The organism is Leclercia sp. G3L (assembly GCF_021117075.1).
Classification (GTDB): Bacteria; Pseudomonadota; Gammaproteobacteria; order Enterobacterales; family Enterobacteriaceae; genus Enterobacter; species Enterobacter adecarboxylatus_C.
On record NZ_CP088265.1, the window covers coordinates 172622 to 228389 of the forward strand.

Here is a 55768-nt window from a genome sequence, read left to right on the forward strand (position 1 = left end):
AATCGTACCGCGGCGATGTGCAGCCGCTGCCGGTGACGCTGGTGTGGAGCGTGGTGGCCCTGCTGGCGGTGTGGATCGCCTTTAACGCCCTGCTCTACGGCAGCATCTTCTACGGCAGCTTTACCGTCAACTGGGGGGTGGATTACACCCTGACGCTGGATAACTTTATCAAGCTGTTCGGCCAGGGGATGAGCGACGGGGCATGGCCTTCACTGCTCGATACCCTGTTGTACGCCGGGATCGCCGCGCCGATCACCGCCGCCTTCGGGTTGCTGATCGCCTGGATCGTGGTGCGCCAGCAGTTTAAAGGCAAAAAGACCATCGAGTTCACCACCATGCTGTGCTTCGCCGTACCGGGCACCGTGGCGGGCGTCTCCTACATCCTCGCCTTTAACAGCGCCCCGGTGTACCTGACGGGCACAGCCGCCATCGTCATTATCTCAATGGTGATGCGTAACGTGCCGGTGGGCATTCGCGCCGGGATTGCGGGCTTAGGCCAGATCGACAAGTCGCTGGATGAGGCCTCGCTGAGCCTGCGTGCCGGGTCGCTGCGCACCATTACGCACATCCTGCTGCCGCTGCTGCGCCCGGCCATTCTGTCGGCGCTGATCTACAGCTTTGTGCGGGCCATTACCACCGTCAGCGCCATTGTGTTCCTCGTCACGCCGGATACCCGCGTGGCTACGGCCTACATTCTGAACCGCGTGGAAGACGGCGAATACGGCGTGGCGATTGCCTACGGCTCGATCCTGATTGTGGTCATGCTGGCGATCATTTTCCTCTTTGACTGGCTGATCGGTGAGGCACGTATCTCCCGCTCCAAAGCCAAAAACCAGGCGTAACACTATGACTCAGAAACATTTCGTTGAACTGCGTAACGTGACCAAGCGCTTTGGCGCGAATACGGTGATTGAAAACATCAACCTGGCGATCCCGCAGGGGCAGATGGTGACCCTGCTCGGCCCGTCGGGCTGCGGTAAAACCACGGTGCTGCGTCTGGTGGCCGGGCTGGAAAAGCCCACCAGCGGGCAGATCTTTATCGACGGCGAGGACGTGACCCACAGCTCCATTCAGCAGCGTGATATCTGCATGGTATTCCAGTCCTACGCCCTCTTCCCGCACATGTCGCTTGGCGAGAACGTCGGCTACGGCCTGAAGATGCTCGGCGTATCGCGCGCCGAGATCAAAACCCGCGTGAAAGAGGCGCTGGCGATGGTGGATCTGGAGGGTTTTGACGATCGCTATGTGGATCAGATCTCCGGCGGCCAGCAGCAACGCGTGGCCCTGGCCCGGGCGCTTATCCTCAAACCGAAAGTGCTGCTGTTTGATGAGCCGCTGAGTAACCTCGACGCTAACCTGCGCCGCAGCATGCGCGACAAGATCCGCGAGCTGCAAAAGCAGTTCAACATCACCTCGCTGTACGTGACCCACGATCAGAGCGAGGCCTTTGCGGTTTCGGATACCGTGCTGGTGATGAACAAGGGCAATATCATGCAGATTGGCTCCCCACAGGATCTCTATCGCCAGCCGGCGTCGCGCTTTATGGCGAGCTTTATGGGCGATGCCAACCTGTTCCCGGCCAGCTTCAGCCACGAGTCCGTGGCGATCCACGGCTACCGCCTGCCGCGCCCGCTGCACTTTGCCGCGCAAGGTACGGGCACCGTCGGCGTGCGCCCGGAGGCGATCACCCTGAGCCAGCACGGCGAAGAGAGCCAGCGCTGCGTGATCCGCCACGTCGCCTATATGGGGCCGCAGTACGAGGTGATTGTGGAGTGGCACGGGCAGGAGATTTTGTTGCAGGTCAACGCCACACGATTGCAGCCTGACGTCGGGGAGACGTATTACCTGGAGATCCACCCGTACGGGATGTTTGTGTTAGCAGAGGTGGCCTGATAGATGCCCGGCGGCGCTGCGCTTGCACGGGCCTACAAAACCCCAAAATGTAGGCCGGGTAAGGCGCAGCCGCCACCCGGCATAACCACCCCACCTTAATTTCTTGTTTTGCGAGGCCGCTTCCGGGAATGCCCCTTGTTGCAACAGGGATATCACAGTATCGTTTTCCCACGCCTGCAAAATCAGGCGTCGGGATTGACCTCCTGGACTTCATACTGGCGACATGTGTTTAATATGTCGTGCGTACGGTTACACCTCAATGGTGGGCCGGACGGGGGCATCGTAAGATGCGCCGGTTTCCAGTATGGCCGGTAAGGCTAACTCCGTTCGGCGCCACCACCCGCGAGATTAGCCTCTCCGGTGGTGGTTCAAACGTTCCCGCAGAAAAATTCGCCCTTTACGGACGACTTGCGGCCTGTCTGTCGCTGCTGCAACCCACGCTGCTCGAGCCGGTTCCGGAGGCGTTAAAAGAAAGCCTGACGGTAGACGATTTCCCGACCCGTCTTCCTCTGTTTGAGCCCGAAGCCGATCAACTGGGGCGCTATTGCCAGGTACTGACCCAGCAGCTGATCGGTGGCTCACTCACTCCGGACGCGGAAAGAGTCATCCAGGATCTGCTGGGAGAACTGGTCAGCTTCTACGCCGATACGCTTAAGATGCCGCGCTGGATCAGAACAGATGAAGGGGTGATTGAACTGCTGGCGTAAGCAGAGGTGCGGTGATTGATGCCCAGCGGCGCTGCGCTTGCCGGGCCTACGGTTCGAGCCTTTCGTAGGCCGGGTAAGGCGCAGCCGCCACCCGGCAAAAACTCAGCGCTGTGCGTTCAGCTCTGCAATATCCTTCGGCGTCGTGCGGCAGCACCCGCCGATCAGCTTCGCGCCTGCCGCTAACCACTGCGGCAGATACCCCGCCAGCGTTTCGCAGGCTTCGCCGTGGTGATGCCAGGTTTTGCTCACCGCATCGTAATGCTCGCCCGAGTTCGGGTAGACCACCAGCGGCAGCGCGGTCAGGCTCTGCAGATGTTGCAGCGCGGCAGTGGTTTTCTCCAGCGCGATACAGTTAATGCCAAGGGCAACAATCTGTGGATAGTTCGCCAGCACCGACACCACCTCGCGCAGCGGGGTGCCGTCGCTCAGGTGCTCGCTGTCGCGCAGGGTGAACGAGAACCACGCCCGGGCGCGCGGGTATGCCGTCAGCAGCTCCGCCAGCGCCTTCATCTCAGCAAACGACGGCAGGGTTTCGCAGGCCAGCAGGTCGGCTCCGGCATCCAGCAGCGCTTCCACCCGCGGGCGGTGAAACGCCTGAAACACTTCAGCACTACGCACGTAGTCGCCGCGGTATTCCGACCCGTCGGCCAGATAAGCCCCATAAGGCCCGACCGAGCCCGCGACCAGCAGCGCGCCGGCCTGCGGATTTTCTGCCAGATACGCCTCCCGCGCCTTGCGGGCCAGCTCGACGCTTTTACCGATCAGCGCCCGGGACTGCGCCTCGTCCAGCCCGCGGGCGGCAAAGCCGTCCGGGGTGGCCTGATAGCTGGCGGTGATCGCCACCTGCGCTCCGGCGCGGAAGTAGTCGAGATGCACGTCGCGGATCAGCTCCGGGTTTTCCATTAACACTTTGGCCGACCACAGGCTGTCGGCCAGGTTACAGCCGCGCGCTTCCAGTTCCGTTGCCATCGCCCCGTCCAGCACCACAAACGGCTGGGTCTCAAGGAGGGCGGTAAGCGGATTATTCTGCGACATGTTCAGGCTCCTGGGATTTCAGATTTTGAGTAAGGTAGTACGCGCCATAGCACAGCGCCACAAACGGCAGCCCACAGTAAAGGGCAATGCGCTGGCTCGGGTCAAAGGCCAGACCGACGCAGGCCACCAGGCACAGAATAAAGCCCAGCACCGGCACCAGCGGATACCAGGGGGCGCGGTAGTGTAAGTCGCCGAGCGGTTTACCGGCCTGCAAATGACGGCGGCGGAAGACAAAGTGCGAGGCGCAGATGCTGATCCACACCGCCACCACCGCAAAGCCCGAGATGGCCGACAGGGCGACAAACACCGTGTCCGGGGCCACTACGCTGGAAAAGAGCGCCAGCACGCCGCCGAGCATCGACACCGACAGCGCCGTCAGCGGCACGCCGTTTTTGTTCACCCGGGCAAAGCAGCGCGGCAGGGTTTTCTCGTTCGACAATGACCACAGCATGCGCCCTGAGGCGTACAGCCCGGAGTTGGCCGCCGAGAGGATCGCCGTCAGGATCACGAAGTTAACGATATCCGCGGCATACGGAATGCCGACCTTCTCAAACACCAGCACGAACGGACTTTTCTCCACCCCGGCCTGCTGCATCGGGATCAGCGCCGCCAGCACGAAGACGGTGCCGATAAAGAAGATGATCAGACGGGCAATGGTGGTGCGGATGGCGACAGGGATCACCTTGTGCGGATTTTCGGTTTCACCCGCCGCAATGCCGATCAGCTCGGTGCCGGAGAAGGCAAAGTTAACCGCCACCATGGTCATCAGGATCGGCAGCCCGCCGTGCGGGAACCAGCCTTCAGCGGTGATGTTGCTCAGCCCCGGCGCGGGAGAACCATCCTGCATCGGGATAAAGCCAAAGATCGCCGCCCCGCCGAGGATAATAAAGGCGATGATGGTGATGACTTTCACCAGCGAGAACCAGAACTCGCCTTCGGCAAAGAAGCGGGTCGAGATAACGTTGAGGGCGAAAATCACCGCGCAGAAGACCACACACCAGACCCAGACCGGCACCTGTGGGAACCAGTACTGCATGCAGAATCCGGCGGCGGTAAAGCTCGATCCCAGCGCCACCGTCCAGGTGAGCCAGTAGAGCCACGCCACGGTGTAGCCGGTCGCCGGGCCGAGATAGCGCGCGGCATAGACGTGGAAGGCGCCGGTCACCGGCATCGCCACGGAGAGTTCGCCAAGGCACTGCATCACCAGCCAGACCACCAGCGCGCCAATCAGATAGGCCAGCAGCGTCCCCGCCGCCCCGGTGGTGGAAATAATGTATCCCGTATTGAAAAACAGCCCGGTACCAATCACGCCGCCGAGGGAGAGCATGATCAGATGGCGGGTCTTCATGGTGCGCTGTAGCTGCCCGTTTTGTTGTGTTTGCATATCACCTTCTATACGTATGGACATCTAAACATCCAAAGAAGGTGTTTTTATACCGCGATTGTTAACAAATTGCTAGCCATGCACCAGACGAAGACGCGCGCGGCGGGCGCTCAGCCGGGGCCGCACCGTGTAAATCACGTAAAGATAGGGTCGCCATGCCATAGGACACCTCCTGCAAGCCGGTACTTACAGCATGCACCGCGCCGGTCATCCCGTCGGTCAGGCGAAAGTGGTATCTGTTTTTTACACGCTAAACTGACGGGCGTTGCGGCCTGTCGCCCGGCGGCGCTGCGCTTGCGCGGGCCTACTAATCCACGTAGGCCAGGTAAGGCGCAGCCGCCACCCGGCGTCATATCGCAATATGTTAAATTACGCAAAACACTCTATAGTCGTAGTGTTTCATTAATAAAGGATGAGCTAATGCGATTTAACGGACTGACCAAAGGGTTTTTCATTCTCATACTCCTGCTTGTTACCTGGGCGTTTTTTGATGTCCTGTCGCCCTACTTCTCGGCGATCCTGTGGGCCGCGATCCTGGCAGTGATTTTCTACCCGGTTAAAAACACGCTGCGTATCCGGATGGGGGATCGCAACGGGCTGGCGTCGCTGGTAAGCGTGCTGCTTATCTGCCTGATTGTCTTTATTCCCTTGATGGTGATCTTTTCCTCGTTAGCCTTTGAACTCAATATCGTTTACACGCGCCTGCAGCAGAACGACACCCAGTTTTCCGGGGTGTTCGCGAGCCTGTTCTCTCACCTGCCCGGCTGGCTGCGCGCGCTGATGATCGAGCATGACCTGGATACCGCCTCGCAGATCCAGCAGAAGCTCTCTGACGCGGCATTAAGAGGCGGGCAATACCTCGCCGGAAGTGCGTTCCTGATCGGTAAAGGCACCTTTGGCTTCGCCATCAGCTTTGGTGTGATGGTCTATCTGCTGTTTTTCCTGCTGAAAGATGGCCCCTGGCTGGTGCGCCAGATCCTCGACAGCCTGCCGCTGTCGAATTTCGCCAAACACCATCTGTTTGCCAAGTTCGCCGGGGTCGCCCGAGCGACGGTGAAGGGCACAGCCGTGGTGGCCATTGTCCAGGGGGGGCTGGGCGGGCTCGCCTTCTGGTTCGTCGGTATTAACGGCAGCATCTTGTGGGGCGCGCTGATAGCGTTCCTGTCGCTGATCCCGGCGGTCGGCTCGGCCATCGTCTGGGTACCGGCGGCCATATTCCTCTTCGCCACCCATCAGCTGTGGCAGGGCCTGTTTATCGTCGGGTTCTTTGTGCTGGTGGTGGGCCTGGTGGATAACCTCCTGCGTCCGCTGCTGGTGGGGAAAGACACCAAAATGCCCGACTACCTCATCCTCATCACCACCCTCGGTGGGATGGAGATTTACGGTATCAACGGCTTTGTGATTGGTCCGCTCATCGCCGCGCTGTTTATCGCCTGCTGGAACCTGCTCTCGGGTCGCGATCATGCCGGTAATGCCGAAGAGATTGACGACGCGATTATCGAAGAAGGGAAAAATTCCCCTGATTTATGAAAAAGGAATAAGCCGTGCGTATCGCCACCATCACTAACTGGGCATACGGCGCCACGGTCTGCCTGACCCTCGCTTCCGGGGTGGCCATGTTGATGGCCTCCAGCGCCGAAAACGTTGAGCGGCAGGCCGTTGAACAGCGCTATATATTCGATCGGCTCACCGAAGAGGTGGAGACCGACGCCTGGGCGCTCTCTGACCTGGCGCGGCTGTACGTCATCAAACAGGATCCTGCGACGGCCGACGAGTACCGCCAGAAAGCGGCATCCATGGCCGGGATTGAGCATCGTCTGCAGAAGCTGAAAGACGTGGGCGCCAGTGAGGATGAGCTGGCGCTGCTGCATGAAGGTTTGCAGGTGGCCGATGCACTGCAGGATGAGCAGCAGAGCGCTATCGCCAGCGTGGGGCGCGGGGAGCAACCCCAAGCCATCGCGCTGATGTATGGCGAGCGTTATGAGAACGAGCTGGAGCAGGTACAGAATCAGCTCGACCATTTTCGTCAGATGCTGGACAGGCGTACCGACGCGGCGATTGACGATGCCACGGTAAAATCCCGCGGGCTGCGGACGCTCTCGGAGGTGATGGTCGGCCTGACCGCGCTGATGTTTTTGTTTGTGCTCGGTTTTATCCTTAAACGCCGGGTGCTGCGCCCGGTGGTACGCCTGAGCGATGTGGTCAACCGGCTGGCGTCGCAGGATTATGCGGTGGAAGCCCCGGACTACCGCCAGATCGATGAGATTGGCGATATGGCACAGGCGATCCGTATCTTTCGCGAAAACGGCCTTGTGCGACAGCGGCTGGAACAGGAGCGTGATGCCGACTGGGCGATCCGCGAGCTGCTGGCGCGCATGACCCAGCGCCTGCAGGGCTGCGAGTCCGTCGAAGATGTCCTGAACGTGGCGCGGCTGTTTGCGCCCGGCATTGCCCCGGGCATTCCCGGACGGCTCTGGCTTCTCGAACGGGATCCGTGGCAGATGCACTGCGCCGCCGAATGGCTCGACCCGCAGGGTGAGTCCGAACCCTTCCACCCGGACCAGTGCTGGGCGGTGCGCCGCGGACAGAGCCATCCTCCGGTGACCGGCGAGCCGGATATTACCTGCTATCACCTGCCCGACGCCTGCGCCAGTCATTCACTCTGCGTACCGCTGATTGCCCAGGGCGAGACCATCGGCCTGCTCTCGTTCCAGAACGTCACCCCGGCAATGGCTCCGTCCCGCGCCTATCTGGAACTGATGGCTGAGGCCCTCGGCCTGGCGCTGGCCAACCAGCGCCTGCGCGATGCCCTGCTGGAGAAAGCGTTATTCGATCCGCTGACCAATCTGCGTAATCGTCATCATCTGGACGATGCCCTGCGCACCCAGATGAGCCAGGCGCAGCATACCGGGCAGCCGGTAAGCTGTATGATGATCGATATCGACCACTTCAAAGCCATTAACGACAAGTTTGGTCACGATGCCGGCGATCTGGTGATTAAAAGCGTAGCGACGGTGGTGCAGCGGGCGGTGAGCAACAAGGGGATGGCGTTTCGCTATGGCGGGGAGGAGTTTCTGGTCCTGCTTCCAGGGGCGGACGAGGCGGCGGCCTTTGCCTGCGCTTCCGAAATTCATACCAACGTGCACGGCCTGGCGCTGCGCTATGAGCTGGCGGAGATTGGCACGGTGGATGTGTCGATTGGTATCGCCAGCTATCCGCAGCACGCCCAGAGCGATGCCCTGCTGCGCGCCGCCGACGTGGCGCTGTACCGGGCGAAGGAGCTGGGGCGTTCAAGGATTGTCAGCTTCGGAGGGCTGGAGGCGGGGTGATCGGTATGACGCGATTCCTCTCCCCGTAGAATCGCGTATCATTGCCCTCCCTGTTTTCGCTCATGCCGTAGCTGTCCTATGAATCTTAATTACCTCTGTTACTTTCTTCTGGCCCTCGCCGCTGCGGGCAGTGCATCGCTGCCACACCCTTTGCCAATTTGGTTTGTACTTGCCAGCGTGCTGACGTTCGTTATCTATGGCGCGGATAAAATGGCGGCCCGTAAGGCCTGGCGCCGGGTGCCTGAAGCCACGTTGCTGATATTTGGCGTGGTAGGTGGCTGGCCGGGGGCGATACTCGGCCAGCAGCTGTTTCGCCATAAAACCCAGAAACAGCCGTTTAAGACCCGGTTTATGCTCAGCGTGATACTTAACGTCGCGGTGCTGCTGGCAGCGTGGCGGTTCTGGCCTTAATTGACAGCCACTTGTGAAACATGGTTGTATAGTACAACTATATTTTACAGGTTAAGGTTAATGATGGCTGAATCATCGATTGTTGAAGACATCCGTATCTCGTCGCGCCTGATGGTGCGGGAGCTCGGCTTTATGAACCAGACGCTGGCGGCAACGGACTACTCCCCTTCAGTGGTGCATACCCTGCTGGAAATGGAGGCCCGGGGCTCAATGACGGCAGCCCAGATAGTGCAGGTTCTGGGGCTTGAGAAATCCAGCGTCAGCCGGATGCTCGCCAAACTGATTAAGGCCGGCGAGCTGGAAGAAACTCCCTCCACGGAAGATGCACGGTTCAAGCAGCTGAGCCTTAGCCCACAGGGCAAACAAACGGTACGGAAGATTAATGCCTACGGCAATGAACGCGTCATTTCAGCCCTGCAAAAAATGGACGCCAGCCAGCAGCGCATCGTTTCCGAGGGTCTTGGCGTCTATGCCAGCGCCCTGAAAGCCTGCCGCGATGATGCCGACCTGAACACCAGAAGCGCCATCGAAATTGTCTCTGGCTATCACCCGGGCATGATTGGCCGCATAACGGAAATGCACGGCAGCTTTTATGCTCGCGAACACAATTTCGGCAGCTTCTTTGAGAGTAAAGTCGCCGCGGGCCTGGCGGAATTTTCAGGGCGTCTGGATAACACGGACAATCAGATCTGGCTGGCAATGCTCAACGGGCGCATCGTCGGATCTGTCGCTATTGATGGCGAAGATCTGGGAAACAATGAGGCGCATCTGCGCTGGTTCATCCTTGACGATGGCTGTCGCGGCGGCGGCGTGGGCCGAAAGCTGATTGCCGAAGCGATGAAATTTTGCGATGAGAAGCAGTTCTCTGCGGTTCAGCTGTGGACCTTTAATAAGCTGGCGGCGGCACGGCGCTTGTATGAGTCATTCGGCTTTGAATTAGCGAAAGAGTGGCAAGGCGATCAGTGGGGTAGCTCTATTACCGAGCAGCAGTTTACGCGCAGATGAGTGAATGACGGCGGGAGGCATCCGCCGTCAGAACAGATCAATGCATAATAGCTTTGAAACGCTGTAACCTGAGCAACGTCATCAGCGATCGCTGATGGAACGGTTTTACCCCAGAGGTATGACAGGTGAACAGATAGCTATCCAGCGCATCCCGGGCGGCGACTTTCAGTTCTTTTACATCGCTCGCCATAAAACGGGCTTCACTTTTGGTATGCAGAAAGACACCACGAAACATATCAATCACGGGATCGTAGGTCACGTGAGCTTTGTGTCCGTCGATAAAAAGAGTATTTGAACGGCTCATCCTTGAGAATCATCCTAATCAACTTAATTGTTGTGGATATTACGCCTCAGAAATCAAATTAAAAAGCTGTTTTGAAGTTAAAAAAATTTTTGAAGGTGGCCGGCTATCTTTACGCATTGTCAGCGCATATGGCCATGCAGGCCAAAGGATGGACGATTATACCTGACGCACATCCGGTGCAAGATGCTGTTTGCGATACTGTAGGGGCGTCTGCCCGATCCGCTTCTTAAAGCAGGTAATAAAATAGGTCATCTCGGTGAACCCAACCTCTTCGGCGATCGCATTGATGCTCATTGACGACATGCGAAGCAAATCACAGCTTTTTTTGATACGGCGGGTGAGTAAGTATTCGTGGATGCTGCCGCCGGTTTGCTGACGGAAGATGCGTGATGTGTAACTGCGTGACAGGCCGATGGCGCTGGCAAGGTCATCCAGAGAAAACTTCTCCTGATAATGGTTCTCCACCCATTGCATGATCTGCGCCGCCACGGTGTGCTGCTGCGGCAGTGGTGCCTGCGGCTGTTCGGGAAGAAAGGCCATTATCTGCATCACCAGAAACGCTACCTCACTGGCCTGTGACTGGCTGCTGCTGTCGCGTTCGCAAAACCGATCGAGGATACAGGCCATCATCTCTGCGCGCTCGCTGAGATCGTACGCCTGCGCGGGAACATTGCTGGCCGCCAGGGCCGTAAATTGCGCCTGATGGCGAGGAAAATCCCGCAGCGCGGCAATCACCGAAGACTGCTCTATATGCATGGTCGTGCGGTAGTAGCGATTGCTTTCGCTGGCCTCAACATGCACCTTGTGCAGCCGGAAAGGGGGAAAGATAAACAGTCGCCCGGGCCGCGCGGTGTAATGGCGATTATCGACCACCACAATGCCATATCCTTCTGACACATACAGAAATTCAACACACTGGTGCCAGTGATAATACAGAGCGCTGGAGCCGCGCGGGCGGTAGAGGGCCATGGCGTCATCATTCAGCGCGATGCGCTCCATTAATTGTTGTTCGTGCATTTTCACCCAGCGCAACAGATTTAAGTTTTTATGCCATGATTTATAAAATATTGCTGTGAACGGGATTAAATCCAACATTATTTAAATAACGGATTATTTTTGTGAGGCTGCTCACTCGGAGAAATGACGAAGATCCACCAGGATTCGCTCATCGTGTGCCTGCCACACGCAATAAAATCTGTATGAGTAATCAGGAGAAATAATGATGGCTCTGTCCTCATCCGTTCGTACCGCACAAATTAAAATGAGTGGTTTTATTTTTCTCTATTTTTTTACCTGGTCCTCCAGCTTTGGTTTATATGCCTTATGGCTGAGCCAGAAAGTGGGATTAGACAGCATAACTATAGGCAGCGTATTTGCGATTAACGGTGCCTTTGCGGTGATCCTTAAACCGGTATATGGCTACATCATGGACAAAATAGGCATGAGCAAATGGTTGCTCTATTTTGTCTGCGCCATCTCGGCCCTGATGGCACCGTTTTTTGTGACGGTTTACCAGCCTCTGCTGTTAACCCACACCACAATCGGCATCGTGGTAGGCGCTTTCTGGCTGAGCCTTGGCTGGTATGCCGGCGTCGCGGCCGCGGAATCCTATGCCGATCGCTTTAGTCGTCTGTATGGCCTGGAGTTTGGCCGGATCCGTATGTGGGGCTCGCTGGGCTGGGCGCTGGCAGCATCGGTATCCGGCGTGCTGTTTAATATCACCCCGCTGGCTAACTTTCTTGTCAGCAGCGGTACCTCGGTCCTGATGCTGCTTGTGCTCATGAGCCTTAAAATAGGCGATGAGCAGCTGCGCAATAACAACGTGATTGCCGACAACCGCATCGTGTTTACCGATGTCATTGCCCTGCTGAAAAATCAGAAGTTCTGGATGTTCAGTCTGTACGTGGCCGGCGTGGCCTGGATGATGTTTGTCGCCGAACAGCAGTTCCCGCGCTATTTCGTCTCCTTTTTCGATACCAAACAGCAAGGCAATGCCTGGTACGGCTATCTGGGCACCCTGCAGGCAGGTATCGAATTTGTCATGATGATGTTTATCCCGGCGGTGGTGAATCATTTTGGTGCTAAAAAAGGGCTGTTGCTGTGCGGCCTGGTGGTGGGGATACGCCTCATAGCCTCCGGCCTTACCTCGGATCCCCTGATGATCTCCATTATCAAGCCGCTGTATGGCGTGGAAATCGCCCTGCTGCTGATTTCAGTTTTCAAATACATCGCCGAGCATTTCCATAAGAAAGTCAATGCCACCATGTATCTGCTTGGTTATCAGGCCATGGTCTACGTGGGCTCGGTGGTGGTAGCGCCGCCTGCGGGCTATCTGTATGAGAAAATTGGCTTCGAGCAAACTTACCTGATGATGGGCGGCTGCGCCCTGCTGTTTACCCTTATCTCCGCCTTTACCCTCTCGCCGTGCAAGTCTGCACGCGGCGTGACCGACACCTTTTCCCCTGAACTGAAACCTTCTCCGGTGGGGCCGGTAAAACACTAATCTGAGGACAAACTATGACCCGTTCTGCAGTCACTGCAAAAGTTGTGACCGAGTCACTGCGCCCAATTGAACTGCATCAGGTTGATCGCCTGCTGCTGCGCCGCAAGGTGGATGATGCGATAGCGCGCATCACGCGCAGACTGGACAAAACGATCGTGACGATGGGGGATAAATTCCCCAATGAAGCCTGTGAAGGGGGAAAATGGACCCCTTCTGCCAATACCCAATGGACCACCAGCTTCTGGACCGGTCAGCTGTGGCTGGCCTGGGAGTTGACCGGCGAGGAGAAATACCGCCAGGCGGCGGAGCGCTATTTGCCCTCCTTTGCCGAACGACTTGAGCAGCGCATTGAAACGGCAACCCACGATCTGGGGTTTCTCTATTCGCTCTCCTGTGTTAACGCCTGGCGCTTAACGGGGAATGAGACGGCCCGTCAGACTGCCCTGCTGGCAGCGGACATTCTGATGGAGCGCTATCACCCGGTGGCTAAAATCATCCAGGCATGGGGCGATCTGAACGACCCGGCACAGCAGGGGCGGATGATCATCGACTGCAATATGAACCTGCCGCTTCTGTACTGGGCCAGCGAACAGACCGGCGATGCGCGTTATGCCGAGGCCGCGGCGGCACATGCCCGGCAGGCAGCAAAATACATCGTGCGCCCGGATGCCTCCACCTTCCACACCTTCTATATGGATGTAGTAACCGGTGAACCGCGTTCTGGTGATACGCATCAGGGATACAGCGATACCTCGTGCTGGTCCCGAGGCCAGGCATGGGCCATCTATGGCTTTATGCTCAGCTACCTCTACACGGGCGATAAGCAACTGGTCCCCCTCACCCGCAGCCTGGCGCACTATTTTATCAACCGCCTGCCGGAGGATGATGTCTGCCACTGGGATCTGGCGCTGCTGGGCACCGATGCGCCACGCGACAGCTCTGCGGCGGCCATCGCCGCCTGCGGTCTGCTTGAGCTGGTTAACGTCTTACCGGTGCTGGACGAACACCGGGCTCATTATGAAGAGATGGCGCTGCGAATTATTCAGTCGCTGACGGATAACTATCTGGCTGATGAAGAGGATCCGTGCGAGGGGCTGCTTAAGCATTCGGTTTACCACATGCCGGCGGGGATCGGCGTGGATGAGTGCTGTAGCTGGGGAGATTATTACTATCTTGAGCTATTGACTCGAGTGCGACAGGTTTGGGGGAGATACTGGTAACAACGCACCAGCCATGCGCCCTATAAACAATAGTCTGGTGCATGGCATTCACGATTTAAGAATAATCCCGCCCGCATCGCCGTCTATGCTTAACGTTTAAAAAACAGACGACACAGTCGCGCCCTCTTTCTTTTTATCCCCCTTTAAATACCGGAGGCCTGGCATGAGCAACCAAGGCGAATATCCTGAAGACGGACAGAAACACGATTTCAGCCTCTCCCGACGGGATCTGATAAAAGTCAGTGCTGCAGCGGCGGCAACCGCGGCAGTTTACCCTTGTGGCGCACTGGCCGAGGGCGAGCCCGCGGTCACGCCACCGCCCGAGATCTTGCCCCTGACGCTGCGCGTGAACGGCAAAAGTCAGCAACTTGAGGTCGATACGCGCACCACCCTGTTGGATGCGCTGCGCGAGAATTTGCAGCTGACCGGCACCAAAAAAGGCTGCGACCACGGACAGTGCGGGGCCTGTACCGTCCTGGTGGATGGCCGCCGGATTAACGCCTGTCTGACGCTGGCTGTCATGCATCAGGATGCCGACATCACCACCATCGAAGGGCTGGGCACGCCTGACAATCTGCATCCCATGCAGGCGGCATTTATCAAACATGATGGTTTCCAGTGCGGGTACTGCACATCAGGGCAGATCTGCTCTTCTGTCGCGGTACTGAAAGAGATCGAGGCGGGTATTCCCAGCCACGTCACGCTCGATCTGGTCTCCCCTCCACAAATGAATGCGGATGAAATTCGCGAACGCATGAGCGGCAACATCTGTCGCTGCGGCGCGTACGCCAACATTCTGGACGCCATCGAAGACGCCGCGGGGGAGCTCAAATCATGAAGGCCTTTACATACGAGAAGGTAAAAACCCCGGCCGAGGCCGCTGCCAGCGCCCAGGCTAAAAGCGGCGCAAAATTTATCGCCGGGGGCACCAATCTGCTCGATCTGATGAAGCTGGAGATCGAAACCCCTACCCATCTGATCGACGTGAACGGCCTTGGCCTCGACGACATTGTCGCGACTGACGAAGGGGGTCTGCGCATTGGTGCCCTGGTGCGTAACACCGATCTGGCCGCCGATGAACGCGTGCGCCGTGACTATGCCGTCCTTTCCCGGGCGCTACTTGCGGGCGCTTCCGGGCAGTTACGCAACCAGGCCACCACGGCAGGTAATCTCCTGCAACGTACGCGCTGCCCCTATTTTTACGACACCAACCAGCCCTGCAACAAACGCCTTCCCGGCAGCGGCTGCGCGGCGCTTGAGGGCTTTAGCCGCCAGCACGCGGTGGTGGGCGGCAGCGAAGCCTGCATTGCCACGCATCCGGGCGACATGCCTGTCGCAATGCGCCTGCTGGATGCGGTAGTGGAAACCATTTCCGCCGACGGCAAGGCGCGCAACATCCCGCTGGCCGACTTTTATCGCGCCCCCGGGAAAACGCCCCATATTGAAACCGTTCTGACGCCGGGAGAGCTGATCACCGCCGTCACCCTGCCGCCGCCCGTAGGCGGGCAGCACATCTACCGTAAAGTCCGCGATCGCGCCTCCTACGCCTTTGCGTTGGTCTCGGTCGCCGCGATTGTCCAGCCGGACGGCAGTGGACGCGTCGCCCTGGGCGGCGTGGCCCATAAACCCTGGCGGGTTGAGCAGGCCGATGCGCTGATCCCCCAGGGCGCACAGGCCGTCTATGACGCGCTGTTTGCCGACGCTCACCCGACGCCTGAAAACGCGTTCAAATTAACCCTGGCGAAGCGAACGCTTGCCTCCGTGCTGACAGAAGCGAGGGCTGTGGTATGAAATTCGATAAACCAGCAGGTGAAAACCCGATCGATCAGCTGAGGGTGGTCGGTCAGCCCCGGGATCGTATTGATGGTTCATTAAAAACCACCGGCACGGCGCACTACGCCTACGAGTGGCATGATAAGGCGCCCAACGCGGCCTATGGCTATGTCGTCGGCTCCGCGATCGCCAAAGGCGAGATAACGACTATCGACACTCATGCTGCGAAAAATGCGCCAGGCGTGTTAACGGTAATCACCGCCAGTAACGCGGGCGAGCTCGGTAAAGGCGAAAGAAACGCGGCCACGCTGTTGGGTGGCCCGAAGATAGAGCACTACCATCAAGCCGTTGCGCTGGTGGTGGCAGAGACCTTTGAGCAGGCCCGGGCGGCGGCGTCGCTGGTGCAGGTTAGCTACCGGCGTGAAAAGGGATCTTACTCGCTGGCGGAGGAAAAACCCGCCGTCAAACAGCCTCCCGAGGATACGCCCGATAAAAATACCGGGGATTTTGAATCCGCCTTTTCCGCCGCCGCGGTGAAGCTGGATGCCACTTACACCACCCCCGATCAGAGCCATATGGCGATGGAGCCGCACGCCTCGATGGCCGCCTGGGAGGGCGACAAGGTGACCCTCTGGACCTCCAACCAGATGGTGGCCTGGTGCCGCACCGACCTGGCGGAGACCCTGAAGATCCCGCAGGAGAATGTGCGTGTTATCTCCCCCTATATCGGCGGCGGCTTTGGCGGCAAGCTGTTCCTGCGAAGCGATGCCCTGCTGGCCGCGCTGGCTGCCCGGGCCATCAAGCGCCCGGTTAAAGTGATGCTGTCGCGACCGACGATCCCCAATAACACCACCCACCGTCCGGCCACCATTCAACATATCCGTATCGGGACTGACAGCGCCGGGAAAATTACCGCCATCGCGCATGACAGCTGGTCCGGTAATCTTCCCGGCGGCACGCCGGAGACGGCGGTTCAGCAGACGGAGCTGCTCTACGCTGGCGCGAATCGCCATACCGGCCTGCGGCTGGCAAAGCTGGATCTTCCTGAAGGCAACGCCATGCGCGCGCCCGGCGAAGCGCCGGGTATGATGGCGCTGGAGATCGCCATCGACGAAATGGCGGAAAAAGCGGGCGTCGATCCGGTTGAATTCCGCATCCTCAATGACACTCAGGTCGATCCGGCCGATCCCAGCCGGCCTTTTTCACGTCGTCAGCTTATCGAGTGCCTGCGTACCGGTGCCGAGGAGTTCGGCTGGAAACAGCGCAACGCGACGCCCGGGCAGGTTCGCGACGGGCGCTGGCTGGTGGGCATCGGCATGGCGGCCGGTTTTCGTAATAACCTGTTAGATAAATCCGCCGCCCGGGTGCATCTGGACGCCGCCGGAAACCTGACGGTAGAAACCGACATGACCGATATCGGCACCGGGAGCTATACCATCATCGCCCAGACGGCGGCGGAGATGCTGGGCGTGCCGTTGGAAAAGGTGACGGTTCACCTCGGTGATTCCAGCTTCCCGGTCTCCGCCGGTTCTGGCGGCCAGTGGGGCGCGAACACCTCCACCTCGGGGGTCTATGCCGCCTGCGTCAAGCTACGCGAAGCCATTGCCACAAAGCTGGGTTTCGATCCAGACCAGGCGCAGTTCAGCGACGGCAAGATAACGACTGATACCCGCAGCGCGAACATTGCTGAGGCCGCCGTCCACGGCACGCTGACCGCCGAAGACGGTATCGAGTTCGGCGATCTCGATAAGCAGTATCAGCAGTCGACCTTTGCCGGACATTTCATCGAGGTGGGCGTGGACAGTGCGACCGGAGAGGTGCGGGTGCGTCGCATGCTCGCGGTGTGCGCGGCCGGACGCATCCTGAACCCGAAAACCGCCCGCAGCCAGGTGATAGGCGCGATGACCATGGGGCTGGGCGCGGCGCTGATGGAAGAGCTGGCGGTGGATACCCGCCTGGGCTATTTCGTCAACCACGACATGGCGGGATATGAAGTCCCGGTCCATGCCGATATTCCCGAGCAGAAGGTGATTTTCCTGGATGACACCGACCCTGTCTCCTCCCCGATGAAGGCCAAAGGTGTGGGCGAGCTGGGCCTGTGCGGCGTGGGTGCGGCCATTGCCAATGCGGTGTATAACGCGACGGGGGTGCGAGTCCGGGATTATCCCATCACCCTGGATAAACTGATCGCCGACCTGCCGGATGCGGTTTAAGGAGGAACAATGCCCCAACTTTTTAATCTGGCGGACGATCTGCGCCGGACGCCGGAACGGGCGTTTCTGACTGACGACAGCCGGGAGATATTGCGCTTCGCGGTAGAGTCCCTGATGTCCGGTAAAGAGGCGGCGCTGGTGATGCTGACCGAGATACGCGGCGGCGCGGCGCGATCCCTGGGGGCGCAGATGGTGGTGCGCGAGGACGGCCAGTACTGTGGCTTTGTCTCCGGGGGATGCGTCGAAGCGGCGGCGGCCTTTGAGGCGCTGGAGGTCATCGCGACAGGAGAGGATCGCGAGGTGCGTTATGGTCAGGGCTCGCCGTATTTCGATATTGTCCTCCCCTGCGGAGGTGGGATCACGCTGTCCATTCATAAGCTGCGTTCCGCGCAGCCGCTGCTGGCGGTGCTGAACTGCCTCGAGCAGCGCCAGCCCGCCGGGTTGCGCTACAGCCCGCAGACCCGGACGCTCACCTGCCTACCCGCGCCAACCCTCACCGGCTGGCATAACCAGAATATCGAAATTGGTTTCCATCCTTGCGTGCGGGTGTTGATCCACGGCGGGTCTATCGAAGCGCAGGCGACGGCGGAACTCGCGGCGACGGCAGGGTATGACATTTGTCATTTCGACCCCTGCTTCGGGAATCATGCTTCGCACATTGATGCCGACACGGCGGTGATCCTGCTGTGGCACGATCTTCACCGGGAGTTGCCCGTCCTGCAGGCCGCCCGCGACGCTAATCCATTTTACATCGGCGCCCTGGGCAGCCAGCGAACCCACAGTCAGCGACGGCAAAAGCTCAGCGAGCTGGGCTGGCGGGAGGAAGAGATAGATCGCATTAAGGCCCCGATCGGCATTTTCCCGAAAGCCCGGGATGCGCGCACCCTCGCCCTGTCCGTTCTGGCAGACGTGGCTGCCGCGCGCCTGCGCCAGGACGACCGTTAATGCCCTCGCCGGTCGTGATTATTCTCGCCGCCGGACACGGCGAACGCTTTCTGGCCTCGGGAGGCGAAAGCCATAAGCTGGATGCGCTGTTGGGCGGTCAAACCGTGCTGGCGCATGTGATTCAGGCGGTGGAAGCCGCGCACATGCCCTGGCATCTTGTCAGGCCCGAGGGCGGCACGGGTGGCATGGGCGAGTCGATTTCGCTTGGGGTCCAGGCGACTTCTGAGGCGTCGGGGTGGTTGATTCTGCCTGCGGACCTGCCGCTGATTCAGCCAGCCTCTTTGCTGAGGGTTGCTGAAGGGCTTAGGGAAAAAGGGGGTGTCGTGCCTTACTATCAGCAACAGGCGGGGCACCCGGTGGGGTTTCGGCGGGAATACGGCGAGGCGTTGCTGGCGCTAAAGGGCGATGTGGGGGCAAAGGAGATAGTGATGGATGCGCGACGGCGGGGGGATGTGGGGGATGTCTGGCTATCTGATATTGGAATTACGTATGATATTGATACGCTAGCAGATTTGCGGACAGCGCAGGAAATACGATACGTAATTTCCAGTGTTCCAGACTGAGACTGTTTTAATTACCCTTATCCAGGGTAATAAAATTCAATTCTTATCCCGCTGGGTTCGTAACACATCATATGCATTGACGGCCCCTCTCTGATAAAGGTTGGCTCAAATTCAACTTCAATCTGATTTGCCTTTAATACATCAAGAAGCTGGAACAGTTCCCCCTTATTTTCGACCCGTAAAGCTAAGTGATGGAGCCCTATATTCGTTTTACGATCGAATTTAACGGGCTCATCGGTTTGTGTTTTCCAGAGCGTTATCGTCAGCGGGTAATGACTCCAACTTACTGATAGTGTTTTATGTTCAGATAATGCCCGATGACCTTGTCATGCAGCTCCACCGATTTTGAGAACGACAGTGACTTCCGTCCCAGCCTTGCCAGATGTTGTCTCAGATTCAGGTTATGCCGCTCAATTCGCTGAGTGTAACGCTTGCTGATTACGTGCAGCTTTCCCTTCAGGCGGGATTCATACAGCGGCCAGCCATCCGTCATCCATACCACGACCTCAAAGGCCGACAGCAGGCTCAGAAGACGCTCCAGTGTGGCCAGAGTGCGTTCACCGAAGACGTGCGCCACAACCGTCCTCCGTATCCTGTCATACGCGTAAAACAGCCAGCGCTGACGTGATTTAGCACCGACGTAGCCCCACTGTTCGTCCATTTCAGCGCAGACAATCACATCACTGCCCGGCTGTATGCGCGAGGTTACCGACTGCGGCCTGAGTTTTTTAAGTGACGTAAAATCGTGTTGAGGCCAACGCCCATAATGCGGGCGGTTGCCCGGCATCCAACACCATTCATGGCCATATCAATGATTTTCTGGTGTGTACCGGGCTGAGAGGCGGTGTAAGTGAACTGTAGCTGCCATGTTTTACGGCAGTGAGAGCAGAGATAGCGCTGATGTCCGGCAGTACTTTTACCGTTACGCACCACGCCTTCAGTAGCTGAGCAGGAGGGACAACTGATGGAGATGGAAGCCACGGGAGCACCTCAAAAACACCATCGTACACTAAATCAGTAAGTTGGCACCATTACCGCTCTTTTGAGAAAAATACACTTCACGGCGAAAATAGATGCCCATGAGGTTGTCGGACGCACGCACAAGTGGCGAGAGCGATTCACGGGTGTAAAGCTCAATATTCAGTCGCTCAAACTGCGGATGCACCATGTCATATAATGCCTGTCCAGTTTTTTCCTTAAGTAGCGGGGATTTTCTGAGCAACGCATATTTGTCCCGGACGGCAACCAGTGCTTTGAGGTAATCCGTTTTTCGGCCGATAAAATCGGCCAGCGCAGTAGGGTTTTGCTGGAAATACTGCTGTGTTTCGCCATTAACGTTATCAGAAACTACGAGAATATAGCGAAATGGCAGACCGTCAGGAGGAAGCAAATCTCTTATCAGCAGACTGCGAAGGCAGATTTTTATCCACTCATCGCGAACTTCTGGCATGGTAAACGCTTTCGAACTGTACCGTTTACATTGCACGATGCCCACAATCACTCGGTCTTTCATCAGTTGAACGTCGATGCCGTTATCAGATCCATCGTTTATCCGAAAGGCCGTGTCATACCAGTCCCAGGTCGCCTCAACCTTTTTCTCATCAAATAAATCCCGGACGATTAATTCGAATGCTCTGGGGTCAAGCGTGCCAAAAGGCAACTGTCCGCAGTCATGAGCATAAATATCCCGAGCGTTGTCCTGAGCCAGCGCTCTCTCCCTGATGTAGCCCCCTGAAACACCAGACAGTAGCTGTATCTCCAGATAAGAGATAGGCTTGAATATATGTCTAACACTAACGCCAATTTTGAGATGACCGGGATCCTGTTAGGACAAGAAGTCCGTAAACGTAAAACTCCTCAGGAGAAGATCGCCATTATCCAGCAGACGATGGAGCCGGGCATGAATGTCTCCCATGTCGCCCGCCTGCATGGCATCCAGCCCAGCCTGCTGTTTAAGTGGAAGAAGCAATATCAGGAAGGCAGCCTCACCGCCGTTGCGGCCGGAGAAGAAGTTGTTCCAGCTTCTGAGCTTACTGCTGCTCTGAAGCAGGTCCGGGAGCTTCAGCGCCTGCTGGGCAAGAAGACGATGGAAGTTGAGATCCTGAAAGAAGCCGTGGAGTACGCTCAGTCGCGAAAATGGATAGCGCACGCGCCCTTGTTGCCAAAGGACGGGGAATAGCCCTGGTCAGCCGCACCATGGGCGTGTCGCGTGCGCAGCTGTCACTGCGAATTAACCGTTCTGCCGACTGGCAGGACAGGCGCTGTAACCGGCGTGATGACGAAGCAGACGCTGAAATACTGTCAGAGATCCTCGATATCATCAGCGATATGCCCAGTTACGGCTATCGCCGTGTGTGGGGCATCCTGCGTACGCAACGTCGTACAGAGGGACTGCCCCCCGTGAACGCCAAACGGCTTTACCGGCTTATGAGCGAGCATAATCTGCTGTTACTGCATGACAAACCAGAGCGGTCGAAGCGTGAACATAAGGGCAAAATCGCGGTGGCAGAAAGCGATATGCGCTGGTGTTCAGATGGCTTCGAGTTCGGCTGCGACAACGGTGAGAAGCTGCGGGTCACGTTCGCGCTGGACTGCTGCGACAGAGAAGCCATAGACTGGGCAGCGAGCACAGGAGGCTACGACAGTTCGACGGTGCAGGATGTGATGCTGAGGTCGGTGGAAAAAGCGCTTCGGCGACGGGCTGCCGACCACACCGGTTCAATGGCTGACGGATAACGGTTCAGCATATACCGCGCATGAAACGCGGAGGTTCGCCAGAGAGCTGAATCTGGAGCCGTGTACAACAGCGGTGAGCAGCCCGCAGAGCAATGGCATGGCCGAACGGTTCGTGAAGACGATGAAGGAAGACTATATCGCGTTCATGGCAAAACCAGATGTGAGAACAGCCCTGCGAAACCTTGCAGCAGCGTTCACACATTACAATGAAAACCACCCGCACAGCGCGCTGGGATATCACTCCCCGAGGGAATATCGGCGGCAGCGGACATCGTTAACTTAAGATACAAAAGCTGTCCGGAGATGGCGGGTCAAGATCACTCCCGAACATCGTCTTCATCGCTGTAAATACGAATACAGGCGTCCATTCACCATCCCTCAGACAAGGTAGTCAATATTTTTTGTATCATTTTAAGACACTTTACTCCCAACTGAGTCGGGCACAAAACCTGAGATGCTAAGAATTTCATCGCCATCAGTAACAGGTATTTACCGCATGCCATGTTTTGATGCCTGGCAGGGCTATCCCGAATGGATGAGATCCGGATTCAAAAATACACTTGCTGCGGCCTGCTGAATCAGAGGGCGATGTACTTAAGCGTTAGTTTCAGAAATTTCAGGCGCGTGGCTGGCAGATCCTTGCGGGATTCGCAGTTGCCCAATGTTAAATCAATACGTTGGAGCGTATTCAGGTTCAAACCTGTGAGGGCCCGGGCGACGCGCCTGACCTTTCACCCTCTCCTTCCAGGCAAATAAGGCTGGTGAGAACGGCTCACGAATCCAGCTCTCAGGGTGTGAATGACTATATTTGGCACAAAATGGCCTATCCGCATTGTAAAAATATACAGATATATATCATTCAACTGAACATACCTCATTAACGGCAGAACCTCACGGTTCTGCTTTTTTGTTTTCATTTCAGAGGAGTAGTGATGAAAAAATCTGAAGGTCTGCAGTCGCTGCAGAACTCACTTTCTAGCCTGCCGCACTGGGCATCAGAGCGTATTCTGCAGCAGATAAACCAGCTTACTCACTATGAGCCGGTGATTGGCATCATGGGTAAAACTGGCTCGGGCAAGAGCAGCTTATGTAATGCCCTGTTTGCCGGTGAGATTTCACCCGTCAGCGATGTGACCGCCTGCACACGCGAACCCTTACGCTTTCGCCTGCAGGTGGGAAAGCGCTTTATGACACTGGTGGATTTACCCGGCGTCGGGGAGTCTGAGCGCCGGGATACAGAGTACGCCGCAATGTACCGCGAACAACTCCCCCACCTAGACCTGGTGCTGTGGCTTATTAAGGCCGATGACCGGGCGCTGGCGGTGGATGAGCATTTTTACCATCAGGTAATTGGTGAAGCTTACCGGCAAAAGGTACTGTTTGTTATCAGTCAGTCGGATAAAGTCGAACCTGGCAGCGGTGGTGAACAGCTATCCACAGAGCAGAAACAAAACATCAGCCGAAAAATCTGTCTGTTGCATGAGCTGTTCCAGCCCGTGCATCCGGTGTGCTCAGTATCGGTTCGTTTGCAATGGGGGCTTAGGGTGATGGCTGAGCGGATGATTCGTTGTCTGCCGCGTGAGGCCAGCAGTCCGGTGGTATCTCAGCTCAGTGCGCAGCTTCGTACCGATGCCGTTAATAAAAAAGCCTGTGACGATTTTGGGGAAACGGTAGGCTCGGTACTGGATACAGTAAGTTCCATGCCCCTGATACCGGCCCCGGTTCGGGCAATCATTCAGACTGTACGCGACACCGTGGTGTCAGTCGCCCGTGCCGTCTGGAATTTCTTCTTCTGAATATTGCCACTTAATCCGTCGTTTCCTGAGCCCTGTCGCCATTTGAGCGACAAGGCTTTTTTGCTTTTTTTATCCATCATGAGGAGTCTGCTTATGACCCGTCTGGCTTCGCGCTTTGGCGCAGCAAACCTTATTCGTCGTGATCGTCCGCTAACCCGTGAAGAGTTGTATCGCGTGGTGCCCAGTGTGTTCAGTGAGGAGAAGCATGCGTCACGCAGCGCACGGTATACCTACATTCCCACAATTTCCCTGCTCAACAGCCTGCAACGCGAAGGCTTTCAGCCGTTCTTTGCCTGTCAGACTCGCGTTCGTGACCCCGATCGCCGTGAGCATACAAAGCATATGTTACGCCTGCGCCGGGAGGGACAAATCACCGGCAAACAGGTACCGGAAATCATTCTGCTCAACTCTCATGATGGTACAAGTTCGTACCAGATGCTGCCGGGACTATTTCGTGCTGTGTGCCAGAACGGGCTCGTCTGCGGTGAGTCGTTTGGAGAGGTGCGGGTGCCGCACAAAGGGGATGTGGTGAGTCAGGTGATTGAAGGGGCGTATGAGGTGCTGGGGATTTTTGATCGCGTGGAGGAAAAACGGGATGCGATGCAGTCGCTGATGCTGCCACCTCCTGCGCAACAGGCGCTGGCACAGGCTGCACTGACGTACCGTTTCGGGGAAGACCACCAGCCGGTTGCTCCATCACAGGTGCTGTCCCCACGCCGCTGGCAGGATGAAAGCAACGACCTGTGGACCACATACCAGCGCATTCAGGAGAACCTGATTAAGGGCGGGCTTAGTGGCCGGAGTGCGAAAGGCGGACGAACGCATACCCGTGCCGTGCGCGGTATCGACAGTGATGTGAAGCTTAACCGTGCTCTGTGGGTGATGGCAGAAACGATGCTCAGCGGGTTTCAGACAAACAAATACTAGCTCCGGATTAATGCGGACATCACCTGTCCGTTCACTGCTCAATTTACAGGCAACTTTTCCTCTGACTGGACACGAAGCCGCATTCTGATTGCATTCGGTCTGCTGAAAAAAAACAGCTTCTGCTGTCCATATCCTGTCCGGCCCTCTCGTTACACTAATCACTTAATTTTCAGTCCATTAACCGAATGGAGAAAGCCTCTCATGTCTAAGACTGAGCGCCGCCATGAGCGCCTTGCGGTCCGCTTGTCGCTGATTATCAGCCGCCTTGTGGCGGGAGAAACGCTGATTATGCAGAAGCTGGCTACCGAGTTCGGCGTGTCAGTACGCACGCTGCGTCGGGATTTTCGTGAGCGGCTGACCTATCTCGACCTGGAGTTCCGTGACGGGCAGTGCAGCCTGCTGTCCGGTAGTCGCCAGCGGGAGCTGGCGGTGCAGACCTTCGTCCGCCACTCCGGCGTGGAGGCGCTCTTTCCGGATATCGACAACCAGCTGGTTACCTCCCTGTTGAGTGCTAGTGAATCTCCCTGCCTTATCTGGCACAGCGCTACCTCCCGGGCACTGGCACGGCCTGAAGTGTTTACAAGACTGGTTCGCGCTATCACTGAACACCGTCGGGTGACACTGCTGGCAGAAGGCGGTCATTACTCCGGGCTGGCTCCTTACCGCCTGGTGTGCAGCGATGGCTGCTGGTATCTGACCGGTGAGATCGGGGGGCATATAACGGTTTTCCCGCTGGGCGATATTCACACGGTAACCTTCCACCCGGCACTGTTCGTGCCGGATGCACGGGTGCGTAACCTGCTGTCACATCCCGGTTTTCTTCGGGTATTACCCCACTTTCAGACTTTCCACTCACTGCTCGTTGTCAGTGACGACGGGTTTTCACCTCAAAAGGAACAGATATGAAATTACTTACTACCACGGCGCTGGCGCTCTGTCTGTGCGCGGGTACCGTTTTGCCAGTAGCCGCTGAAAATGTCGTAGGGACGGTTAAGGCCTGGCAATACATGCAGGCTGACGGCTGGAAATCAGCCGATGGTCTGGACAATCACACCCTCAGCAATGCGCTCTACGGTGCCAGAGTCATTGATAATTACCCCTGGACCCGGCAGTTTCTGCTGCGGATGGGATACAACGGAGGCTATTTTGTCGCTGACAAAAACACCAAAACGGTACGCAAACTTACACTCAAAACGGCCAGTGGTTCCCCCGCCGATTTGACATCCGTGTACCAGGGCGAGGGTAAGGCGTGTGGGTTCACTCTGATTGATACCCAGGCCTCGCTGCTGGACGAGGCGCAACAGAGATCGGGGGGTACAGATAATCCGACAGAAGCGTTGAATCATGCCCGGTCTACCTACACACCGAAAGCCCTGCTGGTCGTGCCTGATAATTGCGTCAATCCAAAACAACAGGCCGCGCTGGCGGCTAAGCGTTCTCAAAAAGACCGCGAACTGCAGCAGTGGGTGGCGAAGCAGAGCATGGCTGAACTGTGTCGCCGTACCGGTAACTGCTGAGAGTCTGGTGGATTGGCCCCTATATTTCCATACACTTTTTATCACTTAACCCATTACTGGTTCGCCGCCGCAGATATTCCCGTGGCGAACGATACCCCAGTGCACTATGCGGATGCCATTCGTTGTAATGTTCGAAGGCCTCCGCAAGGTTCTTTACCGCTGTTAACCCGTCGGGTTTCGGCATGATGCTGATGTAATCGCGCTTCATCGTTTTCACGAAGCTCTCTGCCATCCCGTTGCTTTCCGGGCTACGTACCGCCGTATGTTTAGGCTCCAGTCCTACCATTCTGGCGAACTGACGCGTCTGATAAGAACGGTAGGCTGAACCGTTGTCTGTCAGCCACTCAACGGGGGATGTCGGCAGGCTGTCACCGAAGCGACGCTCCACGGCACCCAGCATGACGTCCTGCACGGTTTCACTGTCATATCCACCGTTACTGGCCGCCCAGTAAAGTGCCTCGCGATCGCAACAGTCCAGAGCGAACGTGACCCGCAGTTTTTTTCACCGTTATCACAGCTGAACTCGAAGCCGTCAGAGCACCACCGCTGGTTACTTTCTCCAACGGCCACTTTCCCTGTATGCGCCCGCTTCGATGGCGGTATTTCCGGTTTACGCTCAAGCAGCAGCGCATTCTGACGCATGATGCGGTATACGCGTTTGGCATTGATCACCGCCATGTCGTCAGTTTCTGATTGTCTGCGCAGCAGTGCCCATACCCGACGATAACCATAGGTGGGCAGATCGCCGATAACGGTATGGATACGGGCCAGCGCGTCAGTATCATCAGGCTTGCGCTTGCACCGACGATCCTGCCAGTCCTTCGACCGACGGGCCATGGCATGCAGTTGCGCACGTGACACCCGGAGGCAACGACTGACAAGGCTTATTCGCCATCCTCCGGCAACAAGGGCACGTGCGCTATCCACTTTTTGTCGGCCATATTCAACGGCTTCTTTTAGCAGCTCGTTTTCCATGGTTTTCTTGCCCAACAGGCGCTGCAGCTCTTTAATTTGCTTCATCGCAGATGCCAGCTCCGACGCGGGCACAACCTGTTCTCCTGCGGCAACGGCTGTAAGGCTGCCTTCCTGATACTGCTTACGCCACAGGAACAGCTGACTGGCAGCAACGCCATGCCGACGGGCGACCAGCGACACGGTCATTCCGGGCTCAAAACTCTGCTGAACAATGGCGATTTTTTCCTGAACACTTCGCCGTCTGCGCTTCTCTGGACCTAAAACATCAATCATTCGGACTCCAACGACTAGTCTAAAAACTAGTATTAAGACTATCACTAACTTAAGTGATACCAACTGTCTGGAGATTCAGGGGGCCAGTCTACGAAGCTGTTACCCGCCGGTATCACAACATCGCCATTGAAGACGACCAGGGCAGTCACTTCCGTCTGATAGTTCGCGACCCCGAAGGCCGGATGGTCTGGCGGGCGTGGAACTTTGAACCGGATGCCGGTACGGCCCTCAACCGGTATATAGGGCAGGATGGCATTTGCAGAGCATTATCCACCGACTGACTGCAGTCATTTACCGGCATACATTTCAGCCCCTGATTACCCCATCTCATACGCCAGCCATCGCCGCTGGCGTTTTTTATTGACGGAGAAACCCTATGACAACACAGACACAGTACGAGTTAGTTCCCGCTAACGAACCACAGTTCACCCTCAGTGCCACGCTAGTACCCGACGAACAGCGTCTCGATTTCTGGCCGCTGTACTTTGGCGCTATCCCGCAATGGATAACGCTGGAACCCCGTATTTTCGCCTGGATGGAGCGCTTTTGTGATGAGTACAGCGGTGGTATCTGGTCCTTTTACACCCTCAGCAATGGCGGCGCGTTTATGGCCCCTGAGTCTGACAGTGATGAGACATGGCATCTGTTTAACGGCATGAACGGCAATGGTGCGCAAATGAGTGCAGACGCTGCCGGTATCGCTGTCTGCCTGATTGAATACAGCCACCATGCCTGCCGTACAGAGTGTGACGCAATGACCGCGCACTATTACCGTCTGCGGGACTACGCCCTGCAGCATCCAGAAGCCCACGCCATTTTGCGCATCATTGACTGACCAGAGGAACAACGAATGAAACAGCTTTCCTTTTTACCCGGCGAGATAACGCCACAGGACCGGCGTCTCATCCAGCGGGCACTCAGGGTTCTGGACAGACATCTGCATGAGCCCGGGGTGGTGTTCACCTCCACACATGCTGTCCGTGAATGGCTGCGACTGCATATGGCCGCGCTTGAGCGGGAAGAGTTCCGGGTGTTGTATCTGGATAACCAGAACCAGCTTATCGCCCATGAGACGCTCTTTAGCGGCACGATTAACCGCACCGAGGTCCATCCCCGGGAAGTGGTCAAACGTGCTCTGTACTTCAACGCGGCGGCGGTGATACTGGCGCATAACCATCCTTCCGGAGAGACGACGCCCAGCCAGGCTGACAAAACCCTCACGCAGCGACTGGTTCAGGTACTTCAGTTGGTGGATATCCGTGTCCCTGACCACCTGATTGTCGGCGGCAGGCAAATCTATTCGTTCGCAGAACACGGTCTGCTGTGAGGTATTACATGGAAATTATTAGTAAACGCCAGGCAATGACGATATACCGCCAGCATCCTGAGTCCCGAATCTTTCGCTACTGCACCGGCAAATACCTGTGGCATGGCAGCGTCTGTCATTACACCGGCAGGGACGTTCCGGATATCACTGGAGTCCTGGCGGTATACGCCGAACGCCGCCAGGACCGCAAAGGGCCTTATACCTGCCTGATGAGTATTACCCTGAACTGACAATAAAGGAGGTTATAAATGAGGAACATCACATGGGGGCTGCAGCGGGATATCACGCCACGCCTGGGAGCCCGTCTGGTGCAGGAGGGGAACCGGCTGCATTATCTGGCTGACCGGGCCAGCATCACCGGTAAATTCAGTGACGTCGAATGCCGTAAGCTGGATGAAACATTCCCGCACTTTATCAGCCAGATGGAGTCGATGCTAACCACCGATGAACTGAATCCCCGCCATGCCCACTGCGTCACCCTGTACCACAATGGTTTCACCTGCGAAGCCGACACCCTTGGCAGTTGCGGCTACATATACATCACCGTTTATCCTACTCAACGATAACTAATTTCACGAGAGCAAACATGAAAACTCTACCTGCAACGACTTTGTGGGCGGCTAAACCATGCCCGTCACCAGTGATCGTATGGCAAATGCTTCTTTCACGCCTGCTGGATCAGCACTATGGCCTGACACTGAACGACACGCCATTCAGTGATGAAACTGTGATTAAGGAACATATCGATGCCGGTATCTCTTTAGCCGATGCCGTTAATTTTCTGGTGGAAAAATACGAACTGGTTCGCATCGATCGTAAGGGGTTTAGCTGGCAAGAACAGTCGCCTTTTATTACTGCTGTAGACATTCTAAAAGCCAGACGGGCTATGAGGGAAATGAGAATTTAAGTAGTGTCAGTTTTCTTCCCACACCCCATCTCTTTACTGGGCAAAAAAGGTAAAAATATTTTTAGGCACCACATTAGGCACCATCACAAAGTTGAATTAGAATTTAGATCATATAATTCAGATAATTACAGAACCAATTCAGACTCCGCCAGCCTTTGTTGATGGTCACCAGAGCCTGATACGAAGTCCTGAAAGCCCGCACGGCGCAAGCCCTGCGGGCTTTTTTGTACCTTCAATTTGACCTGGGAGGCTGAGGCCCCCCCCTCAATCCGGCTCGTTTAGGACTGGCGTAAAACCTCAGCGCTCCCCCGCTTTTCCCTTCATATCCGCCACCACCACATTCCCCCCCATATCCATAATTTGACGCAGCGTCGGTACCGGAATTCCCCGGTCAACAATCACCGCATCAAACTCGTTCAGGTGGGCAAAATGGTAGAGCGCCCGGCGCTCAAATTTAGTGTGATCCATCATCAGGATGCGCTGCTTCGCCGAATCAAACATCGCCCGCTTGGTCTCTATGGTCTCCGCCGACTGGTGGAAAACGATCCCATCCATCACCGCCGACATACTGACAAAAAAGACGTCGGCGCGCAGTCCGGCGATTTCCTGACGCGTGGAGTGGCCCATAAACGCGTTGCACCAGTTGTAGTACTGGCCACCCAGGCCGAGCAGGGTAATATCGCGAATATTGCGTAGCTCGTTCATCAACGTGAGTGAATTGGTGATTACCGTCAGCGGCGCTCTGGCGGGCAGAAAGCGCGCTATCTGAAAGACAGTGGTGGAATCATCCAGGAAGATGGCCTGCCCCGGCTCTAGGTAACCTGCCGCCACTTCGGCAATCGCCTGCTTCTCTTCAAGCTGACGGGTGGCGCGGTAAATGTCACTGGATTCCACAAGGCTCGTGGCCGTCGCCGAGACCACGCCGCGAGATTTATGCAATAGCCCGCGCTCCACCAACTCGTCAATATCCCGGTGGGCAGTCATCAGGCTGATATCAAAACGCTCGGTAATGTCCTCAATACGGATTGCACCTTCCGCCATTACCGCTTCAACAATCAGCTGACGGCGCGCCAGTTGACGAGCCTGACGACTGTCGCTGGGAAGGGTATCCGCCATAAACAGATTCAGAGAGGGGTCCTGCGGTGTTTGCGCCATAATCCGTCCATTAAAGAGAGGAATGAGTTCCGATCTTTGTTAATTACACCGTGTTAGCCATAGTTTAGCAACACAGTGTTTAATCCCGGGGTCGGCGTAAACGCCTCGCCCGGGCTACTCTCTTGCGAACTTAGTCTGCAAGCATAAATGGAGAGGTAATTTTCGCCGCGTTTTCTTTGGTGATTAACACGCAGTCAAACAGCTGTTTCTCTGACGACGCGCCGGTTTTGCCGGTCTTAAGGAAGGTGTCCGCCTGCTCAACCGCTTTAGCGGCAAAGGTCGCCACCGGCTGCATCACGGTATAGGCCAGCGTCCCCTCTTTCACTGCATCCACCGCATCCGGGGAGCCGTCGAAGCCGCCAACGGTCACCTGTTTCAGCTTACCCGCCTCTTTCAGCGCCGCAATCGCACCCAGCGCCATCTCATCGTTACCGCTGATCACCCCTTTCACATTCGGGTTAGCCTGCAACAGAGACTGCATCTTGTTATAGCCCTGGGTACGGTCCCAGTTAGCCACTTCACTACCTGTCTTTTTCAGATCCGGGTACTGGCTCAGCACCGTCTCAAAACCGTTGGCGCGGGTGGCGGCGTTATTATCAGACGGTGGCCCCTTCAGCTCAACGTAGTCGCCCGCATCACCCACCTGCTGCACCCATTGCTGTGCGCCAAGCGCCGCGCCCTGGGCGTTGTTGGAAACCAGCTGCGCCTTCGCCAGGCCGCTCTGGTTCAGCTCGGCGTTGATAATAAACACCGGGATATTCGCCGCGATGGCCTTTTTCACCGAGCCAACCGAACCGTCGGCGTTCGCCGGGTCGAGAATAATGGCCTTTGATTTATTGGTGATCGCGGTATCAATCAGCTGGCTTTCGGTATTGGTGTCGCCCTTATGCGCACTCACCTTCGCCGTATAGCCGAGTTTCTCAGCCGTTTTCTGCGCCACCTGGCCTTCCGTCAACCAGTAGGGGTTAGAGGGATCGTTGACGATGATGGTCATCAGCCCGTCAGCCCAGGTTGGTGTGGCGATAGCGGTAAGTGCCACCGTGGCAGCGGCCAGGATAAAACGCTTGCTGTTAAGGTACATAGGTTGTTGCTCCGTTATTTTAGGGGTACAGGTTACGGATTAACGTTGGAACGGAGACGACCTGGCTTCCGCCCAAACAGGGAATAGATTAACGTCGACTCCGTCCGTACTGCAGAGTGTTAAGCAGTACGGCAAGCACGATGACCGCCCCGGTAAAGACGGTCTGCCAGTAAGCAGAAACGCCAATGATCACCAGGCCATCAGAGAGAAAACCGATAACGAACGCGCCCAGCAACGTACCGCGCACGTTGCCGCGCCCACCGGTCAGCGCCGCGCCGCCAATCACCACTGCGGCAATCGCCGTCAGTTCGTAGGTGGTGCCCGCCGTGGGGCCCGCGGAGGTCAGCTGGGATGAGAGCACCAGTCCCGCCATCGCCGCACAGATCCCGGAGAGCACATAGACGCTGATTTTGACGCGCTTCACCGGCACGCCGGAGAGCTCAGCCGCCCGCTCATTCCCGCCGGAGGCATACAGCCAGCGGCCAAAGGCGGTGCGGCTCAACAGATAGCCGCAAATCAGCGCGGTAACGCCCAGAATCAGCACCCCGACCGGGACATTGAAAATGCGGTTGAAGCCCAGCCAGTCAAAACCGGTATTGCCTAGGGCGTCGCTGCCGGAAAGCTTGTTGTAGGTCAGGCCGTTGGTCATCAGCAGCGCGATACCGCGCGCGACATACAGCGAGCCAAGCGTGGCCACAAAGGCAGGAACCCGGCACCAGGCAATCAGCACTCCGTTGACCAGCCCCACCAGCGCACCCACCGCCAGCGTCAGAATCGCCACCGCCCAGACCGGCAGATAGAGCACCACGCCCAGCGCTTCCAGATTGATGCCCTGCATCATGTAGCCGGCGCACACCCCGGCAAGCCCGAGGGTTGAACCCACGGAAAGATCGATGCCGCCGTTAAGGATAACCAGCAGCATACCAATAGCCGGTAGGCCAAAGATCGCCACGTGCGAGGCCATCGTCAGGAAGTTCGCGCCGCTGAAGTAGTTCGGCGACATCAGTGAGAACACCGCGATAATCACCAGCAGGGCAAAGAACGCACGCCCCTCAAGCAGAATACGCGCCAGGCTCATGCTCTTAGTGGTGCCAGTACGACTTTTTACGGCCCGGGCTGGCACGGCCAGCTGCTGAGTTCTGTCAGTCATGGTTTTCGCTCCCATTTTCATCGTTATGCCACCAGGGACTCGCCGGAGGCCGCCATGATGCGTTCTTTGGATACAGAAGAGTCAAACACCGCCGAAATGCGGCCTTTGCTCATCACCACAATACGGTGCGCGATGCTCAGGCACTCCCCCACTTCCGAGGTGGAGTAGATCACCGCCAGCCCCTGCCGGGCGTTCTCTGCCAGCAGGCGGAATACTTCAGCCTTAGCGCCGATATCAATGCCGCGGCTCGGCTCATCCAGCAAAATCACCTTCGGATGCGTCGCAAGCATTTTGCCGATCACCACCTTTTGCTGATTGCCGCCGGAGAGCGAACCGATGGCCGCCTCGCCGCCCGCAGTTTTCACCGTCACGTTACGAATGCTCTCGGTAATCAGCGCCTTTTCCTTGCGGGTGGAAAGCATCAGCCCGCGCACGAAGCGCCCGATGCTGGCGAGGGTCAGGTTTTCACCTACGGTCATGGTTTGCACCAGCCCGTCCCGCTGACGGTCTTCCGGCACCAGCGCCAGGCCGCTGGCAATACGCTCAGCAATGCTCAAACCCGAGACGTCGCTCTCTTCAATATGAATCTCCCCGGACGACTGGCGCAGCCGACCCGCCACACACTCCATTAGTTCAGTACGACCCGCGCCCATCAAACCGTAAATGCAGACGATCTCCCCGGCGCGGACGTCCAGCGACAGGTTATCCACCAGCCGGATACCGGCTTTCCCCTTCACCGTCAGCGATTTCACCGACAGCGCGGTATCACCAAAGTCGTAACCCGACGGCGGCGCGCCGAGGTCAAAGCTTTCCCCCACCATGTTGCGGACAATCCAGTCGAGGTCGATTTCATCGCGGCGGGCGTAGGCGGTCATCACGCCGTCGCGCAGCACCACCGCGCGGTCGGTAATTTCCAGCGCCTCTTCCAGATGGTGGGAGATGTAAACGATAGCTACCCCCTGGCTGGTCAGGTCGCGGATCACCTGGAACAACACCTCTACCTCTGCCGCACTCAGCGCAGAGGTCGGTTCATCCATGATCAGGATCTGCGAATTCACCGACAGCGCACGGGCGATCTCGACGATCTGCTGCTGCCCGAGGCGCAGGTTCTCCACCGGGGTCAGCGGATCGATATCCTCTTCCAGCGACTTCATCAGGTGGCGGGTTACTCGCGTCTCTTCGGCAAAATCGACACCGCTGGAGGTCATGATTTCACGGCCAATAAAGATGTTGTCGCGCACGTTCATGTTCGGCGCGAGGTTCAATTCCTGGTGGATTATCGAGATCCCCTGGTTGCGGGCATCGGTAGCGGAGTTGAACACCTTCACCTCGCCATTCAGCAGGATCTCGCCGCTGCTCGGGGTGATCACACCGGAAAGGATCTTCATCAGGGTCGATTTACCCGCCCCGTTTTCACCAAACAGCGTGGTGACTTCGCCACGGCGAATATCAAAGTTCACCCCCTTCAGCGCATGGGTTGAGCCATACACCTTGCTGACGTTTTTCGCCGACAGGATTATTTCTCCGCGGGTCAACGCTGAATGAAATTCACGCTGCTTCATTTGACCTCCAGGCTGACCGGGGTCACCAGCCAGTTATTAGGGGTGAGTAAGCGGAATACCCCCACGCCTTCGACAAGCTTGCCGGACAGGGCGGTACGGTCGAGCTTGTCGAGCAACGAGGCCTTCAGCGCCTGGTTAATCGCCGAACCCGCGTTCTGATACTCAATCTGGTTGGTGAAGTCACCGAACTGGATCTTGCCGGTCACGTCGCGCAGCTCGGTGCCGGTGAGGACCGGGCCGGTCTGCAGCCGCGCCTTCATCCCTTCCGGCAGACCTTCCACGTGAAGCGCAAAGATGCCCGATTTCCCCTCACCCACCGTGCCGGAGAAGCGAACCGGCAATACCGGCAGCGTGGTGCCGGTGGCGTACTTCTTCACCGCCTCCTGCTGGTTGACCTTCAGCGCGTTGGCAAGCTCAACAGCCTCCACCGCATGAGATTCGACGTAGCTTTTAATCCCTGGGAAGGTTTTCTCACCGTAGGTGCTGGCGGAGAACCCCTGCTCCTGTGCATCCTGCCCGGAACCGATTTTGACCACCTTGGTATCAATGGCCATGGCCGCCACCACTGCCGCTGCGGCCAGGCCACACAGCAGATAACGCCTCATACGGCGGCGGGAATGTAGGGTAGAGAGTGCGGAAACACCGGACATAATGTTGACCTCACAGACAGTTAGCACCGACGCTTTATTGCGTCTTGATGTTATAAATACGATAACTATATGTGATGAGAATTGTTCCTTTGTTGCACTAATGTCAATTTAGTCTTTGGGATTTTGTGTAGAACGCGATCTGGATCTAACATTTCTATACCATAACAATCACACCACAACCCCGCGCCAGAAAACCCCCTTCACGCCACCCATCCTGCGAACCAGGCGACAAAATCGTGATCGTCTTCGCTTTCCGGAATGAAATTTATTCCATTTAAAGAAAAATAATACAGCCACTATGTTAACTATGTGATAGATGATGTATGACTGTATTTATCAAAACACTTACATCCAATTAACATTTCGGTGATGGGGTTATGAACACATTCACTCTTCTCACGCGAGGCCCACACCCGGCCAACGGAGGCACCCATGGATAACCGCGATATTATTCTCGGTCTGGACTCAGGCACTTCCGTGGTCAAAGCGGTGGCGTTCGATCTGGAAGGCCAGCAGCTCGGATGTGCATCGGCGCGCAACCGCTACTCTCGCAGCGAGGGCCACGGCGCGGCGCTGCAGTCAATGAGCCAGACCTGGCAGGATGCCGTTGCCGCTATTCGTAAGCTCGCCGAGCGCGTCGATAATCTTGCCGCCCGTGTGGTGGCGATTGCTGTCACCGCCCAGGGCGACGGCACCTGGCTGGTCGGGGCCGGGAACCGCCCGGTCTCTGATGCCTGGATCTGGCTCGACGCGCGCGCGGCTCGCACCGTCGAATCGCTCTCCCGCTCGCCCCTGTCGCGGATGCGCTTTGAAGCGACGGGTACCGGTCTGAACACCTGCCAGCAGAGCGCACAGATGGCGCACATGGATCGCTATCACCCGGAATTGCTCAACGGCAGCGAAGTTGCCCTGCACTGCAAAGACTGGCTGTACCTGAATCTGACCGGCGTGCGCGCGACCGACCCTTCGGAAGCCAGCTTTACCTTTGGCAACTTCCGCACCCGGCGCTATGACGACAACGTCATTGCCGCCCTGGGGCTGGAGCACCGCCGCCACCTGCTGCCTGACATCGTCGACGGCGTCGAAACCACGCATCCCCTCACCGCTGAAGCGGCCGCACTGACCGGGCTGAGAGCCGGCACCCCGGTCAGTCTGGGCTACGTCGACATGGTCATGACCGCGCTGGGTGCCGGTGTCCACACCGGCGAGGCCAATACCGCCTGTTCGGTGGTGGGCTCTACGGGTGTGCATCTGCGCGCCGTCCCTACGGAAAGCGTCTGGCTGAACGATGAGCAGACCGGGTACGTCATCCCCCTGCCGTGGCCAGGCTACGTCACCCAGGTGCAGACCAACATGGCCTCGACGCTCAACCTCGACTGGCTGCTGCATGTCGCCAGCGACCTGTTGAACAGCTTCGGCTGCGAGGTCGATCATGCCCGACTGGTGCAGCACATCGACCGCTGGCTCAGCGAGGCCAAACCCGGCGCGCTGCTCTATCACCCCTATATCTCCGAAGCGGGCGAACGCGGGCCGTTCGTCAACGCCGAAGCCCGCGCCAGCTTTGTTGGCCTGAGCTACCGTCATGGCTTTGGCGACATGGTGCGCGCCGTTATTGAAGGGATCGGCTTTGCCGCCCGCGACTGCTATCAGGCGATGGGTGGGGCGATGCCCGCCGAGCTTCGCCTCACCGGCGGAGCCATTCGTTCGCCACAGCTGCGGCAGATCCTCTCTGCCTGCGTCGACGTACCGGTACGCAGCAACAGCCGCGAGGAGACCGGTGCCGCAGGGGCCGCAATGATGGCGGCCGTCGCCATTGGGGCTTATCCGTCAATGGCCCGCTGTGTGGAAACCTGGGTCAAGCCGTTACTGGATACGCCGGAAGCGCCGCCGCCTGAACTCGTCGCGCGCTACCAGCATCTCTTTGGCACTTACCAGCATCTTCGCAGCGAGCTACCTTCCGTGTGGCACACCTTACACCAGCCTGATGCAGGCCTTTAATTGGGTTAATGGAGTCTGTCATGAGCAAAAAAATCGTGGATCTGTTTATTATCGGCGGCGGCATTAATGGCGCGGGGATCGCTCGCGATGCGACCGGACGCGGTCTGTCGGTGATGATGTGTGAAAAAGACGACCTCGCCGAGGGGACCTCCTCCCGTTCCGGGAAACTGGTACATGGCGGGTTACGCTATCTCGAGTATTACGAGTTTCGCCTGGTGCGCGAGGCGCTGATTGAGCGTGAAATCCTGCTCAACGCCGCGCCGCATATCATCTGGCCGATGCGCTTCGTGCTGCCGCATAACCCGAGCGATCGCCCGGCGTGGTTTATTCGCCTGGGGCTGTTCCTCTATGACCACCTTGGCGGGCGCAAAAAACTGCCTGGCACCCGTACGCTGGATCTGCTGCGTGATCCGGAAGGCGCGCCGATCCTCGATAGCTTCCATAAAGGCTTTGAGTACTCAGACTGCTGGGTTGACGATGCGCGCCTGGTCACCCTGAATGCCGTGGACGCCGCCGAGCGCGGCGCCACCATTCTGACCCGCACCCGCTGCGTGGCCGCCGAGCGTAAAGCCGGTGCCTGGGAAATTACCCTGCAAAATACGCAGACCGGCGAACAGCACCGGGTACGGGCAAAAGCGCTGGTGAATGCCTCCGGCCCGTGGGTGCTGGACATCATCAATGATGTGACCCGCTCCCACAGCAAACGCAGCGTGCGCCTGGTAAAAGGCTCACACCTGATCGTGCCAAAATTCTGGGAGGGTCAGCAGGCCTACCTGATGCAAAACCACGACAAGCGCGTGATTTTTATCAACCCGTACGAAGGCGATAAAGCGCTTATCGGCACCACGGATATTCCGTGGGAAGGCGATGCCGACTCCGTCGAGGCGGACGACCGCGAGCAACAATATCTGATTGATGCGGTTAACCGCTACTTCAAAGTGAAGCTGACCGCCGCTGACGTGATTACCCGTTTCTCCGGCGTTCGCCCACTGTTTGACGATGGCAAAGGCAACCCGTCGGCGGTCACGCGGGATTACGTGTTTGAGCTGGATGATCAGCAGCAACTTCCGCTGCTGCACGTCTTTGGCGGTAAAATCACCACCTTCCGTAAGCTTGCCGAACACGCGTTACAAAAACTCGGACCGTTCTTCCCGCAAATGGGCGCAGACTGGACGCGCAGCGCCCCGCTGCCTGGTGGTGAAATTCCCGGGGCCGACTTTGAGTCCTATCTGCAAACCCTGAAAGAGCAGTATGCCTGGCTGCCCGCGCCGCTGCGCAAACACTACGCCCGGCTGTACGGCGCGCGTCTGCCCCAGGTGCTGGGGGGCGCGAAGCAGGTGGCCGATTTGGGTCGTCATTTTGGCGGCCTGCTGTATGAAGTCGAAGTGCGCTATCTGGTTGAAAAAGAGTGGGCCCAGCAGCCGGAAGACGTACTCTGGCGTCGCACCAAGCATCGCCTGCACCTGAGCGATGCCCAGCAACAGGCGTTCAGCGACTGGTTCACCGACACCTTCACCGTTCAGCCGTGCGCCCAGGCCAGCTAAGGAGACGACGATGGCACTCACCCTTTCGCTCAATACCAATCCGCTGGTGAATCGCTTTGCCGAACCTGAGGAGCTGATTCAGACCATCGCCCAGCGCATTCGCATCCGCGACGTGCAGCTTACGCATGAGTTTATCAATCCGGGCTGGCCGGCAGCGACCATCAACCAGATGACCCGACGAATGAAAAAAGCGCTGCAGGAGACCGGGGTGCGCGTCACCTCCGGGATGACCGGCCCGTACGGTCGCCTTAACCACTTTGGTCATCCGGACGCCAGCGTGCGCCGCTACTATATCGACTGGTTTAAAACCTTTGCCGATATCACCGCCGAACTGGGTGGTGATTCGGTGGGCTCGCAGTTCGCCATTTTTACCCTGCGAGATTATCAGGATCTCGCCCGCCGCGACGCGCTGATAGCTATCGCCATTGAGTGCTGGGCGGAGGTGGCCGAGCACGCGAAGTCAGCCGGGCTGAAGTATCTGTTCTGGGAGCCGATGAGCGTCGGGCGTGAGTTTGGCGAAACCATTCCCGCCTGTCTGGCGCTGCAAAAACGTCTTAGCGCTGAGCCGATGGCGCTGCCGATGTGGATGATGGCAGATATTGACCATGGCGATGTCACCTCCGCCGATCCGCGGGATTATGACCCCTACGCATGGGCCGAAGCGGTGCCCCGCTACTCGCCGATTATTCATATAAAACAGAGCATGGCGGACAAAGGCGGACATCGGCCATTTACATTATCGTATAATACCCACGGTCGGATCCAGCCGGAACCGCTGCTGAGCGCCTTCGCGCGCGGCGGTGCAGAGAACAATGAAATCTGTCTGGAGCTGAGCTTTAAAGAGCGCGAGCCGACCGACAGCCAGGCCGTTGCCGGTATCGCTGAGAGCGTCGCCTTCTGGGCACCGCATATCGACACCGGCGTGCAGGACCTGAACATTTAACGTTGCTGGCTCGGGCCAGATCACAGGAGTGAGATATGTCTTCATTAAAGGTCGCCTTTATTAAAGCCAACTGGCACAGCGATATCGTGTCGCAGGCGCTGGTCGGTTTTCAGCAGGAAATGGAGAGCCAGCACGTCAGCTGCGATGTGCAAAGCTTGGACGTGCCCGGTGCGTTTGAGATGCCCCTGCTGGCCCAGCGTCTGGCAAAAAGTGGCCGCTATGATGCCATCGTCTGCGCCGCGCTGGTGGTTGACGGCGGCATCTACCGCCATGATTTTGTTGCCCAGGCGGTGGTCAGCGGTCTGATGCAGGCCCAACTTGCCACTGAGGTACCGATGTACTCCATTTCGTTGACGCCGCACCACTTCCAGCCGACGGCAGAGCACATTGGTTTCTATACCGATCACTTCGTGAAAAAAGGCCAGGAGGCTGCCCGGGCGGTGGTGCAAATCCATAGCTTGCAGATGCCAAAAGATTAACGCATGAAAAAACCTCTCGTTCCCGACAGCGAGGAGTCGCTCGGCCTGCGTGCCGCCTGGCTCCACTACGTAGGCGGCCTGACCCAGGCCGCCGTCGCCAAACGTCTTGGCCTGCCCTCCGTGAAAACCCACCGCCTGATTGCCCGCGCCGTGGCGGAAGGGGCAGTAAAAGTCACCATCGATGGCGATATTGTTGCCTGCGTGGAGCTGGAGTCGCGCCTCTGCGCGCGCTTCGGCCTGAATTTTTGCCGCGTCACCCCGGACCTTGCCGAAGAGGGACTGCCGTTGCGCGCGCTGGGCCTCGCCGGAGCGGAGTACCTGCGCAACCTGTTGAGCAATAATCCGGCTATCACCATCGGCATTGGCCACGGCCGCACGCTTTCCGCCGCCATCCATCAGCTTCCGCACCTTGACGCCTCCCATGCCCGCTTTGTTTCGCTGCTGGGCTGTCTGACACGCAACTACGCGCTGAATCCGCACGATGTCATGCACCGTATTGCCGAAAAAACCGGGGCGCAGGCCTATATGATGCCGGTGCCTTTCTTTGCCAATACCGTGGAAGACCGCGAAGTCCTGCTCTCCCAACGCGGCGTAAGCGAAGTGTTCAGCATGGCGGCGGGCAGTACGGTAAAACTGGTGGGCATCGGCACCGTCGAACCGGCGGCGCAACTGGTGGAAGCCGGGCTGATCGCGGTGCAGGAGATTAACGATATATCCGCCGCAGGGGCGATAGGCGAGATGCTGGGTTACTTCTTCGACGCACGCGGGCAGCGCATCACCAACAGCCTGACGGCGAGAACCCTGGCGGTATCCCTTGACGCGCGTCGTCGGGAAAATATCGTCGCCCTGGTGGGCGGTCAGAGTAAAGTGGCGGCCACAAAGGCGGCGCTGGCAAGCGGCCTGCTCAGCGGATTAATTACCGACGAGCAAACCGCGCAGACCCTACTGGCTGAGGCTTAATACCGTACGAATGTTTCGGGCGCTGGTGGCGATAATATCAATCGCCCCGGTACGCAGCGCGCCCATAATCGCCATCGCCTTGGTGTTCTCCGAGGCAATCGCAATGACGCAGGGGATCTGCCGTAGCTCATCAATGCTCAGACCAATCACCCGGTTATCCATCACCGTATTCACATGCTCACCGCGGGCGTTGAAGAAGTCATAGCCCGCAATGTCGCCAATCACGCCCTGATGCAGACCAGCATTGCTGATCTCCTGCGGGGTAAACCAGCCCAGCTTCACCATGTAGCTGTCTTCATTCATATCGCCAATGCCCACCAGCGCAATATCCGCTTTCCGCGCCCGGTCGAGGGTATCTTTGATGGTGCCGTTTTGCAGCAGCAGATCCTTCAGCTGCGGGTTTTCTACATAGGCTGGCGCGTATAACGACTCGCTGCTGCCACCAAACTTGCGGGCCAGCAGACGGCTAATATGGTCGGCGTTTATCACGTCCCCAGGGCGATGTGTACCGCCAATGCCGCAGATAAAGCGGCAGTCACGCGGTGAGATCGCACCCGAGTTTTCGGCCACCGCCGCCACGTTGCGCCCCTGCCCAACCGCCAGCGTCACGTTATCTTTCAGCACGTTATTGAGATAGCTTGAGACCAGCGAGGCCACCTGACGACGCTGCTCACCCTCATCGGCGTAGTCAAGGGCGATAAGCGCCCGGCTGACGGGGAAACGTTCGGTCAGTTGCTTTTCCAGTTGGGTGCTGAAGATAGGGTGGTAGCGCACGTTGATTTCAACGATCCCTTCCTCCTTCGCACGCTTCAGCAGCCGCCCGACCTTGATGCGGGAAAAACCAAACTTATTCGCAATCTCCTCCTGCGTCACTTCATCACAATAGTAAGCAACCGCGATTTCGGTAAGTAACTCGTACTCCTGCGACACAGTGGATTTATCCATGCGACGTGATTCTCCAGGGCTATAGGGTGAGGGCCGGTCAGTATATCAGAAACACATTTTTAACCACGCGCGGGCGTTGTCAGAGCGAGCGCTTCATCCAGAATAGCGGCCACCGCCTGCGGCTGATGGGAAAAACGGCCAAGGAAAATACCGTCGGCATCCGGCCACAGTCGCGTGAGCAGACCCGGCCCGGCGCTGCCGCCGTAGATAACCCGGCACTGCTGGCCAAAGCGCTGATGCAGAGCATCGCGCAGCGTGCGGCAGACCTGGCGAATAAAGTCGTCGCTGGCGGGCTCCGCCGCGCCGATGGCCCACTGCGGTTCCCAGGCAAAAATCAGCGACGGCAGCGGCAGGGGGCGGTGTGCCAGCAACGCCTGCGCCTGCTCCAGTGCGAAGGCCGCCGCGTCGCTAGCGCTCATCCGCTGCTCTTCGCCAATACAGATAACCGGCGTCAGCCCGTTGGCGAAGGCCATGTCAATTTTGCGATTAATCACCGCTACCGTTTCACCAAAGTGACGACGGCGCTCGGCGTGGCCGATTTCCACGTACCGGCAGCCCATCTCCTGTAGCAGACTGGCGCTGGTTTCCCCGGTCCATGCCCCAGCAGGCGCTTCGCAGACGTTCTGCGCCCCGGTGGCCATACGGGTATCGGCAAAGGCGCGCAGCGCGACAGGAAGGGTGGGCATCGCGGGGAAAGTAAACAGCTCAACCGGCGCACTGGCCAGCGCGGGCTGACGGAGCGCTGTCGCCACCGCCTCGCACCACTGCTGCGTTTGCTGATAGCCAAAGTAGGCCTTATGGCTAATACCGACAATCACATTTCCATTCATATTTCCCCCGATTGACCAGCATGTTTTCGACCGCCCTGCGGCCATCAAATGAACACTATCAGTTCAATAGTACAAAACAAATGCACCCCCGATGAAACTGTGACCCTTCTCATAATTTCGGTAACAGCCGTGCATTTCACCCACCTGGACCTTTTTTATTCGTCTGCACCAGGCTAATAATAAATAAACATAAGAACACTTAGTGAACTTTAGTACAACACCACAACGCTATGCACTCATCTGCGAGGAAAAACCATGTTAAAAGTTGCTATCGGAGCCGATGACGCGGCTACCACCCTGAAAAATCAGGTGAAAACTTATCTGCAGGAAAAAGGGATCGAGGTCGTGGATTTCAGCCACGACGTTGCCGGCAACGATCAAATGTACCCGGACATCGCCTTTAACCTCGCCTCGTCTATTCGCGAGGGGCAATTTGAACGCGGGATCCTGCTGTGCGGCACCGGGATCGGAATGGCGATCGTCGCCAATAAAGTACCGGGGATCCGCGCCGCCCAGTGCCATGATGTCTACTCCGCCTCCCGCGCCCGTAAGAGCAACAACGCGCAGATCATGACCCTCGGTGCCCGCGTTATCGGCAACGAGCTGGCATTAACCATCGTTGACAGCTGGCTGGATGCAGAATTTGAAGCGGGCCGTTCGGCGTCAAAAGTTGAGCGTATCGCCTACTACGAAAACAAGGTTCACACCCACAACGCACAGTGATAAGGGGTTTGCCGCGATGACTCTGTTAGAGAAGCTTAAAGCAGTGACAACGGTGGTGGCGGATAGCGGTGACATGAACGCTATCCGCGAGTATCACCCTGAAGATGCCACCACCAATCCGTCGTTGATTTTGAAGGCAGCGGCGCAGCCGATCTACCAGCCGCTGATCGAGCAGGCCGTCGCGCTGGCCCGCCAGCAGGGCGGCTCGCAGGAAACGCAGTTGATCAACGCCAGCGATCATCTGGCGGTGAACATCGGCGTGGCGCTGCTAAGCCAGGTTCCCGGTAAGATCTCCACCGAGGTGGATGCCCGTCTCTCCTACGACCGGGGGCTATGCGTGTCGAAAGCGCGCAAGCTTATTCGCCTGTACGAGCATCAGGGTGTTGACCGTTCCCGCGTGCTGATTAAGCTTGCCTCTACCTGGCAGGGCATCAAGGCGGCGGAAGAACTGGAGCGCGAGGGGATCCACTGTAACCTGACGCTGCTCTTCTCCTTCGCTCAGGCCCGCGCCTGCGCCGAAGCGGGCGTGTGGCTAATATCCCCGTTTGTCGGGCGTATTTACGACTGGTATCGCGACCGCAATCTGCTGGCCAGCGACGCTCCCCAGGATGACCCGGGTGTCGTCTCAGTCCGTCGGATCTTTGACTATTACAAGCAGCACCGTTACCCGACGGTCATTATGGGGGCCAGCTTCCGTAAGGTGGAGCAGGTGCTGGCACTGGCAGGCTGCGACCGTTTAACCATTTCCCCGGCGCTGCTCGACGAACTGGCAACGCGCGATGGCGAGCTGCCAACTATGCTGAAGCCGCCGGTGATTGCCAACGAAGCCCCTTCACCGCTCTCGGAGTCGGAGTTTAACTGGCTACATAATCAGGATCCTATGGCGGTGGACAAGCTCGCAGAAGGTATTCGCCTGTTTGCCCAGGATCAGGAGAAGCTGGAGGGGCTGCTGAAGGCGGCGTTTGCCAGAGAGGCGGTTGGGCAGGTGTAACAGTTTTGTCGCCTCGCCCTTCTTCAGGCGTTGGGGAGATGACGGAAGCCCGCACGGCATGAGCCCTGCGGGCTTTTTTGTCTCCTTACTCTACTCAGCCGTTCCTGTCAGACATTCCCGCCGTTATCCCCTTTCAGCTTTTCGCGAACAGGCTAAACACGCCAAGCACTAAAGCACTGTAGAAAATCACCCCGTATACGTTGTCGGAGATTGAAACCCACTTGCGGACAATACCCAGCAGCACCACCACTAACGCCGCGGGATAGATGGCACAGAGGACCGGCACCGCGAACGCAATAAGGGAGTTTAATCCCAGCACGGATATCGCCGCCGAGGCGATAAGGGTACTGGCCACCAGCATGCCGTAGGATAAACCCGTCGCATGGCTAAAATAGCGCGCGGTACCTGTGGTTAGCCCAATCGATGTCACCAGACACGCCAGGGTAATAATTACCGCCAGCAGGTTCCGGCCATATGCGCCAAATACTGTCGCCACATAATGGCTGATGATCTCAAGCCCGTTTGTCGCTGCGGCCACAGGACTATGCGCCCCCATCGACAGATAGCTAATATAAATAAGTATTAATCCCGCTGCGGCAATCCCTGCTGCTGCCGCGGAATATTTCAATATCCCGCGTTGATCTTTAACACCACGCCGCTGGCAGGATGAGAGCAATGATCTGTGGACCACATACCAGCGTATTCAGGAGAACCTGATTAAGGGCGGGCTCAGTGGACGGAGTGCGAAAGGCGGACGAACGCATACCCGTGCCGTGCGCGGTATCGACGGTGATGTGAAGCTTAACCGGGCTCTATGGGTGATGGCGGAAGCGATGCTCTCCGGATTTGAGGCAAACGGATGTTAACTCCGGCTTTATGCGGACACCTCCTGTCCGTTCGCTGATTGATTTCCAGGCAGTTTTTCCTCAAAAAGACTATGAAGCCGCATTCTGATTGCATTCATCCTGCAGAAAAAATACCGCTTCCGCTGTCCGTATCCTGTCCGGCCCTCTCGTTACACTAATCACTTAATTTTCAGTCCATTAACAGGATGGGGAACGCCTCTCATGTCTCAGTCTGAGCGCCGCCATGAGCGCCTTGCGGTCCGCCTGTCGCTGATTATCAGCCGTCTTGTGGCGGGTGAAACGCTGGCCATACAGACACTGGCCGCCGAATTTGGCGTGTCAGTGCGCACATTGCGTCGGGATTTTCGCGAGCGTCTGGCCTATCTCGACCTGGAGTTCCGTAACGGGCAATGTCGTCTGCTATCCGGCAGCCGTCAGAGGGAGCTGACGGTGCAGACCTTCGTCCGTCAGTCCGGTGTGGAGGCGCTTTTTCCGGAGATAGACAACCAGCTGGTCAACTCACTATTGAGTGCCAGCGAATCTCCCTGCCTTATCTGGCACAGCACCAACGCCAGAACACAGGCACGGAGTGAAGTTTTTACGCGACTGATTCGCGCCATCACTGAACACCGTCGGGTTACGTTACTGGCAGAAGGTCATCGTTGCACAGGTCTGGCCCCCTATCGACTGGTGTGCAGCGATGGCTGCTGGTACCTGACCGGTGAACATGAAGGACATATATCGGTTTTCACGCTGGGTGATATTCATACGGTCACATTCAATCCTGCGCTTTTTGTCCCAGAGACACAGCTACGTAATCTGTTGTCACACCCCGATTTTCTTCGGGTTTTACCTCACTTTCAGACTTTCCATTCACTTCTCGTTGTCGGTGACAACGGTTTAGCATGCAACAAAACCAGCTAACTCGAAAAAAATGGCAGAGCATCACTGTAGATAAACGTTGGCGAAAATTACTTACACATGCAGTTACACGCAAAAAATCATGATGTAAACAAAGAGGGAGCCTTTACATAACTTATTGATTTAGATGGTGCGATAATAGGAGTCGAACCTACGACCTTCGCATTACGAATGCGCTGCTCTACCAACTGAGCTATATCGGCTTTCAGGAGAGAGACTACGGTGTAAAAGGGTAAGAAAAAGCGCCCACCCCGTCAACCCCTCACCTTTTAGTCGTTGTTTTTTACACCAACACGCGCAAAAACCATACATAACAAAGGGATTACACCCCGTCTTTCGCGCTGCCATAACGCATACACGTCACATTTTGCGGCAATTTGCTCGCGCCAGTTACGCCATCTCCCCTCTTCCCTTCAGGATCGGCTATCTTCAAATTTATCTTTTTGAAATCAAGCCCCGCCAGAACAGGTCGATATTAATTAGATCGGAACACAGAAATGCCTGAGAGAGTGGGTAAATAATGCATAAATTTTTTGTCACCGATGACATATCCGGCCCGGACCTCGAGCCGAAAAGGACAGCGGCCTTAATCAAACGCGCCCTTGTGCTGATGTTTTCCCTGCTGTCAGTGCTGTTTATCATCGCCATCATCGCGCTGCTGACGATCGTGCGAAACATCAATCAGGACAGCGACAAGCACAGCGCCATGCTGCTGGAAAAGGCGATCCATAACCGGGTTGATACGCTCACCACCCATATCAAAGACTACGCCTGGTGGGGCGAAGCCTACCAGCATCTTCATCCGAGGGTGGATACCGACTGGGCCTATACCCGTCAGAACATGGGGGCCACGCTGTGGCGCGATTTTGAGTATGAAGGGCTGTTCGTGCTGGACGGTAACGGGCAGACCCGTTACAGCGTGGTTGACGGCAAGCTGGTGAAAGACTCTCTGCAATCCTGGCTAGGAGACGACCCCTTACCCGAGCTGATTCAGAAAATAAACAAGCCGGACGCTATCCCACTGTCCAGTACGGTGGTAATGAGGAACGGCCATCCGGCGCTGGTGGCCGCAGCGCGCATCACCACGGGTGATGACGCCAGGATCCCTGTTGTCCCCGGCCCGGCCTCGGTGCTGGTCTTTGTTGACGTGCTGGATGACCGTAAGCTCATCGCGCTGGGTGAAGAGTACGGTATCACCCAGACCCGCGTGCAGCACAAGGGGGCGACGAAGCTGGCAGGGCGACGCGGGGTCGCAACGCTCCCCATTGATGGCCAGCAAATCACTTTTGAGTGGAAAAGCGAAGATCCGGGACGCGAGCTGCTGCGCTACATCCTGCCGCTGCTGATCCTGCTGGCGCTCTGTACCGCTATTCCCGGCGTAATGCTGGGACGCAACGCGCTCAAAAAGGCGCGGATGTATGATGAAAACACCTTTCTGCTGGCACAGAACCGCCTTGCCCTCACCGCCAGCGAACGCCGTTTTCGTGACGTAGCTGAGGCCACCACGGACTGGATCTGGGAGACTGACGCAGAGCTACGTTTTACCTGGCTTTCCGAGCGTTTTCCCGGCATTACCGGGCACAGCATATCGGCCTGGATCGGTCGCCCGCTCAGCGAGTTCATGGCCGCAGACAACCAGTCGCTGACGGAGTGGATCACCCAGCCCGGCTAGACGGGCCATCGTCGTCTGCTGCACTGTCGCTATCTCTCCGTGATGGGCCACCAGCGCTACTGCCATATTGCGATCAAACCCGTCGTCACGCCGGAGGGGATAACCGGCTACCGTGGCACCGCCACGGATGTCACCCTGGAGGTCGAGGCGCAGGCGCGCGTGGAGTATCTCTCCCGCCACGACGAGCTCACCGGGCTGCCCAACCGGGTGCGAATGCGCGAATTTCTCGAGGGCAAGCTGCGGGCGCAGCCCACGCAGGCGCATCCGCTGGCGATGCTCAGCCTGGATCTCGATAAGTTTAAACCGGTCAACGATCTGTTCGGCCACAGCGCCGGGGATACCGTCCTGCATGAGGTCTCAGCCAGGCTACGGCACTGCATCCGCGATTACGATCTGGTGGCGCGCCAGGGCGGTGACGAATTTATTCTGATTATCTCGGACATTCATGACCGGCGGTACATTGATACCCTGTGCGAACGCATTATTGCCGAACTGACGCGCCCCTTCCTGATCAACGGGAATGAGATCGTGATCGGTGCCAGCATCGGGATCGCTATCGCGCCGCATGACGCCGTCGACGCGGGTGAACTCCTGCGCTTCTCGGACATCACGTTGTACAAAGCCAAAAGCACTGGCCGCAACAGATGGGTGTTTTATACGCCTGAAATGGCCGAGCAGATGGTGCAGCGCCGGGAGATGGAACAGAGCCTGCGCGACGGCATTAAGAAAGAGCAGTTCCGTCTGGTCTACCAGCCGCGCTACGGCCATGACTCCTCACGGATCATCGCCGTAGAGGCGTTAATCCGCTGGGATCACCCTGAACTTGGCCTGATCATGCCGGATCAGTTTATTTCTCTCGCCGAAGAGACCGGGCTGATTATTCCTCTCAGCGACTGGGTGCTGAAGACCGCCTGTCGGGACGCGCAGCAGTCTCTGCACGGCCTCTCTGTTTCGGTAAATATCTCTGCCGTCGAGTTCCAGTCCTGGCAGGTGGTGGACCGCATCCGGGATGCGCTGCAGCAGTCGCAGTTAGATCCGGCCCGGCTGGAGATCGAAATTACCGAAAACGCAACCCTGTGGAACCCGGAAAACAGCCTCGAAATCATGCTGGCGTTGAAGAAACTTGGCGTGAAGCTGCTGATGGACGATTTCGGGACCGGCTACTCCTCCCTGAGCTATCTGCGTAATTTCCCGTTCGATGGCATCAAGCTGGATAAATCCTTTATCGACGGCATGCCCGAAAGCGACAGCGCCAATACTATCGTCGAGAATATTATCGGCCTGGGCAAAGCCTTCTCGCTGAGTATTACGGCAGAAGGGGTGGAAACCGAAGGGCAGCTGCAGAAGCTGATGATGATGAAGTGCGATGAAACCCAGGGCTATTTAATCAGCAGGCCGCTCAGCCTGGCGGCATTGCAGGAACAGATCGCCGTGCTGGACTCGGCGGCACAGGAAAGGATTGAGCAGAATTCACAAGGATAGCGCGGGCAGCAGAGGCCGCCCGCGTGGAGATTACGCCCGAATGGTATCGTCACCGAAGCCGACCCACTTGTAGGTGGTCAGCGCTTCCAGCCCCATCGGGCCGCGCGCATGCAGCTTCTGGGTGCTGACCGCGACTTCAGCCCCGAGGCCAAACTGGCCGCCGTCGGTAAAGCGGGTGGAGGCGTTCACGTAGACGGCAGAAGAGTCCACTTCGTTCACAAAACGGTTGGCGTTGCTCAGGGTGCGGGTGAGGATCGCATCCGAGTGCTGGGTGCCGTGGGCGCGAATATGGGCGATGGCATCGTCCAGATCGGCAACCACCTTCACGTTCAGATCCAGCGACAGGAACTCGTCGTCGTACTGCTCTGCTTTCACTTCCTCAACCTTCGCCGGGCCCGCTTGCAGCGGGGTCAGCGCATTGATATCGGCGTGCAGGGTGACGCCGCTTTGCGCCATCTGCTGGCTTAAGGCTGGCAGGAAGCGATCGGCGATATTCTGATGCACCAGCAGCGTCTCCACCGTGTTACAGGTGCTCGGGCGCTGGGTTTTGGCGTTGACGATGATCTTCAGGGCCGGTTCAAACTCGGCCGTGTCATCGACAAAGATATGGCACACCCCAATACCGCCGGTGATCACCGGGATCGTCGACTGCTCGCGGCACAGCTTGTGCAGCCCTGCCCCGCCACGCGGGATCAGCATGTCGATGTATTTGTCCATCCGCAGCATCTCGTTGACCAGGGCACGATCCGGGCTTTCAATCGCCTGCACCGCACCGGCGGGCAGGCCGCACTCTTCCAGCGCCTGCTGGATCACTTTTACCGTTGCGGCGTTGGTGCGCCAGGTCTCTTTCCCGCCGCGGAGGATAGCGGCGTTGCCGGTTTTCAGGCACAGGGAGGCGACATCAAGGGTCACGTTCGGGCGCGCTTCGTAGATCACACCGATCACGCCTAGCGGCACGCGGCGACGTTCAATGCGCAGGCCGCTGTCCAGGAGTCCGCCGTCAATCACCTGCCCGACCGGATCGGCCAGGCTGCATACCTGACGCACGTCGTCGGCAATGCTTTTCAGGCGCGCGGGGTTTAAAGCCAGGCGATCGAGCATCGCCTCGCTCAGACCGTTGCGGCGGGCTTCTAATAAATCCTGCTCATTGGCGAGCAGGATCTCGTGTGACTGGACTTCCAGAAACTCTGCGATTTTTTCCAGCACGCGGTTTTTCTCGCGGCTGGAAAGGAGCGCCAGTTTGTACGAGGCGGCTTTGGCAGCGGCGCCCATTTGTTCCAGCATGTCCTGCTCCTTAACGGGTGATCATATCGTCGCGATGGACAGCAACCGGGCCATACTCATAGCCAAGAATGGCATCGATCTGCTGTGAATGGTGGCCTGCAATACGGCGCAGCGCGTCGCTGTTGTAGCGGCAGACGCCGTGGGCAATATCGCGCCCTTCCAGATTACAGATACGGATCACTTCACCACGGGAGAAGTTGCCTGTCACGTTTTTAATTCCTTTTGGAAGCAATGAGCTGCCTCGTTCCAGAATCGCGGCAGTGGCACCTTCATCCACGGTGATCTCCCCTGCAGGCGGCGCGCCGAAAATCCAGCGTTTGCGGTTTTCCAGCGGCGTGGCTTCGGCGTGGAAACGGGTTCCAACGGAAATGCCTTCCATCACATCGCCAATCACGCCCGGACGGCTGCCGGCGGCGATGATGGTGTCGATACCCGCCCGGCACGCCACGTCGGCGGCCTGCAGTTTGGTGCCCATGCCGCCGGTGCCGAGGCCCGACACGCTGTCGCCGGCAATGGCGCGCAGCGCATCGTCGATGCCTTTCACGTCGGTGATCAGCTCAGCCTGCGGGTTGGTGCGCGGGTCAGCGGTGAACAGCCCCTGTTGATCGGTAAGCAGCAGCAGCTTATCTGCGCCCGCCAGGATCGCCGCCAGCGCCGAGAGGTTATCGTTGTCACCTACTTTGATTTCTGCGGTAGCGACCGCATCGTTTTCGTTAATGACCGGAACGATGTTGTTATCCAGAAGCGCGCGCAGGGTATCGCGGGCGTTCAGGAAACGCTCGCGGTCTTCCATATCGGCACGGGTCAGCAGCATCTGCCCGACGTGTATGCCATAGATAGAGAACAGCTGTTCCCAGAGCTGAATCAGGCGGCTCTGACCCACGGCCGCCAGCAGCTGCTTGGAGGCAATAGTGGCGGGGAGTTCGGGGTAACCCAGGTGCTCACGTCCGGCGGCAATCGCCCCGGAGGTCACAATCACAATACGGTGCCCTGCGGCATGCAGCTGTGCGCACTGGCGCACCAGTTCGACAATGTGGGCGCGATTAAGGCGGCGCGATCCGCCTGTTAACACACTGGTACCGAGTTTTACCACCAGCGTCTGGCTGTCACTCATGATTCTCTGCCGTTTAACAATAAGGGAAATGATATCAATCAGACTTTTTATCAGGACTGGGGCCCGTTGCCAACCGCCTTAACACACAGGCTACGACTTTGTTGCGCGGGATCAGGAAGCGTAGCGGCAAACTTTGACACTTTTATTACTGAAATAAAAAAATACCCTTTTTTAAACTTATTCTGGAATTGTCATAAAACGTTCATTTCAGAAAGTTAAAACCCTTCCTGTTTTTTCACGGAACAAAAGCATGAGCTTACTGTTCAGCGAATATTAGCGCGTTTATAAGAAACCAGGATTGAAAATGAAAAAGAGTACTCTGGCATTAGTGGTCATGGGCGTTGTAGCAACTTCATCTGTACAGGCAGCCGAAGTATTTAATAAAAACGGCAATAAACTGGACGTGTACGGTAAAGTGAAAGCCATGCATTATCTCAGCGATGATGATGCCAAAGATGGTGACCAGACTTACGTGCGTTTCGGCTTTAAGGGCGAAACTCAAATCAACGAACAGCTGACTGGCTATGGCCGTTGGGAAGCTGAATTTTCCGGCAATAAAACCGAAAGCGACTCTTCTCAGAAAACCCGTCTGGCCTTTGCCGGTATTAAGCTGAAGGACTTCGGTTCATTCGACTACGGTCGTAACCTCGGTGCCCTGTACGACGTTGAAGCCTGGACCGACATGTTCCCGGAATTCGGCGGTGACTCTTCCGCGCAGACCGACAACTTCATGACCAAACGCGCCAGCGGCCTGGCAACCTACCGTAATACCGACTTCTTCGGCGCCATCGACGGTCTGGACCTGACCCTGCAATATCAGGGTAAAAACGAAGGCCGCGAAGCGAAGAAACAGAACGGTGACGGTTTCGGTACCGCTCTGACCTATGATTTCGGCGGCAGCGATTTCGCCATCAGCGGCGCTTACACCAACTCTGACCGCACCAATGCTCAGAACCTGCTGGCACGTGGCGAAGGTGAAAAAGCTGAAGCCTGGGGCACCGGTCTGAAATATGACGCAAACAACATTTACCTGGCGACCATGTATACCGAAACGCGTAATATGACGCCAATCTCCGGTGGCTTCGCCAATAAAGCACAGAACTTCGAAGTGGTTGCGCAATATCAGTTTGATTTTGGTCTGCGCCCGTCCCTGGGTTATGTCCAGTCTAAAGGCAAGGATATTGAAGGCATCGGCGATGAAGATCTGGTGAAATATATTGACGTCGGCGCGACCTATTATTTCAACAAAAATATGTCCGCGTTTGTTGATTATAAAATCAACCAGATTGATGACGATAATAAACTGGGCGTGAGCAGCGATGATATCGTTGCCCTGGGCATGACCTACCAGTTCTGATTTAGCGAAATAAAAAACCCGGCGCTGTATGGCCGGGTTTTTTTATTGTCTGTTTTCGCGTCGGACGTTAAGCAGTCAGCTTCACCGGCTCGTTGGTGAAATCATCAGCAGGCTCGAGTTTCAGATCGAACGTCGCCAGCAGCGTGCGGGCTTTCTCATGGAATTCACGCAGGGTATGCTCCAGGCGCTGAACCACTTCAGGATCTTTAATCGCCATCGCCTGCCAGTGGCCCTCTTTATTGAACAGGCCAAACTGGTAGTTATAGGTGAAGCGTGACGCTTCGGCTTCCATTTCCATCCACCATCCCCAGAATTCGCGCTTTTCCGGCGCTGGCTTTACGTTAACGCACACGGCCAGGCAGTCGAAAAAAAAGCGATTCTCTTCGCACTGCTCTTCGCGGATGTAGGGGCCAAGAGCCATAAACTTCTTGATCATTCTACTTTTCGGATGTCCACTCGGTAACGTCATTGCGATCTCCTTTTATGAAGCCACTGTTGTACCAAACCTTAAGAAATTAGCAATCTCTTAACACAATCTCTGATGGATCCAACGCGTAATCTGCTGCAATGCCTTGTCAAAATTCTGATACACCGGGGTGAATGGCACCTCCAGCAGCTTGCCATCAACAGATGACGAGGTGATTAAGCGGGACTCCTCTTCCGGGCTGAAGGGATCGTTTTTCCAGAAGCCAGAGAGCATCGGCGTCGGACACCGACGGCCCAACAATCCCTGGGTTTTCAGCGAGTAGCGATTAAGCTCCACGCGCAGCGCCTCGTCGGACGCATCATGCATGCCCAGGCTGCTGGCCAGCACGTCGAGGTACATTTCCGGCACGCTGCCCTGGCGCGCAGGCTCGCTTAACAGCGCATGCACCACCGGCCCGAGACAGGCCACCGCTTTCAGGCGTGAAGATTCCAGATAGGCCAGACGCACGGCGACGTTAGCGCCAAAGCGGAAGCCAAACGCCGCCACCCGGGTGTGATCCACCCACGGATTCTGTTCCAGCGCTTTCAGGGCGTGCTGGTGGAGCAGGCTGGAATCCTGGGTCAGCTTCCATTTGGACGAGAAGCCAATCGACGGCATGTCGAGGGTAAGCATCGCCAGCCCTTTCGGGGCTAAGTAACGCTCATACAGGCTGTAGTAATCAGTTTGCAGCGAGTCGAGGCCGCCGCACATCATCACCGTCGGGAAGGGGCCATCGCCCGCCGGCAGATGCAGGAAGCCGGTCACCGCCGGGCCGCCGGGAACAGTAAAGGTGAGTTCGCGCATCTGGCCAGGCAGATGCTGGGCTGCTTCCTGGTAGGCACGGTTTGCCAGGGCCTGCGCCTGTTCCGCCAGTTCGTCGCCTTTCAGGTGCGGGTAAGCCGCGATGCTGTAGAGGTTACAGGCATGCAACCAGTGCTTGCCGCTCAACAGGGGATCGTCTTCCTGGCTCGCCTTTTGCTGCCAGATCATCGCCTGTTTTGCCCATTCGTAGATCCAGTTGCCGCCGCGATAGCCCACCACCGTGTCGTACAGATCCTCGTCGGTACGTTCGGCCTGGCTCATCACGATACGCGCCTGCACGTCCAGAATTTCACGGGGATCGATGCCGCGCCAGATCCACATCAGACGGTTAACCATGCGGTACCAGTGCGGGATGTTTTTGCCATCCAGCGCCGATTGCACTGACGGTTGTACGCCACTGTTAAAGCGACGAACCAGCGTCGAAGTTTCCGGATGTTTGAATTTGGGCTTGAAGAGAATTTCGCTGAGATTCGCCTGGGACATTGCGCGCTGCCTCTTAAGATACGTCAGAGGGCATCATTGTAACGCGACAAAGGCGAAAAAATAACGCCCGGCATCACCGGGCGTTAAAAATGTATGGATTAGCGGCCTGAAATAGGTGGGACGAATACTACGCCCATATCCCATGGCTGTTCGATCCAGGTATCCTGCGGGATATCAATTACATAATCGTCAACCAGCGGCTGACCAGCCGGCTTAGCGAAGATAGTCACGAAATGCGCTTTTGGATACATTTCACGGATGGCAACCGCCGTACCGCCGGTATCAACCAGATCGTCAATCACGATGAAGCCTTCACCATCGCCTTCGGCGCGTTTCAGCACTTTCAGCTCACGCTGGTTGTCGTGGTCGTAGCTGGAGATGCACACGGTATCGACATGGCGAATACCCAGCTCACGTGCCAGCAATGCCCCCGGTACCAGGCCACCGCGGCTAACAGCGATGATGCCTTTCCACTGCTCAGATGGCATCAGGCGCGCAGCCAGTTTACGTGCATGAATCTGCAACATGTCCCAGGTGACGATGTATTTTTCGCTCATGTGAATTGTCC

The 55768-nt window shown here is 57.2% G+C and carries 56 protein-coding genes, 1 tRNA gene and 2 pseudogenes (1 of these 59 only partly in view); 37 read left to right on the forward strand and 22 right to left on the reverse strand.

Annotated elements, in window-relative coordinates:
• The 3 genes from LRS40_RS02250 to LRS40_RS02260 form a co-directional block, all read left to right on the forward strand.
• A protein-coding gene (locus LRS40_RS02250; RefSeq protein ID WP_231312997.1) for an iron ABC transporter permease crosses the window boundary here: on the forward strand, positions 1-842 show its final stretch. Its footprint begins 1237 nt before the window's first position; the window shows 842 of its 2079 coding nt (coding positions 1238-2079); its start codon lies beyond the left edge, outside the window; the stop codon is at positions 840-842.
• Between the two features lie 4 nt (positions 843-846).
• Positions 847-1893 (forward strand): ferric ABC transporter ATP-binding protein, encoded by a 1047-nt coding sequence (fbpC, locus tag LRS40_RS02255; protein ID WP_156263053.1) that lies wholly within the window; start codon positions 847-849, stop codon positions 1891-1893.
• Positions 1894-2180: 287 nt separating this feature from the next.
• Entirely contained in the window at positions 2181-2600 is a 420-nt protein-coding gene (locus tag LRS40_RS02260; RefSeq protein ID WP_156263052.1) for a hypothetical protein, read from the forward strand.
• 102 nt (positions 2601-2702) lie between these two features.
• Here LRS40_RS02260 and mmuM read toward each other — a convergent pair whose 3' ends face one another.
• Complete coding sequence (gene mmuM / locus LRS40_RS02265) at positions 2703-3635, reverse strand: homocysteine S-methyltransferase (RefSeq protein ID WP_231312998.1); 933 nt, start codon at positions 3633-3635, stop codon at positions 2703-2705.
• The gene (gene mmuP, locus LRS40_RS02270; RefSeq protein ID WP_231312999.1) at positions 3622-5019 is read right to left on the reverse strand and encodes an S-methylmethionine permease; all 1398 of its coding nucleotides are present in this window, start codon (positions 5017-5019) and stop codon (positions 3622-3624) included. The genes mmuM and mmuP overlap by 14 nt, the downstream gene beginning before the upstream one ends.
• A gap of 420 nt (positions 5020-5439) precedes the next feature.
• Between mmuP and LRS40_RS02275 the strand changes: the two genes are divergently transcribed.
• The 4 genes from LRS40_RS02275 (at position 5440) to LRS40_RS02290 (ending at position 9764) form a co-directional block, all read left to right on the forward strand.
• Positions 5440-6549 (forward strand): AI-2E family transporter, encoded by a 1110-nt coding sequence (locus LRS40_RS02275; RefSeq protein ID WP_231313000.1) that lies wholly within the window; start codon positions 5440-5442, stop codon positions 6547-6549.
• 14 nt (positions 6550-6563) lie between these two features.
• A complete protein-coding gene (locus LRS40_RS02280; protein ID WP_231313001.1) occupies positions 6564-8348 on the forward strand; it encodes a diguanylate cyclase in 1785 nt (594 codons plus the stop codon).
• A 78-nt stretch (positions 8349-8426) separates the two neighbouring features.
• A complete protein-coding gene (locus LRS40_RS02285; protein WP_142488365.1) occupies positions 8427-8759 on the forward strand; it encodes a DUF1294 domain-containing protein in 333 nt (110 codons plus the stop codon).
• 60 nt (positions 8760-8819) lie between these two features.
• Positions 8820-9764 carry a bifunctional helix-turn-helix transcriptional regulator/GNAT family N-acetyltransferase gene (locus tag LRS40_RS02290; RefSeq protein ID WP_231313002.1) on the forward strand — a complete coding sequence of 315 codons (945 nt, stop codon included), beginning with the start codon at positions 8820-8822 and terminating at the stop codon, positions 9762-9764.
• A 37-nt stretch (positions 9765-9801) separates the two neighbouring features.
• Here the strand turns inward: LRS40_RS02290 and LRS40_RS02295 are convergent, their stop codons facing one another.
• The gene (locus LRS40_RS02295; protein WP_156263047.1) at positions 9802-10068 is read right to left on the reverse strand and encodes a type II toxin-antitoxin system HicB family antitoxin; all 267 of its coding nucleotides are present in this window, start codon (positions 10066-10068) and stop codon (positions 9802-9804) included.
• 156 nt (positions 10069-10224) lie between these two features.
• A complete protein-coding gene (locus LRS40_RS02300; protein WP_156263046.1) occupies positions 10225-11085 on the reverse strand; it encodes an AraC family transcriptional regulator in 861 nt (286 codons plus the stop codon).
• Between the two features lie 205 nt (positions 11086-11290).
• Here LRS40_RS02300 and LRS40_RS02305 point away from each other — a divergent pair, with 205 nt between their 5' ends.
• The 7 genes from LRS40_RS02305 (at position 11291) to LRS40_RS02335 (ending at position 19285) form a co-directional block, all read left to right on the forward strand.
• A complete protein-coding gene (locus LRS40_RS02305; RefSeq protein ID WP_231313858.1) occupies positions 11291-12571 on the forward strand; it encodes an oligosaccharide MFS transporter in 1281 nt (426 codons plus the stop codon).
• Between the two features lie 14 nt (positions 12572-12585).
• Positions 12586-13791 carry a glycoside hydrolase family 88 protein gene (locus LRS40_RS02310; protein WP_231313003.1) on the forward strand — a complete coding sequence of 402 codons (1206 nt, stop codon included), beginning with the start codon at positions 12586-12588 and terminating at the stop codon, positions 13789-13791.
• 163 nt (positions 13792-13954) lie between these two features.
• Positions 13955-14629 (forward strand): aldehyde dehydrogenase iron-sulfur subunit PaoA, encoded by a 675-nt coding sequence (gene paoA, locus LRS40_RS02315; RefSeq protein WP_231313004.1) that lies wholly within the window; start codon positions 13955-13957, stop codon positions 14627-14629.
• Complete coding sequence (locus LRS40_RS02320) at positions 14626-15582, forward strand: xanthine dehydrogenase family protein subunit M (RefSeq protein WP_231313005.1); 957 nt, start codon at positions 14626-14628, stop codon at positions 15580-15582. Before paoA ends, LRS40_RS02320 begins: the two co-directional genes overlap by 4 nt.
• Complete coding sequence (gene paoC / locus LRS40_RS02325; protein WP_231313006.1) at positions 15579-17777, forward strand: aldehyde oxidoreductase molybdenum-binding subunit PaoC; 2199 nt, start codon at positions 15579-15581, stop codon at positions 17775-17777. Before LRS40_RS02320 ends, paoC begins: the two co-directional genes overlap by 4 nt.
• Before the next feature lie 9 nt (positions 17778-17786).
• Positions 17787-18722, forward strand: a complete 936-nt coding sequence (locus LRS40_RS02330; protein WP_231313007.1) for an XdhC family protein — start codon at positions 17787-17789, stop codon at positions 18720-18722.
• Complete coding sequence (locus LRS40_RS02335) at positions 18722-19285, forward strand: NTP transferase domain-containing protein (RefSeq protein ID WP_231313008.1); 564 nt, start codon at positions 18722-18724, stop codon at positions 19283-19285. The genes LRS40_RS02330 and LRS40_RS02335 overlap by 1 nt, the downstream gene beginning before the upstream one ends.
• A gap of 17 nt (positions 19286-19302) precedes the next feature.
• Here LRS40_RS02335 and LRS40_RS24670 read toward each other — a convergent pair whose 3' ends face one another.
• The 3 genes from LRS40_RS24670 to LRS40_RS02350 all read right to left on the reverse strand — a co-directional run bounded on the left by LRS40_RS24670 (position 19303) and on the right by LRS40_RS02350 (position 20945).
• Positions 19303-19551 (reverse strand): VOC family protein, encoded by a 249-nt coding sequence (locus LRS40_RS24670; protein ID WP_370649953.1) that lies wholly within the window; start codon positions 19549-19551, stop codon positions 19303-19305.
• A gap of 17 nt (positions 19552-19568) precedes the next feature.
• A protein-coding gene (locus tag LRS40_RS02345) for an IS1 family transposase (RefSeq protein ID WP_223216367.1) occupies positions 19569-20266 on the reverse strand; the annotation gives its coding sequence in 2 pieces (ribosomal slippage) (positions 19569-20017 and positions 20017-20266; 699 coding nt in all).
• Between the two features lie 28 nt (positions 20267-20294).
• Positions 20295-20945 (reverse strand): restriction endonuclease, encoded by a 651-nt coding sequence (locus LRS40_RS02350; protein ID WP_231313009.1) that lies wholly within the window; start codon positions 20943-20945, stop codon positions 20295-20297.
• 150 nt (positions 20946-21095) lie between these two features.
• On the opposite strand from LRS40_RS02350, the pseudogene LRS40_RS02355 reads away from it, so the two are divergent.
• From LRS40_RS02355 to LRS40_RS02375, 5 genes and pseudogenes are all read left to right on the forward strand, one after another.
• A pseudogene (locus tag LRS40_RS02355) lies at positions 21096-22304 on the forward strand (IS3 family transposase).
• Between the two features lie 649 nt (positions 22305-22953).
• Entirely contained in the window at positions 22954-23817 is an 864-nt protein-coding gene (locus tag LRS40_RS02360; RefSeq protein ID WP_231313010.1) for a GTPase family protein, read from the forward strand.
• 93 nt (positions 23818-23910) lie between these two features.
• Positions 23911-24744, forward strand: coding sequence for a DUF932 domain-containing protein (locus tag LRS40_RS02365; RefSeq protein ID WP_231313011.1), 834 nt, complete (start codon positions 23911-23913; stop codon positions 24742-24744).
• A 201-nt stretch (positions 24745-24945) separates the two neighbouring features.
• Positions 24946-25650 (forward strand): transcriptional regulator, encoded by a 705-nt coding sequence (locus LRS40_RS02370; protein ID WP_231313012.1) that lies wholly within the window; start codon positions 24946-24948, stop codon positions 25648-25650.
• Positions 25647-26261, forward strand: coding sequence for a hypothetical protein (locus tag LRS40_RS02375; protein ID WP_178328625.1), 615 nt, complete (start codon positions 25647-25649; stop codon positions 26259-26261). The genes LRS40_RS02370 and LRS40_RS02375 overlap by 4 nt, the downstream gene beginning before the upstream one ends.
• Before the next feature lie 19 nt (positions 26262-26280).
• On the opposite strand, the gene LRS40_RS02380 is transcribed toward LRS40_RS02375, so the two are convergent.
• A protein-coding gene (locus LRS40_RS02380; protein WP_231313013.1) for an IS3-like element ISEc36 family transposase occupies positions 26281-27509 on the reverse strand; the annotation gives its coding sequence in 2 pieces (ribosomal slippage) (positions 26281-26760 and positions 26763-27509; 1227 coding nt in all).
• Between the two features lie 53 nt (positions 27510-27562).
• Here LRS40_RS02380 and LRS40_RS02385 point away from each other — a divergent pair.
• The 6 genes from LRS40_RS02385 to LRS40_RS02410 all read left to right on the forward strand — a co-directional run bounded on the left by LRS40_RS02385 (position 27563) and on the right by LRS40_RS02410 (position 29743).
• A complete protein-coding gene (locus LRS40_RS02385; protein WP_231313014.1) occupies positions 27563-27790 on the forward strand; it encodes a DUF905 family protein in 228 nt (75 codons plus the stop codon).
• A 95-nt stretch (positions 27791-27885) separates the two neighbouring features.
• Complete coding sequence (locus LRS40_RS02390) at positions 27886-28344, forward strand: antirestriction protein (protein WP_178328622.1); 459 nt, start codon at positions 27886-27888, stop codon at positions 28342-28344.
• Positions 28345-28359: 15 nt separating this feature from the next.
• Entirely contained in the window at positions 28360-28836 is a 477-nt protein-coding gene (locus tag LRS40_RS02395; RefSeq protein WP_045333998.1) for a RadC family protein, read from the forward strand.
• Positions 28837-28844: 8 nt separating this feature from the next.
• Positions 28845-29066 (forward strand): DUF987 domain-containing protein, encoded by a 222-nt coding sequence (locus LRS40_RS02400; RefSeq protein WP_021520981.1) that lies wholly within the window; start codon positions 28845-28847, stop codon positions 29064-29066.
• An 18-nt stretch (positions 29067-29084) separates the two neighbouring features.
• The gene (locus tag LRS40_RS02405) at positions 29085-29402 is read left to right on the forward strand and encodes a type IV toxin-antitoxin system YeeU family antitoxin (protein ID WP_045333995.1); all 318 of its coding nucleotides are present in this window, start codon (positions 29085-29087) and stop codon (positions 29400-29402) included.
• Between the two features lie 20 nt (positions 29403-29422).
• Complete coding sequence (locus LRS40_RS02410) at positions 29423-29743, forward strand: TA system toxin CbtA family protein (protein WP_231313015.1); 321 nt, start codon at positions 29423-29425, stop codon at positions 29741-29743.
• Between the two features lie 297 nt (positions 29744-30040).
• Here LRS40_RS02410 and LRS40_RS02415 read toward each other — a convergent pair whose 3' ends face one another.
• The 5 genes from LRS40_RS02415 to LRS40_RS02435 all read right to left on the reverse strand — a co-directional run bounded on the left by LRS40_RS02415 (position 30041) and on the right by LRS40_RS02435 (position 35296).
• Positions 30041-30898 (reverse strand): DeoR/GlpR family DNA-binding transcription regulator, encoded by an 858-nt coding sequence (locus tag LRS40_RS02415; RefSeq protein ID WP_001581455.1) that lies wholly within the window; start codon positions 30896-30898, stop codon positions 30041-30043.
• A 130-nt stretch (positions 30899-31028) separates the two neighbouring features.
• Positions 31029-31979, reverse strand: a complete 951-nt coding sequence (locus tag LRS40_RS02420; RefSeq protein WP_001581454.1) for a D-ribose ABC transporter substrate-binding protein — start codon at positions 31977-31979, stop codon at positions 31029-31031.
• An 88-nt stretch (positions 31980-32067) separates the two neighbouring features.
• Positions 32068-33129, reverse strand: a complete 1062-nt coding sequence (locus LRS40_RS02425; protein ID WP_001581452.1) for an ABC transporter permease — start codon at positions 33127-33129, stop codon at positions 32068-32070.
• A gap of 23 nt (positions 33130-33152) precedes the next feature.
• A complete protein-coding gene (locus LRS40_RS02430) occupies positions 33153-34691 on the reverse strand; it encodes a sugar ABC transporter ATP-binding protein (RefSeq protein ID WP_032637388.1) in 1539 nt (512 codons plus the stop codon).
• Positions 34688-35296, reverse strand: coding sequence for a DUF2291 family protein (locus tag LRS40_RS02435; RefSeq protein ID WP_224679010.1), 609 nt, complete (start codon positions 35294-35296; stop codon positions 34688-34690). The genes LRS40_RS02430 and LRS40_RS02435 overlap by 4 nt, the downstream gene beginning before the upstream one ends.
• Positions 35297-35773: 477 nt before the next feature.
• Between LRS40_RS02435 and LRS40_RS02440 the strand changes: the two genes are divergently transcribed.
• From LRS40_RS02440 to LRS40_RS02460, 5 genes are read left to right on the forward strand one after another with little or no spacing between them, the layout of a single operon-like run.
• A complete protein-coding gene (locus LRS40_RS02440; protein WP_032637392.1) occupies positions 35774-37339 on the forward strand; it encodes an FGGY-family carbohydrate kinase in 1566 nt (521 codons plus the stop codon).
• Between the two features lie 20 nt (positions 37340-37359).
• Positions 37360-38883, forward strand: a complete 1524-nt coding sequence (locus LRS40_RS02445; RefSeq protein ID WP_032637394.1) for a glycerol-3-phosphate dehydrogenase — start codon at positions 37360-37362, stop codon at positions 38881-38883.
• Between the two features lie 10 nt (positions 38884-38893).
• Positions 38894-39826 (forward strand): sugar phosphate isomerase/epimerase, encoded by a 933-nt coding sequence (locus LRS40_RS02450; RefSeq protein ID WP_032637396.1) that lies wholly within the window; start codon positions 38894-38896, stop codon positions 39824-39826.
• A gap of 35 nt (positions 39827-39861) precedes the next feature.
• On the forward strand, positions 39862-40305 hold the full coding sequence (locus tag LRS40_RS02455; protein ID WP_001581446.1) for a 6,7-dimethyl-8-ribityllumazine synthase: 444 nt from the start codon (positions 39862-39864) through the stop codon (positions 40303-40305).
• A gap of 3 nt (positions 40306-40308) precedes the next feature.
• Complete coding sequence (locus LRS40_RS02460) at positions 40309-41265, forward strand: sugar-binding transcriptional regulator (protein WP_032637399.1); 957 nt, start codon at positions 40309-40311, stop codon at positions 41263-41265.
• Here the strand turns inward: LRS40_RS02460 and LRS40_RS02465 are convergent.
• Both LRS40_RS02465 and LRS40_RS02470 read right to left on the reverse strand, forming a co-directional pair.
• A complete protein-coding gene (locus tag LRS40_RS02465) occupies positions 41248-42210 on the reverse strand; it encodes a sugar-binding transcriptional regulator (protein WP_032637401.1) in 963 nt (320 codons plus the stop codon). The two genes, LRS40_RS02460 and LRS40_RS02465, sit on opposite strands and share 18 nt — an antisense overlap.
• Before the next feature lie 59 nt (positions 42211-42269).
• Positions 42270-43040, reverse strand: coding sequence for a triose-phosphate isomerase family protein (locus LRS40_RS02470; protein ID WP_032637402.1), 771 nt, complete (start codon positions 43038-43040; stop codon positions 42270-42272).
• 255 nt (positions 43041-43295) lie between these two features.
• Between LRS40_RS02470 and rpiB the strand changes: the two genes are divergently transcribed.
• Entirely contained in the window at positions 43296-43763 is a 468-nt protein-coding gene (gene rpiB, locus LRS40_RS02475; RefSeq protein ID WP_032637404.1) for a ribose 5-phosphate isomerase B, read from the forward strand.
• A 16-nt stretch (positions 43764-43779) separates the two neighbouring features.
• Positions 43780-44754, forward strand: coding sequence for a transaldolase (tal, locus tag LRS40_RS02480; protein ID WP_032637406.1), 975 nt, complete (start codon positions 43780-43782; stop codon positions 44752-44754).
• A 133-nt stretch (positions 44755-44887) separates the two neighbouring features.
• Here the strand turns inward: tal and LRS40_RS02485 are convergent, their stop codons facing one another.
• Positions 44888-45382, reverse strand: coding sequence for a branched-chain amino acid transport system II carrier protein (locus LRS40_RS02485; protein ID WP_231313016.1), 495 nt, complete (start codon positions 45380-45382; stop codon positions 44888-44890).
• A gap of 16 nt (positions 45383-45398) precedes the next feature.
• Between LRS40_RS02485 and LRS40_RS02490 the strand changes: the two are divergent.
• Together LRS40_RS02490 and LRS40_RS02495 are read left to right on the forward strand one after the other, a co-directional pair.
• A pseudogene (locus tag LRS40_RS02490) lies at positions 45399-45620 on the forward strand (DUF932 domain-containing protein); the annotation flags it as partial.
• Positions 45621-45821: 201 nt separating this feature from the next.
• Positions 45822-46523 carry a WYL domain-containing protein gene (locus LRS40_RS02495; RefSeq protein ID WP_001581438.1) on the forward strand — a complete coding sequence of 234 codons (702 nt, stop codon included), beginning with the start codon at positions 45822-45824 and terminating at the stop codon, positions 46521-46523.
• A gap of 125 nt (positions 46524-46648) precedes the next feature.
• On the opposite strand, the gene LRS40_RS02500 is transcribed toward LRS40_RS02495, so the two are convergent.
• Positions 46649-46723 (reverse strand) — tRNA-Thr (locus tag LRS40_RS02500).
• 317 nt (positions 46724-47040) lie between these two features.
• Here LRS40_RS02500 and LRS40_RS24715 point away from each other — a divergent pair.
• Positions 47041-48192, forward strand: coding sequence for a CHASE4 domain-containing protein (locus LRS40_RS24715; protein WP_304608188.1), 1152 nt, complete (start codon positions 47041-47043; stop codon positions 48190-48192).
• Between the two features lie 42 nt (positions 48193-48234).
• A complete protein-coding gene (locus LRS40_RS24720; protein ID WP_304608192.1) occupies positions 48235-49674 on the forward strand; it encodes a bifunctional diguanylate cyclase/phosphodiesterase in 1440 nt (479 codons plus the stop codon).
• 30 nt (positions 49675-49704) lie between these two features.
• Here LRS40_RS24720 and proA read toward each other — a convergent pair whose 3' ends face one another.
• Together proA and proB are read right to left on the reverse strand one after the other, a co-directional pair.
• A complete protein-coding gene (gene proA / locus LRS40_RS02510) occupies positions 49705-50958 on the reverse strand; it encodes a glutamate-5-semialdehyde dehydrogenase (RefSeq protein ID WP_231313017.1) in 1254 nt (417 codons plus the stop codon).
• Positions 50959-50968: 10 nt separating this feature from the next.
• The gene (gene proB, locus LRS40_RS02515) at positions 50969-52072 is read right to left on the reverse strand and encodes a glutamate 5-kinase (RefSeq protein WP_032616689.1); all 1104 of its coding nucleotides are present in this window, start codon (positions 52070-52072) and stop codon (positions 50969-50971) included.
• A gap of 304 nt (positions 52073-52376) precedes the next feature.
• Here proB and phoE point away from each other — a divergent pair, with 304 nt between their 5' ends.
• Complete coding sequence (phoE, locus tag LRS40_RS02520; RefSeq protein WP_231313018.1) at positions 52377-53429, forward strand: phosphoporin PhoE; 1053 nt, start codon at positions 52377-52379, stop codon at positions 53427-53429.
• 67 nt (positions 53430-53496) lie between these two features.
• Here the strand turns inward: phoE and crl are convergent, their stop codons facing one another.
• The 3 genes from crl to gpt all read right to left on the reverse strand — a co-directional run bounded on the left by crl (position 53497) and on the right by gpt (position 55757).
• Positions 53497-53898, reverse strand: coding sequence for a sigma factor-binding protein Crl (crl, locus tag LRS40_RS02525; protein ID WP_142488341.1), 402 nt, complete (start codon positions 53896-53898; stop codon positions 53497-53499).
• A 57-nt stretch (positions 53899-53955) separates the two neighbouring features.
• Positions 53956-55200: an esterase FrsA gene (gene frsA, locus LRS40_RS02530; protein WP_142488340.1), complete on the reverse strand. Its 1245-nt coding sequence runs from the start codon at positions 55198-55200 to the stop codon at positions 53956-53958.
• 98 nt (positions 55201-55298) lie between these two features.
• Positions 55299-55757 (reverse strand): xanthine phosphoribosyltransferase, encoded by a 459-nt coding sequence (gpt, locus tag LRS40_RS02535; RefSeq protein WP_106995995.1) that lies wholly within the window; start codon positions 55755-55757, stop codon positions 55299-55301.
• Positions 55758-55768: the final 11 nt, after the last annotated feature.

Excerpts from the sequence above, each read along its gene's own strand:
- LRS40_RS02435 (WP_224679010.1), bottom strand. The coding sequence starts at position 35,296 with ATGAGGCGTTATCTGCTGTGTGGCCTGGCCGCAGCGGCAGTGGTGGCG.
- LRS40_RS02465 (WP_032637401.1), bottom strand. The coding sequence starts at position 42,210 with ATGGATAAATCCACTGTGTCGCAGGAGTACGAGTTACTTACCGAAATC.
- LRS40_RS02360 (WP_231313010.1), top strand. The coding sequence starts at position 22,954 with ATGAAAAAATCTGAAGGTCTGCAGTCGCTGCAGAACTCACTTTCTAGC.
- LRS40_RS02420 (WP_001581454.1), bottom strand. The coding sequence starts at position 31,979 with ATGTACCTTAACAGCAAGCGTTTTATCCTGGCCGCTGCCACGGTGGCA.
- LRS40_RS02285 (WP_142488365.1), top strand. The coding sequence starts at position 8,427 with ATGAATCTTAATTACCTCTGTTACTTTCTTCTGGCCCTCGCCGCTGCG.
- LRS40_RS02400 (WP_021520981.1), top strand. The coding sequence starts at position 28,845 with ATGGAAATTATTAGTAAACGCCAGGCAATGACGATATACCGCCAGCAT.
- frsA (WP_142488340.1), bottom strand. The coding sequence starts at position 55,200 with ATGTCCCAGGCGAATCTCAGCGAAATTCTCTTCAAGCCCAAATTCAAA.
- tal (WP_032637406.1), top strand. The coding sequence starts at position 43,780 with ATGACTCTGTTAGAGAAGCTTAAAGCAGTGACAACGGTGGTGGCGGAT.
- phoE (WP_231313018.1), top strand. The coding sequence starts at position 52,377 with ATGAAAAAGAGTACTCTGGCATTAGTGGTCATGGGCGTTGTAGCAACT.
- mmuP (WP_231312999.1), bottom strand. The coding sequence starts at position 5,019 with ATGCAAACACAACAAAACGGGCAGCTACAGCGCACCATGAAGACCCGC.
- LRS40_RS02445 (WP_032637394.1), top strand. The coding sequence starts at position 37,360 with ATGAGCAAAAAAATCGTGGATCTGTTTATTATCGGCGGCGGCATTAAT.
- LRS40_RS02425 (WP_001581452.1), bottom strand. The coding sequence starts at position 33,129 with ATGACTGACAGAACTCAGCAGCTGGCCGTGCCAGCCCGGGCCGTAAAA.
- LRS40_RS02405 (WP_045333995.1), top strand. The coding sequence starts at position 29,085 with ATGAGGAACATCACATGGGGGCTGCAGCGGGATATCACGCCACGCCTG.
- LRS40_RS02395 (WP_045333998.1), top strand. The coding sequence starts at position 28,360 with ATGAAACAGCTTTCCTTTTTACCCGGCGAGATAACGCCACAGGACCGG.
- LRS40_RS02335 (WP_231313008.1), top strand. The coding sequence starts at position 18,722 with ATGCCCTCGCCGGTCGTGATTATTCTCGCCGCCGGACACGGCGAACGC.
- LRS40_RS02460 (WP_032637399.1), top strand. The coding sequence starts at position 40,309 with ATGAAAAAACCTCTCGTTCCCGACAGCGAGGAGTCGCTCGGCCTGCGT.
- LRS40_RS02455 (WP_001581446.1), top strand. The coding sequence starts at position 39,862 with ATGTCTTCATTAAAGGTCGCCTTTATTAAAGCCAACTGGCACAGCGAT.
- LRS40_RS02375 (WP_178328625.1), top strand. The coding sequence starts at position 25,647 with ATGAAATTACTTACTACCACGGCGCTGGCGCTCTGTCTGTGCGCGGGT.
- LRS40_RS02305 (WP_231313858.1), top strand. The coding sequence starts at position 11,291 with ATGGCTCTGTCCTCATCCGTTCGTACCGCACAAATTAAAATGAGTGGT.
- LRS40_RS02470 (WP_032637402.1), bottom strand. The coding sequence starts at position 43,040 with ATGAATGGAAATGTGATTGTCGGTATTAGCCATAAGGCCTACTTTGGC.
- LRS40_RS02410 (WP_231313015.1), top strand. The coding sequence starts at position 29,423 with ATGAAAACTCTACCTGCAACGACTTTGTGGGCGGCTAAACCATGCCCG.
- rpiB (WP_032637404.1), top strand. The coding sequence starts at position 43,296 with ATGTTAAAAGTTGCTATCGGAGCCGATGACGCGGCTACCACCCTGAAA.
- LRS40_RS02300 (WP_156263046.1), bottom strand. The coding sequence starts at position 11,085 with ATGCACGAACAACAATTAATGGAGCGCATCGCGCTGAATGATGACGCC.
- LRS40_RS02295 (WP_156263047.1), bottom strand. The coding sequence starts at position 10,068 with ATGAGCCGTTCAAATACTCTTTTTATCGACGGACACAAAGCTCACGTG.
- paoC (WP_231313006.1), top strand. The coding sequence starts at position 15,579 with ATGAAATTCGATAAACCAGCAGGTGAAAACCCGATCGATCAGCTGAGG.
- proA (WP_231313017.1), bottom strand. The coding sequence starts at position 50,958 with ATGCTGGAACAAATGGGCGCCGCTGCCAAAGCCGCCTCGTACAAACTG.
- LRS40_RS02320 (WP_231313005.1), top strand. The coding sequence starts at position 14,626 with ATGAAGGCCTTTACATACGAGAAGGTAAAAACCCCGGCCGAGGCCGCT.
- LRS40_RS02495 (WP_001581438.1), top strand. The coding sequence starts at position 45,822 with ATGTCTCAGTCTGAGCGCCGCCATGAGCGCCTTGCGGTCCGCCTGTCG.
- LRS40_RS02440 (WP_032637392.1), top strand. The coding sequence starts at position 35,774 with ATGGATAACCGCGATATTATTCTCGGTCTGGACTCAGGCACTTCCGTG.
- mmuM (WP_231312998.1), bottom strand. The coding sequence starts at position 3,635 with ATGTCGCAGAATAATCCGCTTACCGCCCTCCTTGAGACCCAGCCGTTT.
- LRS40_RS02330 (WP_231313007.1), top strand. The coding sequence starts at position 17,787 with ATGCCCCAACTTTTTAATCTGGCGGACGATCTGCGCCGGACGCCGGAA.
- LRS40_RS02275 (WP_231313000.1), top strand. The coding sequence starts at position 5,440 with ATGCGATTTAACGGACTGACCAAAGGGTTTTTCATTCTCATACTCCTG.
- LRS40_RS02365 (WP_231313011.1), top strand. The coding sequence starts at position 23,911 with ATGACCCGTCTGGCTTCGCGCTTTGGCGCAGCAAACCTTATTCGTCGT.
- LRS40_RS02415 (WP_001581455.1), bottom strand. The coding sequence starts at position 30,898 with ATGGCGCAAACACCGCAGGACCCCTCTCTGAATCTGTTTATGGCGGAT.
- fbpC (WP_156263053.1), top strand. The coding sequence starts at position 847 with ATGACTCAGAAACATTTCGTTGAACTGCGTAACGTGACCAAGCGCTTT.
- gpt (WP_106995995.1), bottom strand. The coding sequence starts at position 55,757 with ATGAGCGAAAAATACATCGTCACCTGGGACATGTTGCAGATTCATGCA.
- LRS40_RS02290 (WP_231313002.1), top strand. The coding sequence starts at position 8,820 with ATGATGGCTGAATCATCGATTGTTGAAGACATCCGTATCTCGTCGCGC.
- LRS40_RS02430 (WP_032637388.1), bottom strand. The coding sequence starts at position 34,691 with ATGAAGCAGCGTGAATTTCATTCAGCGTTGACCCGCGGAGAAATAATC.
- LRS40_RS02390 (WP_178328622.1), top strand. The coding sequence starts at position 27,886 with ATGACAACACAGACACAGTACGAGTTAGTTCCCGCTAACGAACCACAG.
- LRS40_RS02450 (WP_032637396.1), top strand. The coding sequence starts at position 38,894 with ATGGCACTCACCCTTTCGCTCAATACCAATCCGCTGGTGAATCGCTTT.
- LRS40_RS02260 (WP_156263052.1), top strand. The coding sequence starts at position 2,181 with ATGCGCCGGTTTCCAGTATGGCCGGTAAGGCTAACTCCGTTCGGCGCC.
- LRS40_RS02370 (WP_231313012.1), top strand. The coding sequence starts at position 24,946 with ATGTCTAAGACTGAGCGCCGCCATGAGCGCCTTGCGGTCCGCTTGTCG.
- proB (WP_032616689.1), bottom strand. The coding sequence starts at position 52,072 with ATGAGTGACAGCCAGACGCTGGTGGTAAAACTCGGTACCAGTGTGTTA.
- crl (WP_142488341.1), bottom strand. The coding sequence starts at position 53,898 with ATGACGTTACCGAGTGGACATCCGAAAAGTAGAATGATCAAGAAGTTT.
- paoA (WP_231313004.1), top strand. The coding sequence starts at position 13,955 with ATGAGCAACCAAGGCGAATATCCTGAAGACGGACAGAAACACGATTTC.
- LRS40_RS24720 (WP_304608192.1), top strand. The coding sequence starts at position 48,235 with ATGGGCCACCAGCGCTACTGCCATATTGCGATCAAACCCGTCGTCACG.
- LRS40_RS02310 (WP_231313003.1), top strand. The coding sequence starts at position 12,586 with ATGACCCGTTCTGCAGTCACTGCAAAAGTTGTGACCGAGTCACTGCGC.
- LRS40_RS24715 (WP_304608188.1), top strand. The coding sequence starts at position 47,041 with ATGCATAAATTTTTTGTCACCGATGACATATCCGGCCCGGACCTCGAG.